Origin of the sequence: Bacillus sp. NMCC4 (assembly GCF_002998555.1) — a bacterium.
GTDB lineage: Bacteria > Bacillota > Bacilli > Bacillales > Bacillaceae > Bacillus.
Genome location: NZ_PVRA01000007.1, coordinates 115,344 through 165,257 on the forward strand (window position 1 = coordinate 115,344; position 49,914 = coordinate 165,257).

Annotated in this window: 38 protein-coding genes (1 of these 38 cut by a window edge); 22 read left to right on the forward strand and 16 right to left on the reverse strand. The window is 44.4% G+C overall.

What is annotated here, in order from left to right:
• The 3 genes in view from C6Y02_RS14590 to C6Y02_RS14600 are tightly spaced (at most 13 nt apart) and all read left to right on the forward strand, a layout consistent with a single transcriptional unit that may run on beyond the window.
• A protein-coding gene (locus tag C6Y02_RS14590; protein WP_106031582.1) for a non-ribosomal peptide synthetase crosses the window boundary here: on the forward strand, positions 1 to 1,732 show its 3' end. 8,399 nt of this gene lie to the left of the window's left edge; the window shows 1,732 of its 10,131 coding nt (coding positions 8,400-10,131); the start codon falls outside the window, past its left edge; its stop codon occupies positions 1,730 to 1,732.
• A gap of 13 nt (positions 1,733 to 1,745) precedes the next feature.
• A complete protein-coding gene (locus C6Y02_RS14595) occupies positions 1,746 to 9,941 on the forward strand; it encodes a non-ribosomal peptide synthetase (protein ID WP_106031583.1) in 8,196 nt (2,731 codons plus the stop codon).
• A gap of 6 nt (positions 9,942 to 9,947) precedes the next feature.
• Positions 9,948 to 10,688 (forward strand): thioesterase II family protein, encoded by a 741-nt coding sequence (locus C6Y02_RS14600; protein WP_106031584.1) that lies wholly within the window; start codon positions 9,948 to 9,950, stop codon positions 10,686 to 10,688.
• A gap of 35 nt (positions 10,689 to 10,723) precedes the next feature.
• Here C6Y02_RS14600 and C6Y02_RS14605 read toward each other — a convergent pair whose 3' ends face one another.
• Positions 10,724 to 11,638: a DMT family transporter gene (locus C6Y02_RS14605; RefSeq protein WP_060595524.1), complete on the reverse strand. Its 915-nt coding sequence runs from the start codon at positions 11,636 to 11,638 to the stop codon at positions 10,724 to 10,726.
• A 130-nt stretch (positions 11,639 to 11,768) separates the two neighbouring features.
• Between C6Y02_RS14605 and C6Y02_RS14610 the strand changes: the two genes are divergently transcribed.
• The gene (locus C6Y02_RS14610; protein ID WP_106031585.1) at positions 11,769 to 13,106 is read left to right on the forward strand and encodes an aminotransferase-like domain-containing protein; all 1,338 of its coding nucleotides are present in this window, start codon (positions 11,769 to 11,771) and stop codon (positions 13,104 to 13,106) included.
• Here the strand turns inward: C6Y02_RS14610 and C6Y02_RS14615 are convergent.
• The 5 genes from C6Y02_RS14615 to tcyA form a co-directional block, all read right to left on the reverse strand.
• Positions 13,103 to 13,795, reverse strand: a complete 693-nt coding sequence (locus C6Y02_RS14615; protein WP_060595526.1) for a 4'-phosphopantetheinyl transferase family protein — start codon at positions 13,793 to 13,795, stop codon at positions 13,103 to 13,105. The two genes, C6Y02_RS14610 and C6Y02_RS14615, sit on opposite strands and share 4 nt — an antisense overlap.
• A gap of 185 nt (positions 13,796 to 13,980) precedes the next feature.
• Complete coding sequence (locus C6Y02_RS14620; protein ID WP_034664112.1) at positions 13,981 to 14,625, reverse strand: YczE/YyaS/YitT family protein; 645 nt, start codon at positions 14,623 to 14,625, stop codon at positions 13,981 to 13,983.
• Between the two features lie 144 nt (positions 14,626 to 14,769).
• Positions 14,770 to 15,513 (reverse strand): amino acid ABC transporter ATP-binding protein, encoded by a 744-nt coding sequence (locus tag C6Y02_RS14625; RefSeq protein WP_003214030.1) that lies wholly within the window; start codon positions 15,511 to 15,513, stop codon positions 14,770 to 14,772.
• 12 nt (positions 15,514 to 15,525) lie between these two features.
• A complete protein-coding gene (locus C6Y02_RS14630; protein WP_034325166.1) occupies positions 15,526 to 16,218 on the reverse strand; it encodes an amino acid ABC transporter permease in 693 nt (230 codons plus the stop codon).
• Positions 16,205 to 17,020, reverse strand: coding sequence for a cystine ABC transporter substrate-binding lipoprotein TcyA (gene tcyA / locus C6Y02_RS14635; RefSeq protein WP_003213831.1), 816 nt, complete (start codon positions 17,018 to 17,020; stop codon positions 16,205 to 16,207). The genes C6Y02_RS14630 and tcyA overlap by 14 nt, the downstream gene beginning before the upstream one ends.
• Positions 17,021 to 17,345: 325 nt before the next feature.
• Here tcyA and C6Y02_RS14640 point away from each other — a divergent pair, with 325 nt between their 5' ends.
• Positions 17,346 to 18,779, forward strand: coding sequence for an amino acid permease (locus C6Y02_RS14640; RefSeq protein ID WP_081311447.1), 1,434 nt, complete (start codon positions 17,346 to 17,348; stop codon positions 18,777 to 18,779).
• Between the two features lie 44 nt (positions 18,780 to 18,823).
• Here C6Y02_RS14640 and C6Y02_RS14645 read toward each other — a convergent pair whose 3' ends face one another.
• Positions 18,824 to 20,317, reverse strand: coding sequence for a peptide MFS transporter (locus C6Y02_RS14645; protein WP_106031586.1), 1,494 nt, complete (start codon positions 20,315 to 20,317; stop codon positions 18,824 to 18,826).
• A 263-nt stretch (positions 20,318 to 20,580) separates the two neighbouring features.
• Between C6Y02_RS14645 and C6Y02_RS14650 the strand changes: the two genes are divergently transcribed.
• The 8 genes from C6Y02_RS14650 to C6Y02_RS14685 all read left to right on the forward strand — a co-directional run bounded on the left by C6Y02_RS14650 (position 20,581) and on the right by C6Y02_RS14685 (position 29,203).
• On the forward strand, positions 20,581 to 22,365 hold the full coding sequence (locus C6Y02_RS14650; RefSeq protein WP_066031332.1) for a right-handed parallel beta-helix repeat-containing protein: 1,785 nt from the start codon (positions 20,581 to 20,583) through the stop codon (positions 22,363 to 22,365).
• A 200-nt stretch (positions 22,366 to 22,565) separates the two neighbouring features.
• A complete protein-coding gene (locus C6Y02_RS14655; RefSeq protein WP_060595529.1) occupies positions 22,566 to 23,891 on the forward strand; it encodes an LLM class flavin-dependent oxidoreductase in 1,326 nt (441 codons plus the stop codon).
• Positions 23,892 to 23,908: 17 nt separating this feature from the next.
• Positions 23,909 to 24,412: a GNAT family N-acetyltransferase gene (locus C6Y02_RS14660; RefSeq protein WP_095285964.1), complete on the forward strand. Its 504-nt coding sequence runs from the start codon at positions 23,909 to 23,911 to the stop codon at positions 24,410 to 24,412.
• Between the two features lie 22 nt (positions 24,413 to 24,434).
• Entirely contained in the window at positions 24,435 to 25,229 is a 795-nt protein-coding gene (locus tag C6Y02_RS14665; RefSeq protein WP_060595531.1) for an amino acid ABC transporter substrate-binding protein, read from the forward strand.
• A 24-nt stretch (positions 25,230 to 25,253) separates the two neighbouring features.
• The gene (locus tag C6Y02_RS14670; RefSeq protein WP_060595532.1) at positions 25,254 to 25,928 is read left to right on the forward strand and encodes an amino acid ABC transporter permease; all 675 of its coding nucleotides are present in this window, start codon (positions 25,254 to 25,256) and stop codon (positions 25,926 to 25,928) included.
• Between the two features lie 12 nt (positions 25,929 to 25,940).
• The gene (locus C6Y02_RS14675; protein ID WP_060595533.1) at positions 25,941 to 26,687 is read left to right on the forward strand and encodes an amino acid ABC transporter ATP-binding protein; all 747 of its coding nucleotides are present in this window, start codon (positions 25,941 to 25,943) and stop codon (positions 26,685 to 26,687) included.
• Between the two features lie 42 nt (positions 26,688 to 26,729).
• A complete protein-coding gene (locus C6Y02_RS14680; RefSeq protein ID WP_189318270.1) occupies positions 26,730 to 27,878 on the forward strand; it encodes an amidohydrolase in 1,149 nt (382 codons plus the stop codon).
• Complete coding sequence (locus C6Y02_RS14685) at positions 27,869 to 29,203, forward strand: MmgE/PrpD family protein (RefSeq protein ID WP_106031588.1); 1,335 nt, start codon at positions 27,869 to 27,871, stop codon at positions 29,201 to 29,203. Before C6Y02_RS14680 ends, C6Y02_RS14685 begins: the two co-directional genes overlap by 10 nt.
• A gap of 54 nt (positions 29,204 to 29,257) precedes the next feature.
• Here the strand turns inward: C6Y02_RS14685 and C6Y02_RS14690 are convergent, their stop codons facing one another.
• From C6Y02_RS14690 to C6Y02_RS14710, 5 genes are all read right to left on the reverse strand, one after another.
• The gene (locus tag C6Y02_RS14690; protein WP_044140502.1) at positions 29,258 to 30,103 is read right to left on the reverse strand and encodes a GAF domain-containing protein; all 846 of its coding nucleotides are present in this window, start codon (positions 30,101 to 30,103) and stop codon (positions 29,258 to 29,260) included.
• Between the two features lie 164 nt (positions 30,104 to 30,267).
• A complete protein-coding gene (locus C6Y02_RS14695) occupies positions 30,268 to 31,644 on the reverse strand; it encodes an aspartate kinase (protein WP_106031589.1) in 1,377 nt (458 codons plus the stop codon).
• A gap of 174 nt (positions 31,645 to 31,818) precedes the next feature.
• On the reverse strand, positions 31,819 to 33,252 hold the full coding sequence (locus C6Y02_RS14700; RefSeq protein WP_060595544.1) for an MDR family MFS transporter: 1,434 nt from the start codon (positions 33,250 to 33,252) through the stop codon (positions 31,819 to 31,821).
• A 16-nt stretch (positions 33,253 to 33,268) separates the two neighbouring features.
• A complete protein-coding gene (locus C6Y02_RS14705; RefSeq protein WP_066031326.1) occupies positions 33,269 to 34,135 on the reverse strand; it encodes a TetR/AcrR family transcriptional regulator in 867 nt (288 codons plus the stop codon).
• 137 nt (positions 34,136 to 34,272) lie between these two features.
• Positions 34,273 to 34,470 (reverse strand): hypothetical protein, encoded by a 198-nt coding sequence (locus C6Y02_RS14710; RefSeq protein ID WP_223251112.1) that lies wholly within the window; start codon positions 34,468 to 34,470, stop codon positions 34,273 to 34,275.
• Between the two features lie 142 nt (positions 34,471 to 34,612).
• Here C6Y02_RS14710 and C6Y02_RS14715 point away from each other — a divergent pair, with 142 nt between their 5' ends.
• Entirely contained in the window at positions 34,613 to 34,924 is a 312-nt protein-coding gene (locus C6Y02_RS14715) for an ArsR/SmtB family transcription factor (protein WP_034664461.1), read from the forward strand.
• A 30-nt stretch (positions 34,925 to 34,954) separates the two neighbouring features.
• On the opposite strand, the gene gabR is transcribed toward C6Y02_RS14715, so the two are convergent.
• The gene (gene gabR, locus C6Y02_RS14720) at positions 34,955 to 36,379 is read right to left on the reverse strand and encodes a MocR-like transcriptional regulator GabR (protein ID WP_106031590.1); all 1,425 of its coding nucleotides are present in this window, start codon (positions 36,377 to 36,379) and stop codon (positions 34,955 to 34,957) included.
• 108 nt (positions 36,380 to 36,487) lie between these two features.
• Between gabR and gabT the strand changes: the two genes are divergently transcribed.
• From gabT to C6Y02_RS14735, 3 genes are read left to right on the forward strand one after another with little or no spacing between them, the layout of a single operon-like run.
• Positions 36,488 to 37,804 carry a 4-aminobutyrate--2-oxoglutarate transaminase gene (gabT, locus tag C6Y02_RS14725; RefSeq protein WP_106031591.1) on the forward strand — a complete coding sequence of 439 codons (1,317 nt, stop codon included), beginning with the start codon at positions 36,488 to 36,490 and terminating at the stop codon, positions 37,802 to 37,804.
• A 21-nt stretch (positions 37,805 to 37,825) separates the two neighbouring features.
• Positions 37,826 to 39,214, forward strand: coding sequence for an APC family permease (locus C6Y02_RS14730; RefSeq protein WP_106031592.1), 1,389 nt, complete (start codon positions 37,826 to 37,828; stop codon positions 39,212 to 39,214).
• The gene (locus C6Y02_RS14735; protein ID WP_106031593.1) at positions 39,189 to 40,583 is read left to right on the forward strand and encodes an NAD-dependent succinate-semialdehyde dehydrogenase; all 1,395 of its coding nucleotides are present in this window, start codon (positions 39,189 to 39,191) and stop codon (positions 40,581 to 40,583) included. Before C6Y02_RS14730 ends, C6Y02_RS14735 begins: the two co-directional genes overlap by 26 nt.
• 44 nt (positions 40,584 to 40,627) lie before the next feature.
• Here C6Y02_RS14735 and C6Y02_RS14740 read toward each other — a convergent pair whose 3' ends face one another.
• The 3 genes from C6Y02_RS14740 to C6Y02_RS14750 all read right to left on the reverse strand — a co-directional run bounded on the left by C6Y02_RS14740 (position 40,628) and on the right by C6Y02_RS14750 (position 43,688).
• Positions 40,628 to 41,224: an NAD(P)H-dependent oxidoreductase gene (locus tag C6Y02_RS14740; protein ID WP_106031594.1), complete on the reverse strand. Its 597-nt coding sequence runs from the start codon at positions 41,222 to 41,224 to the stop codon at positions 40,628 to 40,630.
• Between the two features lie 198 nt (positions 41,225 to 41,422).
• The gene (locus C6Y02_RS14745) at positions 41,423 to 42,037 is read right to left on the reverse strand and encodes a YcnI family copper-binding membrane protein (RefSeq protein WP_106031595.1); all 615 of its coding nucleotides are present in this window, start codon (positions 42,035 to 42,037) and stop codon (positions 41,423 to 41,425) included.
• A 16-nt stretch (positions 42,038 to 42,053) separates the two neighbouring features.
• Complete coding sequence (locus C6Y02_RS14750) at positions 42,054 to 43,688, reverse strand: copper resistance CopC/CopD family protein (RefSeq protein ID WP_106031596.1); 1,635 nt, start codon at positions 43,686 to 43,688, stop codon at positions 42,054 to 42,056.
• Between the two features lie 507 nt (positions 43,689 to 44,195).
• Here C6Y02_RS14750 and C6Y02_RS14755 point away from each other — a divergent pair.
• From C6Y02_RS14755 to C6Y02_RS14775, 5 genes are all read left to right on the forward strand, one after another.
• Positions 44,196 to 45,638, forward strand: coding sequence for a PTS mannitol transporter subunit IIBC (locus C6Y02_RS14755; protein WP_106031597.1), 1,443 nt, complete (start codon positions 44,196 to 44,198; stop codon positions 45,636 to 45,638).
• Between the two features lie 96 nt (positions 45,639 to 45,734).
• The gene (locus C6Y02_RS14760; RefSeq protein WP_034664060.1) at positions 45,735 to 46,169 is read left to right on the forward strand and encodes a PTS mannitol transporter subunit IIA; all 435 of its coding nucleotides are present in this window, start codon (positions 45,735 to 45,737) and stop codon (positions 46,167 to 46,169) included.
• Between the two features lies 1 nt (position 46,170).
• Complete coding sequence (locus C6Y02_RS14765) at positions 46,171 to 47,292, forward strand: mannitol-1-phosphate 5-dehydrogenase (RefSeq protein WP_060595553.1); 1,122 nt, start codon at positions 46,171 to 46,173, stop codon at positions 47,290 to 47,292.
• A 98-nt stretch (positions 47,293 to 47,390) separates the two neighbouring features.
• Positions 47,391 to 49,139: a methyl-accepting chemotaxis protein gene (locus tag C6Y02_RS14770; protein ID WP_106031598.1), complete on the forward strand. Its 1,749-nt coding sequence runs from the start codon at positions 47,391 to 47,393 to the stop codon at positions 49,137 to 49,139.
• A gap of 228 nt (positions 49,140 to 49,367) precedes the next feature.
• Positions 49,368 to 49,760 carry a RidA family protein gene (locus C6Y02_RS14775; RefSeq protein ID WP_060595555.1) on the forward strand — a complete coding sequence of 131 codons (393 nt, stop codon included), beginning with the start codon at positions 49,368 to 49,370 and terminating at the stop codon, positions 49,758 to 49,760.
• Positions 49,761 to 49,914 lie beyond the last annotated feature (154 nt).

A 49,914-nucleotide genomic window follows, 5' to 3' on the forward strand; every position in this document is an offset into this window, starting at 1 on the left:
GACAAAAGGCGGCTTTACGCCATCTGATTTTCCAATGGTTCAGCTGACGCAAAAGCAAATAGATGAGCTTCCAGATCATGTAGTGGATGTATATCCACTATCTCCGATGCAGCAAGGGATGCTGTTTCATGCACTGTTAGATCAAGCGTCACAGGCTTATTTTGGTCAGGTGCATATGACGCTCGAAGGCTTAACGGACGGCGAAGCCTATGAAAAAGCATGGAATCTGCTTGTAGAACGTCATTCGATTTTGCGGACAAGATTTGCTTGGGAGGGGCTAAAGGAGCCTGTCCAATTGATTCAATCAGAAGGAAGCATTCACCTCACTCAGCACGATGTGCGCCACCTGAGTGAAACGGATCAGAAGAAAACCATTGAGCGTTATTTACAATCCGATCGTTCAAAGGATTTCGAATTAGAGGATGCGGCTGAACCGCTCATTCGTATCGCTTTATTCCATCGTGACGAGAAAACATGCACGTTTGTTTTTAGCTTTCATCATATTTTAATCGATGGCTGGAGCCTGTTCGGCTTGATTGAGGAATCCTTTTCAATGTATCGCTCTCTTGTGGATGAACGAGAGATAAACCTTCCTGTTGTACGTCCGTATAAAGATTTTATCGAATGGCTGCAAAAGCAGGATCAAGAGAGGGCGCAAGAGTTCTGGAAACATTATATGTCAGGAGTGGAGGAAGCCACACCACTTCCTGGGGACGGAGAGCAGACTTCGAATGAAGGAGCAGGTATTGATCAATTTAGTATCAAACTGACGCCTGAAATGCAGCAGAAGCTGGAGAGGATGACAGGCACACAGAAGGTCACGATGAGCACACTGATTCAGGCGGCATGGGGGCTGCTCTTGCACCTTCATTCAGGCTCAGAGGATGTCGTGTTCGGTGTCACAGTATCTGGGCGGCCGGCGGACTTACCAGAGGTTGAAAGCATGACAGGGCTCTTTATTAACACCTTGCCGCTCCGTTTGCCGATCACACCAGACAGGACCATTGCCGAGCTGCTGGCACAGACGCAGGAAACGGTTTTTCACATGCGAGAATTTGAGTATACCGTACTGCCAGATATTCAGCAGATGACCCAAATCCCGAATGGAGAATCATTGTTTAACAGCATTGTCGTGTTTGAAAACTATCCGATTGAATCTGTAGAGCCGTATGGTGTACGGATATTAGACATTGCAAGTCATGAAGAAACAAACTATGACCTGACCCTTGTGGCTGTCCCAGGAGATACGCTGGAGCTTCGAGTCACATACCGCTTCAATCAATATACAGAAAAACAAATACAATCGCTGATGCAGCAGCTGATCCACACACTTGAAGCCATGACAGAACAAGTGGAGACACCACTCTCTGATTTCACGATGGTGACAAATGAAGAAAAAGAGCGGATGATCACCGATTGGTCGAAAAACGCACAAGTCAGCGTGCTGTACCCAGACCAAGAAGAGGTCTACTCAGGTGTGCACGATCCTTCCTGTGAGACGGAAATATTTGTGCTAAGCGAAGAGCATCAGCTCATGCCGGTAGGATTTTCTGGAGATATTTTTATCGGCGCGAAGAATATCAAAGCACTTTGCGGGGAGCTTGCCGATTGGATGGAGACGCATAAAATTCCGCATCCATTCAAACATCAAACAGGCGAATACCTCTATCCGACAGGGGATGTCGGCGTTTGGACTGAAAAAAACAAGATTCAGATTTTGGATTGGATGTAGGAGGAGAAGAACGATGTTAGTTAGTAGACGAAAAGGACATGCAGCAAATCATATCGTCAGAATCAACGGAAAACGAATCGATCTGAAAGCATTAGAGCAAGTCATGATGCTTCATTTTCCGCTAAAGGAATGTGTGTTAATCCCTAAGAAAAATCAAGAAGGCAGCCTCTCGCTTGTGCTATTTGCACAGGCGAAGGACCCTTCGCTGACAAGAGAGGACTTGATGAAAGGCCCGCTTCATCCTCATGAAGTACCAGCCGCTCTCGTCTTATTGCCTTCCTTGCCAAGGGCAGAAAGTGGAGCCATCGATACAGAAGCACTGCTTTCGATCGACATCATTGATGAAGAGGGTTTAAGAAAGATAGAAGAGCGTACGAAAGCCATAGATGGAGTGGAGGAAGCGGCCGCTCTCATTGAAAGTCAGACAGAAAAACAAATGCCTTATCACCTAGATGATCTGTTTCCTAATCGGCAGCGTGCGCAAGGGAACATATCGATCTCGAAGAATGAAGAGGGCGAAACAAAGCAAGCATCCGCTCATGAAAAGCCGCCAGCACTTGTGTATGGCGGGGATGTCATCAAAAAACCAGGCACACCTGTCACACTGACAGAGGTGCTGATTCGATCAGCCTTTATGTCACCTGACCGCGGGGTGATCTATATCAAAGAAGGCGGGCGCACGTTGACCCAAACCTATCCTGAGTTACTCACAAACGCAGAACGGGTTCTGTCTGGTTTAAGGAAAGCAGGCCTGACAAACGGCGATCAAGTGTTACTTCAATTAAAAGATCATCACGATTTCATCACTGTGTTTTGGGGCTGTATTCTCGGTGGCATCATTCCGACTCCAGTCTCTGTGCCGCCTGTTTATGATGAGATGAATCAAGGAGTGAACAAGCTCAAGGGCGTGTTTCAGCTGCAAAATGAACCGTTCATTATTACAAACGAAGCAAGTGCTGAGGACATTGCTGGGCTGCGTGAGGCATTTGAGGCAAAAGAAATACCTATTTTAACAGTAGAAACATTGCTTACGTGTGAACCGGATGAACAGCATTATGAGCCAGAGCCGGATGAGCCTGTGCTTCAGCTGCTCTCTTCAGGAAGTACGGGTGTGCCTAAGTGTATCCGTCACAACCATCAAAGTATTTTATCTCGGATCATCTCCTTTGAGCAGACAAATGGCTTTACGCATGAGGATGTGTCGCTTAACTGGATGCCGCTTGATCATGTAGGAGGCATTGTCATGTTTCATGTGCATGACGTCTACCTTGGCTGCCAGCAGATTAGTCCATCCATCGATCAATTTATCGAGCGGCCGATGGTGTGGCTGGATTGGGTAGAAACATACGGCGTCACAAGGACATGGGCACCGAATTTTGCTTTTGCCATGATGAATGAATATGAGGACGACATTCGCAAGGGGAGCTGGAATCTCTCCACACTGACTTATATTATGAATGCAGCCGAAGCGGTTGTTCCAAAAGTGACGCAGCGCTTCATGCATATCATGGGTCAGCACGGATTAAGCCGCCATGCGATGGTGCCGGCGTACGGCATGTCTGAAACATCCTCAGCCATTGTTCAATCAAAGAAATTCATGCGGCATGATGATCAGGATGGACAGCTTACGATTGATCAGACCTCGTTAACAGGTGAAATTCAATACGTGACGCAAGATCATCCGCACAAGATGACGTTTACAGAAGTCGGCGTACCTATTCCGTCTGTATGGATTCGGATTGTAGATGAACATCATCATGTGCTAGCAGAAGATCAGGTCGGACGCTTACAGGTGAAGAGTCCAACGATTATGATGGGCTATGATCAAAATGAGGAAGCCAATCAAGAGGTATTTGCGGAAAATGGCTGGTTTCACACAGGGGATTTAGGGTTTATTCATGAAGGGCGTCTTGTTCTGACAGGCCGGGAAAAGGACATCATCGTCATCAACGGAGCCAACTATTTGAATTACGAAATTGAAGCGGTTGTGGAAGAGGTGGACGGGGTTGAAGTCACCTTTGCCGCTGCGTACGGCATTTACAATCCCGAATCAAGCAACGACACGCTTGCCGTCTTTTTTGTCTCGCAAAAAGATTCGATAGAGGAACAAATCACGATGATTCAGCAGATTAGAGAGGCCATCATCCGAAAAATCGGGATAGAGCCTGATCACATCATTCCGGTGAAAAAAGACCAATTTCCGAAAACAGAGAGTGGGAAAATCCAACGTGCCCAGTTAGGTGCAGCGCTAAAAGAGGGAGTATTCCGTGACATTGAAAGGGCACTGGATCTTGCTTCTGAAAATAAACAAACACTCCCAGATTGGTTTTTCAAACGCACTTGGGCAAAGGAGCATATTGGTCCGTCTCAGCCTTCTGCTGATCATGTACTCGTTTTCGAGGATGAAAAAGGGCTGTACCAATCGCTTTACGCACAATTAGAACAAAGAAATCAGTCCTATGTTTCTGTGAAAAAAGGGCATGAATTTTTGCGTCTGTCCAAAGGAATGTATCAAATGAACCCGAGAATCAAGGGGGATTATGTCAGGCTCGCTGCAGCACTTGAAGCAGATGAATTAAAGACCGGGCAGGTGCTCCACCTGTGGAATGTGACAGACAAAGAAGCCATCGTTGAGCCTGCGCAGTTCAAAGAAATGCATGCGAGTTCCAATCAATCTATTTTGTACTTGTATCAAGCATGGAGACAAGAAAACAAAGAGCCGATCCGGCTTGTCGTAGTGACAAAGGGTGGTCAATTTGTAAGCCCTGAAGACGATCTTCATGTGGAGAAAACGTCGCTCGTTGGTTTATTAAAAACCATCCCGCAAGAATGGGAAGGAGCAGAGGTGTCCCATATTGATATTGAAGCGGAGCATGTGGAACAGGATGCAAAGCACATTGCTGAAGAGCTGTCAGCGATTCATATAAAAGCAGAGGTGTCATACCGAAACGGGCACAGGTTCGTACCAAAGCTGGAAAAAGTCAATATGATGAAAGCACCTCAAACAGAAGAGTTTTTAGAATATGAAGGTCTTTATTTGCTGACTGGAGGTCTTGGCGGTATTGGATTTGAGCTGTCTAAGCAGATGCTCCAATTTGGCCTAAAGCTCGTATTGATTGGAAGGACATCTCTGGAAGGCAGCTTGGAAAAGAAAGAGGCGCTCTCACAGCTAAAAGACTTCGGTGACGTCATCTATGTACAAGCGGATGTGACCGATTTAGCTGATGTCGAGCGGGCGATTTACAAAGCAGAAAAACACTTTGGTCAGTCGATCCGAGGCGTGCTGCATTTAGCTGGGGCTGGCAATGTGTCAGAGCATTTTCAGCATGCGGATAAGTATGCATTGGCTCATACGTCAGAAGAGGATTTCACAAAGGAGCTGTCAGGGAAAGCAGACGGAGCGTTTGTCCTGCAGGAAGCCTTCAAGCATGACCCGGCAGTACCACTCGTCTTTTTTGGATCGGTGAATGGCTTTTTTGGCGGCACAACATTCGGGGCATACTCTGCAGCCAACAGCTTTTTAGATGGACTTGCGCACGCTCTCACCTTTCAAGAAGGAAGACGGGCGATCTCTTTGAACTTCAGCATGTGGGATAATCTTGGTTTGTCTAAGGGACATACCGGCGCAGCGCTAACCGTCCGCAAAGGATTTCAATTGATTGGAAAGAAGCAAGGTCTCCATTCATTATGTCTAGGTGCCCGGCTGAATGAAGCGCATCTATTTATCGGCCTAGACGGAGCCAATCCAGAAATCGCTGAGTATCTTCAGCCAGCACCAATATCGACTTTTGAGAAAAAGCTTTTTTACACGGTTCAGTCTGGCAAAGAAGTGCATGTTGAAGATATCGCAGGCGTAACAAAAGGTGACTGGGATATTCAGCAAGTACAGGAAATACCGAAAAAACAAGATGGCTCTATTGATCATGAAGCCCTCAAGCTGAATCATCACAAAAATGGACAACCCCTTGAAAAACAATTGCCAGAAACGAAAACAGAGCAAATTCTTGCTGCCATATGGGAGGACATTTTAGACGTAGATCGTGTGTACAAAGAGGATCAATTCTTTGACCTTGGCGGGCATTCATTAAAGGCGACTCAAACTATTTCTCGGATCAATCATGAATGTTCAATCAAGGCGCCTTTAAAAATATTATTTGAAAGTAAGCATCTGGCCCATCTGGCGCAAATGGTTGATGACATCAAAGGGGCACCGGCTGTTCAGGAAGCCAAGATTCCAAAGCTTGAAAAGCGAACAAGCTATGAGCTGTCACATGCTCAGAAGCGCATTTGGTTCTTATCCACATTAGAAAAGAGCCATCATTACAATATATTAGGTGCTTGGAAGCTGACAGGACAACTGCACATTCAAGCGTTAACAAAAGCGATTGGTCTCTTAACGAAACGTCATGAAGCACTGCGTGCAACATTTAAATCGCTTGGCGGCAAGCCAGTTCAACTGATACGTGAAGACCTTCCGCCATCCGTCACAGTTGCGAATTTCTCATTATTTAATGAAAAAACGAGAACGAGAAGACTCAAGCAGCTTATTCAGCAAGAGGCAAACCGCGTCTATGATTTAGAAAGAGGACCTCTTGCACAGTGGACGATTGTGGATATGGGCAATGAGGAATTTTATCTTCTTTGCGCGCAGCACCACATCATTTCAGATGCATGGTCGCTCAGCCTGCTCATTCAGGAGTTAGAAGTGGCATATGACGGGCTTCTTTCAGATGAATCGCCGCAGCTCCCGGCGCTGGAAATCGAATGGACAGATTATGTTCATTGGGAAAATGAGCAACTAACGCATCATCAAGCAGACCAAACCTATTGGCTCGATACCTTACAAGGTGAACTTCCAGTGCTAGAGCTGCCGTTTGACCGCCCTCGTCCACCGGTTCAAACATTTAACGGCGCTACAGAGCAAATCGTCTTGGAAGAACCGCTTATCCGCCGTTTGCAGGCATTGTCCAAGCAGCAGGGCACAACGCTGTTCATGACGATGCTGTCAGCATACTACGTCCTGCTTCACAAGCTGTCCGGACAGACAGATATCATCATTGGCTCGCCGATCGCAGGGCGAGATGCCAAACAATCAGAGAAGCTCGTTGGGATGTTTGTGAATACACTTGCGCTGAGGCAGGATATCTCCACAGCAGATACGTTTGCTGATGTCATGGAAAACGTGAAAGAGCTGACGTTAAAAGCATTTGAGCATCAGCGTTATCCATTTGACAAGCTTGTCGATGATCTTTCGTTGGATAGAGATTTAAGTCGATCGCCTATTTTCCAAGTGGCCATGGGGTATGTAACAGATTCGCTCAATGTAAACCTCAAAGGGCTGACAAGTGAACATGTGATGGTCCATCATACAGTGTCTAAATTTGATCTCACCCTGCATGTATTTGAACAGGGAGATCAGCTGTCGATCCATGTGGAATACAATACAGATTTATTTGATCAAGAGACCATCCATCGTTATATGAATTATTATCTTCATCTGCTAGATGGTATGACGGCTCAGCCTGAACGTACATTTTCTGACTATTGCTTAATGGACAAAGCGGAACAGGCCGCCATGATCATAGGAAAAAACCAAACGGCTACATCATATCCAAAACGGACCCTTCAAGAGCTGTTTGAAGAACAGGTGCAGCGTGATCCGCACCGTATTGCCTTGTCCTATTTGGAAGAGCACATGACGTATCAAGAGTTGGATGAGAAGGCGACACAGCTTGCTGCTTACTTGCAGTCTAAAGGAGTTGGACCAGGTTCACTGGTACCGATGCTTTTTGATCGTTCCTTTGACATGATTGTCTCGGTGCTAGGTATCGTCAAGTCTGGTGCTGCGTATGTTCCGATGTCGCCTGAATATCCAGATGCACGCATCCGCCTCATCGTTCGCGATACGCAAAGTGATGTGATCATCACTCAGTCTCATTTTGCGAGTCGTCTAGTAGGCTTTACAGGTACAAAGATTAACATGGACAAGCCGTTATCAGAAACAGATGCAGTGTATCAAAGAGAACAATCGATCATAGGGGAAGCCCAGCTGGCCTATGTCAACTACACATCAGGCTCAACAGGTACACCAAAAGGCGTGATGCTCCCTCATGCAGGAGTTGTCCGCCTGGTTAGAGAAACAAACTATATTGAACTAGGTCCAGATGACAAGATGCTTCAGCTCTCAAACTATGCTTTTGATGCCTTTACATTTGAATTATGGGGAATGCTGCTGAATGGCGGTCAGCTGATTCTGATCCCAAAATATGCCGCACTGAATATGGATGAATTATCACGGTTGATCAAAACGCATCAAGTGACAGCCAACTGTCTGCCAACCGCATTATTCAATCGGCTGGTGGAGCACGATCCAAAAAGTGTAGCAGGCTACCGCACATTACTTGTTGGCGGAGAAGCGATGTCTAGTGAGCATGCACGAAAGGTACTCCCACATATGGAGGGTGTGCTCATCAATGCTTACGGTCCAACAGAAAACACGACCTTAGCAACAACACATCAAGTCACGCACATGCCAGAGGGTGCAAGATCAGTTCCAATTGGTGTCCCGGTATCGAACTCAACTGTCGTCATACTAGATGAAGCGCTCAACCCAGTGCCAGCAGGCGTCATAGGAGAAATCTATATCGGCGGCACAGGGCTGGCAAAAGGATACCTTCATGATCCAGAGCGGACGCAGGAGCGTTTTATTGACAATCCATTTCCTGAACTAGAGGGAGACAAGCTGTATCGTTCAGGTGATCTTGGTACATGGCGTTCAGATGGCACCATTGAATATCTCGGCCGAAAAGACAACCTCGTAAAAATTAGAGGCTACCGGATTGAATGTGGGGAAATTGAAACAGCTCTCCTCAAGCATCCGCAAGTAAAGGAATGTACAGTCATCGCCAAAACGTATGGCAGCTCTAAACGGCTGGCAGCCTACCTTGTCACAGACGGGGAGAATCCTGTTCCGGGCTGGAAAGCATTTTTGCAGGAAAGCCTGCCAGGCTACATGATTCCAAGTTACTTTATTGTAATGGACGAAATGCCAGTCACAACGAACGGAAAGGTTGATCAAAAAGCACTGCCAGAGCCGACAGAAACGATCTCTCTTTCCCAGGGTGATGACAAACCAATCACCGAAACGCAGCAGCGGATTGTCACAGCTTTCAAGGAAGTGCTTGGTGTCAAACAAGTAGGCATGCATGACTCCTTCTTTGATTTAGGCGGCGATTCGATTATGAGTATCCAGGCTGTTGCCAAATTAAAAGAAAAGGGGATTCGTGTTGATCCAAAATGGATTTTCATGCATCCAGCACCGGCTCAGCTAGCCGCACATGTAGACGCAATGCCAGAGGCCGGGGAGCATGTCGAAAGGTCTCCGAAGGACTATGTGATTGAGCTGAAAAAAGGCGATCCAGCTGAACCGAGAATATTCTTTGCACCGCCTGCCGGTGGAACGGTCATGGGCTATATCGATGTTGCTAAGCTGATGACACATCAAGGCGCTGTTTATGCCATGCAGTCTCCTGGCTTATATGAGGATGAAGAACCGCAATTCCTTCATTACACAGAGCTTGTCACCATTTTTATTGAAGCCATTGAGACCTTCTATCGACCAGGCATTGACTATCTAGCAGGGCATTCAATGGGCGGGCATCTTGCCTACGGAATGAATCAGCGGCTCTGCCATGCAGGAAAAGCGCCGAAAGGATTGATCATTTTAGATACGGTGCCCGTGCTAAGAGATGAGGCAGATCAGGCGCTCCATGCCGATATGAACGAAGAAGAAGTGAAAATGCTTGCGCTTGTCCTTGGAATGGGAAATCTCGTCGGCATCCAGCCAGAAGCATTACAAGGGCTGAGCTTCCAAGAAGTGAAACAGACAATACTCAAAGAGGCAGAAAAGGATGAAGTGGTTCATCAATTTATGAATGATCAATATTTAGATAAATATTTGCAAATGCAAACGCATAATACGATCATGTCACAAGCCATTGAATTAGAAAAAGAACCATTCCCTGTGCCGTTTTATATTGTACAAAGCAGTGATCACGCCATCGATTTCCAGAAGAAGTTCTCAGACTGGGAGGCTTATACGAAAGGAACGTGCTCGTATTATCACATCAAAGGAGACCATGTCACCATGATGAAAAGGCCGCAGGCAGATGAACTGGCACGGATTCTTCAAACGATTATAAAGGGGTAAGGACGTATGAATCAGTTATTTAAAACCTTTGAAAAAAAATCAGACCTTATTCAGCTTATTTGTTTTCCTTTTGCAGGCGGTTATTCCGCCTCGTACCGTCCACTTTTTGAACAGCTAAAAGGCTCTGCCGAAGTAACAGCAGCAGAGCCCCCAGGGCATGGAACCAATCTCATGCCGCTCGAAACGAGCATTGACCAATTGGCTGAGCTGTACAAAGAAGGGCTTACAGGCAACCTGAACCGCCCATTTATCCTGTTCGGACATTCCATGGGAGGACTTGTCGTGTATAGACTGACGCAGCTGCTAGAAAAGGAAGGGGTCTATCCTGCAGCAGTTGTGATCTCGGCCATTCAGCCGCCGCAAACAAAACGGCAGATCCTGACCCATTTATCCAATGAAGCATTTGTTCAGCATATTGCCGAAATGGGCGGGATTCCAAAGGAATTATTAGAGAACAAACCAATGATGGATTACTTTACGCCGTCCTTACGTGCAGACTATCAGGCGCTGGAAACCTTCCAGCACAAAGATCAATCCGTCATCGAAACACCCGTTTATTTATTCAATGGAACACAAGATGAAAAATGCATGCAAGATGCAAACGGCTGGCTGCCATGGGCAAAGACCATCAAACGCACCAACTTCGATGGAGGCCACATGTACATCAACACACACCTCGAGCACTTCGCAGAACAGATGAGACATGTGATTGACCTTGCAGCCAAACAACACTTCATCAGACATTAAAAGAAAGCGGTTCTCGTTTGAGAGACCGCTTTTTCTTATGAATTCCGCTTCTTCACTACATTCCCGCCAATCACTCCGCCAATAACCAGCACACCTCCGATGAGATGATACCAATCGATTGTTTCATGTAAAATGAGAACCCCAGCGGCGACCGTAATAAACGCAGATAAATTGTTAAAGATGCTGACCTTTGCCGCTTCAAGCTGAGAGAGGGCATAGTTTGATAAATATGCCGTGAGAAGTGAAGAAAGAATGCCTAAAAAGAGCATCGACCATACAAAGGATGCTTGTGTAAATGGGCTGAAAAATTGCGGCATTGTCCCGTTAACCGAATGCCGAATGAGCGCAGCGGCATTGAAGAAGACAAACCCAAAGAATGTCATCACGAAGGTGAGTTCAATCACATGGAAGCGCCGTGTAATCACCCGGGCAAATACACTATATGCACTGGAGGATAAGGCTGAAAGCAATATCAGCACATAGCCGATCATGTGTGAATGCTTTACATCAATTCCCTTCATGACAAAGAGAAGCATCACCCCGCACACAGAAAGAAGGGTAAACAGTACTTGTATCCATGTCGCGCGTTCCTTTAAAAACCACGCGGCCAGCACCATCGTCAGAATGGGAATCGTTGCCTGAATAATACCAGCCTCTGACGAAGAAGTATACATCAGCCCCCATACTTGAAAAGCAAAAAACAACACAGGGTAAAGCAAGGAAAACGGTACGATGTAGAGAAGGTCACGCCATTGAATGGAGAAGCGGTTCTTCTTTCGTAAAAATGGATACAGCAATAGTGCGGCTGCAAAAGAAATCGTAAAGCGGTGTGCCAATAAATCGATCGGGTTTGCTGATTCTAATGCAATTTTGACAAACAAAAATGAAAAACCAATAATCGTGGCGTAGCCTATCGCGGCAGCATACGCTTTCTGTTTTGAAATGTTCACAACTTGACTCCTTACACGAGCATGCATGCTTCAGTTGAATTGACCGGTTCTGTTCTTCTATCGTAATCGGATCATCTAAGGTGTACAATAAGAGAACATGATATCTGTACCGGTACAAGGAGGAAGCGGTGTGAGGAAATATGATCAGCTTATTCTCAGCTTAAAAGAGAAAATGGCGTCTGGTGAATACAGTGCTGGCATGAAGATCCCTTCCATTCGTCATTTAGTGGCTCAATATGGAGTGAGTAAAAGCACTGTCATCAAAGCACTGGACACATTAGAACGTGAACATCTGCTGTATTCTGTAGAAAGAAGCGGCTATTATGTCGTGAAAACGAAGCAGTCAGCGGGTAAACAGGATAGCACATGGATTGATTTTGCTTCATCTGCACCTGATCCCGTTGTGTTTCCATATGTCGATTTTCAGCACTGCATCAACCAAGCGATTGATTTGTATCAAAATGACTTGTTTATTTATGGCACAGCCAACGGCTTACCATCGCTGCTGCCAGTCATTTCTAAGCGATTAATGGATTATCAAGTATTTGCAAATCCAGAACAGATCGTCATGACCTCTGGTATTCAGCTGGCGTTATCCATTTTAAGCACCATCCCTTTTCCGAATGGAAAACAGACCATACTAGTCGAACAGCCTGGCTATCACCTATATCTCCAATATTTAGAGAAAAATCAACTGCCTGTGCGGGGGATTCAGCGGACGGAAAAGGGAATTGATCTTCAGGAATTGGAGCGTATCTTTCGAGAAGAGGAGATTCGTTTTTTCTATACGATGCCAAGGTTTCAAAACCCGCTTGGAACGAGCTTGTCAAAACAGGAGAAAAGAGCGATTGCAGCCCTTGCTGAGAAATATGATGTCTATATCGTTGAAGATGATTATATAGCCGATTTAGAATTCGACGCAAAAAGAGACCCGATCTATTCGTATGATCAGGCGGGTAAGGTCATTTATTTAAAAAGCTTCTCCAAAATCATCTTTCCAGGACTTCGAACAGGAGCAGTCGTTTTACCTGAGGAACTGATTGGACCTTTTAGTGAACACAAACGGCTCATTGACATCGACAGCTCCATGCTGTCACAGGCAGCCTTAGAAATATATTTAAAAAGCGGGATGTTTGAACGGCATCGAGACAGAATGCAGACAACCTATCGCAACCGATCCAAACAGCTGGTGACTTGTCTGAAAAATGATCAAATCGCTTATCAACTGGGAGAAGAGGAGCCAGCTACTCATACACATGTACGTGTCGATCGGTCGATTCCGATAAAGCAGCTCATTCAGCAGCTGAAAAAGGCATCTGTTTCCGTTCAGTCAATCGGCCGCCACTACCTGTCAACCCATCAAAAAGACCCCATTCTTCAGCTGAACATCTGGCATGTGAAAGAAGAGCAAATCACACGTGGAGTCGATTTGCTAAAGACAGCATTTCAGCAAATTGGGCGATATTAAAGACGGGACAGTACATCTTTGCAAGAGAGTATCTCAACACGTTCAGCCGCAGAAGGTTTTCGTGTGCACACCGCCATTTGGTAGGCAGGATCGAGTGAGTATGTTTGAACAAAGCAGGGCGCTTCATGATCAGGTAATGTCAACGTCGCCTGTCCATCCTCTGACAGACGGGCTGTAAAGGACGAAAGACCATAAGATAATCCCTTTCCAGTCAGCTTGATAAAGGCCTCCTTCATTGACCATAGATGAAAGAAGTAGGCTTCCTGCCGTTCTGCCGGTTGTGAAAGTAAATCCTCATACTCATCTGCTGAAAAAAATCGTTTAGCAATCGCTAGATCAATCGGTTTGATCTCCTCAATATCAATACCTACAGGTGCATCATCTATTGCGCATACGACCCAATCACCAGAGTGAGAAAGATTAAAGTGAAAAGAAGGAATGTGCCGGACGACAGGCTTGCCATTGCCCTCTGTTGCAAAAACGATTTGATCAATAGGCAGATCGTACATATCATGGATCATTTGACGAACCAGCACCTCACCTAACAGGGTCCTTCTTGCATCGACCAAAAAACGAAAGCGCTCAGCCGCAGCACGCTTTGCAGGTGATACAAAGGGTTTCAGGCAATCGATTTGTTGTCGTGCACCTATTTCATCTAAGTGTAGTAATTGGATAGCAAATATCTTCATAACGAACCTCAATTTTTTACATTGATTGTAACATTGGTGAGCGCCGTACAAAAGGGAAACAGCCTCCTTTTCACTGAAAGCCTAAAATGACAGATGTAGGCTTATTTCATCTTATGAATATAAGAAAAATCTGTTTATTTATTTCAGTACAAGAAAAGCCATTCTTTTTGTAGAATGGCTTGTTCTTATCTGATAAGCGTTTGAACAGGTTTCTCTGCTGTTTTAGTAATAAGCAGCTGCAGGAGCCGTGTAGACTGCGGCAAGGAGAAACGAAGGACGATACCTGTAAAAATAGCAGTCAGAATCGTGCCAATGCCAATCGGTCCGCCGAGCATCCATGCAAATAAAAGCACTGTTAACTCAATGCCATTTCGAACCCACTGCACGTTCAATCCTGTTTTCGCTGAGATGAGCAGCATTAATGAATCTCTTGGCCCGGCGCCAAGATTGGCTGAGACATAAATGCCAACACCATACCCTGATACCACAACGCCTGTAATAAACACATATAAAGCGGGTAAATACCCATGTGGTGCAGGCAATACCGCATTAAAGAAATCTATAAACACGCCAATCAGCACCATGTTCAATAATGCGCCGATCTTTGGAAATGATTTCGTAAAAACAGAAGTCAGTGTCACGATCAGTGCACCAATAATGATGGACCACTGTCCAATCGTGAGTCCAAAGTGCTGAAACAGTCCGTAGTGGAAAGCGTCCCAAGGACCAATCCCAAGAATCTTTCCTTTCACTGTCAGCGATAATCCAAAAGCTAGTACGATCAATCCAACAAAATAAAAAAACCAACGTAAAAGATGTTCCCGCTTCAAAAGCATTCCCTTCTTTCTTAAACACTCGAATTCAATCGTAACATACTCCCACGCCCCTTTAAATGGCTTTGCTCAATTGTAATCGCTTACTTTTAAAAATATGAAAAAAGGCTGCTCTCATCACGTGAGAACAGCCTTTTTTCATCATACTGGATTCAAAATCCGGTTTAAGAATTGTTTTGTTCGTTCTTCCTTCGGTCGTTTGAAGATTTCTTCCGGAGGGCCTTGTTCGACGATGACGCCGCCATCAATAAAAATCACTTCGTCTGCCACTTCTTGGGCAAACTTGATTTCATGTGTGACAACTGCCATGGTCCAGCCTTCTTTCGCTAGATCCTTCATGACCTTTAAGACTTCCCCGACAAGCTCAGGGTCAAGTGCAGAGGTTGGTTCATCAAAAAGCATGAGCTCTGGCTGAATGGCAAGTGCACGGGCGATCCCGACACGCTGCTTTTGACCGCCTGAGAGCTGGAATGGATACAGATCCTTTTTATCTTCAAGACCGACCTTTTGCAAGAGCTGGATGGCTTCTTTTCGAACCGTTTCCTTTGGACGGCGCTGTACTTGAACAGGACCTTCCATCACATTTTCAAGCACTGTGCGGTGTGGAAACAGGTGATAATCCTGAAACACCATTCCTGATTTTCGGCGAAGCTTCAGCAGGTCAGCTGATTTATTTTTTTTCGAAAAATCTATCGAGAAATCATCGAAGGTAAAGGAGCCGCCATTTGGTGTTTCAAGTGCATTTAAACAGCGAAGCATCGTTGTTTTTCCTGAACCTGATGGGCCAAGAATGGCTACAACCTGCCCTTTGTTGATCGTAAAATCTATTGACTTTAAAATCTCATTTTCACCAAAGGATTTCTTAAGACCTTTGACTGTTAGCATGTCGTTCCCTCCTTACCTTGCGACATATCGATCAAGTCGTTTTTCAATTTGATGCTGAACGAGAGATAGAATGAAGCAGAATACCCAATAGATCAGGGCTGCTTCCATATAAATGAACAATATCTGATCCAAGTTCGCTGCAGCAATTTCCTGAGACTTACGGAAAAGCTCTGCCACGAGGATTTGAGAGGCAAGAGATGTATCCTTCACCAAACTAATGAATGAATTAGATAGCGGCGGAATCGATACACGCACAGCCTGCGGTAAAATGACGCGGACGAGTGTTTTACGATGCGTCATCCCGATCGAATAACCAGCTTCCCATTGTCCTTTTGGAACAGACAGGACGGATGCACGAATAATTTCCGATGCATACGCACCTACGTTTAATGAAAAAGCAATAATGGCACTTGGATATGGATCCAGTGTGATATTAAATGTCGGAAAGAAATAGAAAATAATAAACAATTGCACAAAAAGCGGCGTTCCGCGAACGGCCGACACATAGATGGAGAAAATCCATCTGAGGGCTTTGATTTTAGACATTCTAGCAAGAGCTGTCACAAGCGCGATAAAAATACCAATGATAAAGGCAATGATGGCGAGGGGAATTGTATAATAAATCCCCTGCATCACCATTGGCCAAAAAGATTGCTGAAGAAGATCCCAAGGAATGACGACTCCCAGGGTATTACTTTGTAACATCTTCACCAAACCATTTCTTAGAAATCTTAGCAAGTGTACCGTCTTTTTTCATTTCTTTTAATGCGCCATTCACTTTGTCAACGACTTCGCCGCTGCCTTTTCTGAATGCAAAGTAAGTTTCTTGAGGATCTCCTGTTTCAAATGCAACTTTTAGGTTTTTGTTCCCGCTTGTTTTCAAGTAATTCAATACAGCCAGCTTGTCATTGAACGTCAGATCAGCACGTCCTTGCTGAATCAATTGAATCGATTGTGCAAGGCCTTCAACGCCTTCAATTTTAGCACCAGCATCTGTAGCTAGTTTATTGTAATTACTTGTTAAAGATTGTGCTGCTTTTTTGCCTTTTACATCAGATAGTTTCTTGATGTCGTTGTTATCTGATTTTGTCACAACAATGGCTTGAGACGTTGTGTATTTATCAGAGAACTCATATTGATTTTCACGTCCAGTTTTACCAACTTGGTTCGCTACCACGTCAAAACGTTTTGAATTCAGTCCAGCAAACATGCTGTCCCATTGTGTTTCTTTGAATTCAGGTTTTAAGTCAAGACGTTTTGCTACTTCTGTGATGACTTCTACATCGTAGCCAGTTAATTTATCTGTCTTTTTGTCATGGAATGTGAAAGGAGCATAAGTACCCTCTGTTCCGATCGTCAGAACACCTTTATCCTGAATGGATTTCCAAAGGTCACCTGATTCCTTAGACCCAGATTGTTTATTCGCGTTGTCGCTTGCACCAGATCCACATGCCGTGATCAATGCAACACAAGCGCCTAACATAATGGCAAAGAACATTTTTTTCATTTTATTCCCCACTTTTCTTGTTGGTATTTACAACATATGATCTTACAGAGAAGCAACCTAAAAGTAAAGCATTTGAAACTAGCTTGAGCGAATCTCACCAACTTTATGCCCGCAACCCATTTCTTTCAAACCTCTAACGTCTATAAAGCCTATCATCTTTTATTTGTGCGAACATTACTAAAATAAAGACTTTGAGACAGTGACCATAGAAGGAAGAATATTTATTATAAAAGATGTATAATTAGTAGGTTGTTTTGAAAATGGAATGAATCACATGGAGACATGTTTTGATAACTGAGCATCTTAGAAGAAGGAGGGCATCATTGTGGATGTTGGACAAAATCAGCCCGAACAACTGAAAAGGGCGATGACCTCCCGCCATTTATTTATGATTTCACTTGGCGGTGTCATTGGGACAGGCTTTTTCTTAGGAACGGGCTATACGATTGGACAAGCAGGGCCAGTTGGAGCCGTTCTTTCTTATATTGTGGGCGGATTGATTATGTATTTAACCATGCTGTGTCTTGGAGAGTTGTCGGTCGCACTTCCTGTGTCGGGGTCGTTTCATACGTATGCGACGAAATTTGTCAGCCCTGCAGCGGGTTTTGCTGTCGGCTGGATTTATTGGCTTGGCTGGGCGGCAACGGTCGCCCTAGAATTCTTATCAGCAGGACAGCTGATGAGGCGCTGGCTCCCGCAAGTGGATGTGTGGATTTGGTGTCTCATATTTGGAATGTGTCTTTTCTTATTAAATGCCCGGTCGGCGAAAGCGTTCGGGGAGTCGGAGTTTTTCTTTTCAACCATTAAGATTATTGCGATTTTACTCTTTATAGGTGTAGGCGGAGCGGCGATGTTTGGTTTTATTGAAACAACGAGCGGTGAACCTGCCCCTTACTTCAGTCATTTTGTGAGTGATGGTTTGTTTCCAAATGGATTGCTCGCCGTTGTGGTCACGATGATCACCGTGAACTTTTCATTCCAAGGAACAGAGCTGATCGGGATTGCGGCAGGGGAAAGTGAAAACCCTGAAAAAACCGTTCCTCGTTCGATTCATCAGACGGTTTGGCGTACACTCGTCTTTTTCGTCTTATCCATCTTTGTCTTAGCGGGTATGGTGCCTTGGAAGGAAGCGAGTGTGCTGCAAAGTCCATTTGTTACTGTATTTGAGAGAACGGGAATTCCTTTTGCGGCAGACATCATGAACTTTGTCATTATCATCGCTTTATTATCTGTTGCCAACTCTGGCTTGTATGCATCGACGAGAATGCTGTATTCCTTATCGAAGGAAGGAATGGCAGGAAAAGCATTTAGACGCGTGAATCAGCGCGGTATTCCGATGAATGCCTTACTGCTCACGTTCCTGTTTACAGGGATTTCGCTATTATCCGGGTTCTTTGCAGAGAAAACAGTATTTGCCTGGATCGTGTCCATTGCCGGCATGAGTGCCCAGACTGGCTGGATCACCATTACATTATCACAGATGCTTTTCCGCAGAAGATATCTTAAAGCAGGCGGAAAGCTGGAAAACTTAAAATTTAAAACCCCTCTCTATCCGGTTCTGCCAATTATTGCGATTACACTCAACACAATCGTTTTAATCAGCCTTGCCTTTGATAAGGAACAGCGCATTGGGTTATATGTCGGCGTCCCTCTCATGATCATTGGGTATGTCGTCTATCACCGCTATGTGAAAAAGCATCAGGCGAAAAGTGAACCGCTTAAGCTGCAAATCCATGGAGATGATGAGATCCGGTTTTAAACCAGAAAAAGAAGCCAACCCAATCGGGAGGCTTCTTTTTTCATTTAATGAATGCCTTTCATTGCTTTCTTGATCACTGGTGTTAAGAGCAGCATCACACCGCATAAAACGATGGAAAGCATTCCGATGATACCGAAATAGACGGTTTCTGGCACTTTATCAAACAGTTTGACCACTTGCGCATTGATCGCCTGTGCCATCGCATTTGAAAGGAACCAAAGGCTCATCGTTTGCGCTGAGAAGGCAGCAGGTGCAAGCTTTGTTGTTGCTGACAGCCCAACTGGTGATAAGCAGAGCTCTCCGATCACGACAAGGAAGAAGCTCAGAACGAGCCATAATGGGCTCACAAGTGTATTCGGACCAGACATGTAGGCAGGAATGATCATGATGATGAAGGATAATCCTGCAAATAGAAGGCCAAGTGAGAACTTAATCGGGGTAGACGGCTGTTTCTTTCCAAGTCTAATCCACAACCAAGCAAATACAGGAGACAGCAGCACAATAAAGATTGGGTTCAATGATTGGAACCACGAAGAGGCAAGTGTCATCCCTAGGAAATTCAAGTTTGTTCGTTGATCTGCATATGTGGCTAAAATGTTTGAGCCTTGTTCTTGAATTGCCCAGAACATCACCGCAGCAAGGAACAATGGAATATAAGCGAGAACCCTGGATTGCTCCACTGAGCTCGTCTTTTTACTGAAATACATGACGATGAAATACACAATCGGAATGAGCACACCAAGCACACTGACAAACCAAGTGAATAGATTAATCGTGAGTGCGCCTGTTTGAATGCCAATGACAACAAAAACAGCGAGCACAATGATGATCAATGTTCCGAAAATTTTGAAGTTCTTGCGTTCAGCAGCTGATAACGGATTTGTCACATAAGTGCCGGCAAGACCAAGGTTCGGTTTTTTCGTGATCACAAATGTAATAAGTCCAACAAGCATCCCAACGGCAGCAAGTGAGAATCCGAGGTGGAAGTTCACTTTTTGACCGAGTGTTCCGACAATTAATGGGGAAATAAATCCACCCATGTTGATGCCCATGTAGAAAATACTAAAGCCAGAATCCCTGCGAGGGTCCGTTTTGGTATACAGGTCGCCAACAATGTTTGAAACGTTCGGCTTCAAAAGGCCCGTCCCAATAATAATCAGTCCCATACTAATAAAGAGCGCTGTTGCTCCGCTTGGCAAAGCTAAAATGACATGTCCAAGCATAATGAAAACCCCGCCATAAAAGACCGTACTGGACGAACCGAATACTCGATCGGCGAGCCATCCTCCAATAATGCCTGACATATAGACAAGCGCACCGTAGACAGACATGATCGAATTGGCTGTCGTCTGATCAAAACCAAGACCGCCTTTTGTCACCTCTGTGTACATATAATAAATAAGCAGTGCACGCATGCCGTAATAAGAGAAACGCTCCCAAAATTCAGTGAAAAACAGTGTGTAAAGTCCTTTAGGATGTCCAAAAAACCCTTTTTGAGGAACACTTTTAACAATTTTATCGTGGTCAATTGTAGACATGGCATAGATCCTTTCTTAAAAAAAGAGATATGAGAAAAATGATATTCTTGTATAGTTCTTGTGTCAATATAAAACTATTCTAAAACAGGAAAATGTTAGTTCAATAGGCGTAAAGACTCAAAAAAATGAAACATTCTTTCAAGTGAGAATGGTCAGAAAGTTATATCGGAAGAATTTACTTAAAATTTGAAGAATTGTACAAGCAAACCTTTTACACATGCATAGGATGACAAGAGGACTTGTGTGAAAAGGAGGGATTTAGGTTGGGGGAATTGAATGAATCTGATCTAAAAAAACCTGTTGTCAATGTACAAGATTTTGGTGTGATTGCGGATGGGGAAACGGACTGTACAGCGAGGCTCAATGAATGCTTAGAATGGACGAAAGCACAGGGGTATTCCCACGTCTGGCTGCCGAGCGGCACGTATGTAATCGATGCAGTGTACAGAGGTGATCGATTTTTTCCTTTCCGAGGTGCAGGCATACGGGTGCCAAGTCATATGTACATTGAGATGGCGCCGGATGCCGTGATTAAGGTAAAACCAAATGATTCGTGGGGGTATGCGGCCTTTTATATAGGAAAGGTTCAGCATGTGACCATCAGGGGCGGGCGAATCGAAGGGGATCGTCATGAGCATGTGTACAAGTCGCTTCCCCCTGAACGAAAAACCCATGAGTGGGGCTTTGGGATATGTATTGAAGGGGCCTCCCATGTGGAAGTGAATCGTGTGCAAATCAAGAATTGTACGGGAGACGGCATCATTGTCAGTCCCCACGGTTTATTATCACAAGCTGAATCGTACTCGCCTGCTTCATCTATTCATATTTCTGGCTGCCACATCACAGATTCAAGACGAAACAATATCTCGATTACAGGCTGTGATGGGGTCATTGTGGAGGACTGTCTGCTGGAGAGAGCAGGAGTAAACGGAGTCGAGCCGAGAATGGGTATTGATATTGAAGGCTACGGAGAAAAAGCAGTTAATATGGAAGAACCGCTGAATATTCAAATTCGAAACAACATTGTAAGAGGTGGTGCTGCAAGTTCCATTTATAATTTCAACGGCTATGGTGTCATCATTGAAGGCAATCATACAGACAGCAGTATCTCCTATGGCTTTGCCACCGAAACAATCATTGCCAACAATTTGATCCGTGCAGTGGGAGGAGGCGTTACAAAAGCAGGAATTACGAGCTTAGGTGTCTCTCTTGGTCAAACGGAAAACAATGTGATCATTATTGGCAATATGATTGAGGGATTTGAAAAAGGGATTGATGTGAGGGGCGACAGCGTTCACATTACAGGAAATAAGATCAGTCTATTTGAAGATGCGGCTGTGTCCGTTTATATGGCGAATCGTATTCTAATAGAAGGAAATCATATTGAATCGGGGACGAATACAGGGCAAAGAAGCGCAGCGCTGCGTATCTATCAATCGGATAGCGTCGTCTTTTCAAACAATACAATCTACTCGGTGATCGATGGGGCGATGGTGAGAGGAACGAATATCCTGATCCAGCACAATCAATTCAAAGATTTCAGCAGAGGGATATGGGTGCAGGAAGGGGAAACTGGAATCAACGGCAACCACTTTATTCAAGAAGGACACCCAGAGCTTGCGTCTTCGTATACGATCAGTATCACTGGGAGTGCAAAGGCTTTCATCTGGCAGAATCGCTTTAAGCACTACCAAAATTACGCCTTATACAGCAGCACGACGGGTCCATTAGAAATTAAAGATAATTCCTTTGAAGAAACATCTTTATATGTGGTGATGTATATTAAAAATGGTTCACCGCAAATTGGAGATAACCGCTTTTATTTAAATCGTTCGTTCGGACAGCCGACGGCGATCTTTATCGATCAAGCCGCCTCAGCCCGTGTGCTGCGGAATAACATCATTAATTTATCTCCTCAAAAAGCGATTGCCGTCCGCACTATATCTTCCACTCATTCCGTGATCGCCCATAACATGCTGGAACGCAGCCAATTGGTGACACATACCACAGACCGGCTCATCGGAAATATTGAAATCGACACACCATGATGAACGGGTGAAATCCCTAATTTTGGAGGTTCAGAAGGCGGTTGACAATCCTGTAAAAAGGGCATATAGTAATAATTATTTTTCATTTTTCGCAACATTTGCCCTTTTTTTATTGATAAAACCGATTAATTCAATCAGAAAAATGTATCTTCTGAGGACTTCAGTTTGATACAGCAGGATATAGAAAGGATGAAGAACAAGTGTCACAGCCGAAAAGGAAGCTCAAGCTAGGCGTATTCATCGCAGGAACTGGACATCATGTTGCCTCTTGGAGACATCCGAACGCCGTATCAGATGCAGCCATGAACCTGGATTATTTTAAACAATTAGCGAAAAAAGCAGAGGAAGGAAAGTTGGATTTGCTCTTTTTAGCCGACAGCTTATCCATTAACCAAACCTCTCATCCGAATGTACTCACGAGATTTGAACCGCTCACCCTGCTTTCGTCCATTGCTGAGTCTACTTCATCAATTGGTTTAGCAGCAACAGCATCTACTACATACAGTGAGCCTTTCCATATTGCAAGACAGTTTGCCTCCCTTGACCATTTATCAGGCGGAAGAGCGGCATGGAATGTGGTCACATCTTCTATTGAAGAAACAGCGAAAAATTTTAGCGGAGAAGAGCATTTAGCACACCATAAACGGTATGAGCGAGCAGAAGAATTTGTCGAGGTCGTGAAAGGTCTTTGGGATTCTTGGGAGGAAGACGCCCTTGTCAGAAACAAGGCAACGGGAGAATTCTTTGAATCTAGTAAGCTTCATGAGCTCCAGCATAAAGGTGAGTTCTTCTCAGTACGGGGTCCTCTCAACGTATCACGCACGCCTCAAGGGCAGCCAGTGATCATTCAAGCAGGATCATCCGAAGATGGTCAAAAGCTTGCAGCGAAAACAGCTGAGCTCATTTTCACTGCACAAAACGATCTCGAAAAAGCGAAGGAATTTTATCAAAGCTTGAAGGAGAAAGTTGAGGCTGCTGGTCGTGCTAGAGAGGACGTCAGCATCATGCCGGGTATCTTCCCGATCATTGCTGATACAGAGGAAGAAGCCAAAGCAAAATATGAAGAATTACAGGAGCTGATTGTTCCTGAGATTGGGCTGAGCATTCTGCAAAACTACTTAGGTGGGATTGATCTGTCTCAGTATCCTTTAGACGGACCGCTTCCAGAGATTGATCCAAGCACGTCAAATGCGGTGAAAAGCCGCTTTGATCTTGTGATGAATATGGCGAGAAAGGATAACCTGACCATTCGCCAGCTCTATCAATCGGTTGCCGGCTCTCGTGGTCATAATATTTTCATTGGAACACCAGAGCAGCTAGCAGATGTGATGGAAACATGGATCAATGAAGAAGCAGCAGACGGCTTTAACGTCATGCCGCCGCTCTTGCCAGAAGGGCTGGATGTGTTCGTAGACCGCGTCGTCCCGATTCTTCAGGAACGTGGCTTATTCAAAACAGATTACACAGGACAAACCTTACGAGAAAATCTTGGGTTAAAGCAGCCAAAAAATCGCTACACGACATAAGGGTGAGGTGACTAACGTTGGGATACACGTTTCGTCTGGCAACAGAAGCAGATATAGAGGCGCTGCTTGAACTGACAACAAGAGCCTATGAGCCAATTCGTGAGCTCGGCATCCAGTTTCAAGCAGCACATGCTGATTTCGCTCTCGTTCAGAAAAATGTACAAAAGAATCTTTGCTATGTGATGGAAGAAAACGGAGAACTTCTATCTACCTTGTCGCTCCGTATGCCTTGGGGAGAGCAGCCAGGACCGTTCGGCGTCCCTCACATTTGGTGGTTTGCTTCAGAGCCTTCCGCCAAAAAAGGGACAGGCTCTGTCTTGCTGGAATGGGTGGAAACTGAAGTGCTAAGGGATACCCTGAAGGTGCCATACGTATCTCTTGGTACAGCTGATAAGCATCCGTGGCTCATGGACATGTATGAGCGCAAAGGCTACGTCAGAGCAGGAGAAAAGGATTTAGGCAAGGGTCACATCACGGTTTATTTTAAAAAACAACTAAGGTCAGATATGACACAATTATAAGAAGAAAGAAGGGTTTACGAACATGAAAAACAAAAAGTGGCTAGTCGTTCTATTTGCAGCAATGCTGGCAGTTTTAGCAGCTTGCGGCGGCAACAATCAGAGTGAAGGCAAAGACGAAAAAGTGTTAAAAGTAGGCGCCACAGGGCAAAGCTATCCGTTTGCTTATAAAGACAATGGCAAGCTTGTTGGCTTCGATGTCGAAGTAACTGAAGCCATCGCAAAAAAACTCGGCTACAAACTAGACTGGCAGCTGAGTGAATTCAGCGGACTGATGGGACAGCTGACATCTGGTAAGCTGGATACAGTGTCAAACCAAGTCGCAGTCACAAATGAGCGTAAACAAACGTTTAACTTTACAGATACGTACGCTTACGCAGGAACACAAATCATCGTGAAAAAGGACAACAACGACATCAAAGGTCTTGATGATTTAAAAGGAAAAACAGTGGCGGCGGTTCTTGGCTCTAACCACGCCAAAAACCTAGAGAGCAAAGACCCGGACAAAAAAATCAATATTAAAACATATGAAACGCAAGACGGTGTATTAAATGAAGTGGCAAATGGCCGAGTAGATGCTTATGTCAACGGACGCAGTGTATTACTTGCTCAAATTGAAAAAACAGGTCTGCCTCTCAAAATCGTTGGCAACCCAATTGTGTATGAAGAAGTAGGCTACCCATTTGCCAAAGATAAAAAGCATGACAAGCTAAGAGAAGAATTTAACAAAGCGATTAAAGAATTAAGAGAAGACGGGACACTGAAGAAATTGTCTGAGAAGTATTTCAAAGACGATGTCACGGTGCCAATTAAAAAATAACGACAGCGGCGGTGAAGAGCAGACATGAACAAAATTGATTGGCAGTATATGGTGACGGTTTTTCCGACATTGATTCAATACTTGCCGATAACGATCTTCATGGCGATTGTCTCCATGGTATTTGCCATTATCATTGGTGTGGTATTCGCTCTCATTACGAAAAACCGGATACCTGTTTTATACCAATTTGCCAAGCTGTATATTTCTTTTTTCAGAGCGGTTCCAACCTTGGTTCAGCTCTTTCTCATTTATTTTGGTCTTCCGCAGCTATTCCCTGCGATGACCTCAATGGATGCCCTAACAGCGGTCATTATCGGATTAAGTATTAAAAACTCAGCATACTTAGCAGAAATTTTCAGAGCGGCCCTCAATTCTGTAGATGAAGGGCAGCTAGAGGCATGTCTATCTGTCGGCATGACAAGATGGCAGTCTTACGTCAGAATTATTTTCCCGCAGGCAGTCAGAAATGCGATTCCAGCGACGGGGAATACCTTTATCGGTCTTTTAAAAGAAACATCTCTTGCCTTTACCATTGGGGTGGCAGAAATGTTTGCACAAGGGAAGATGATTGCGTCCGCGAACTATAAATACTTTGAAACCTATTTAGCCGTAGGGATTGTGTATTGGGTTATGACCATCATTTATAGCTTCCTTCAAGACCTATTTGAACGAAAAATCAGCAAACCTTACCGGAATTAAGGAGGTGTGGACATGATCAAGCTCACCAATTTGAAGAAATCATTCGGCGATCTTGTCGTCTTAGACGGAATCAATCTCGACGTGCAAAAAGGACAGGTTGTGGCCATTATCGGACCTTCTGGCTCCGGTAAATCCACCTTGCTGCGCTGCTTAAATTTATTAGAAATACCAGATGAAGGCATGATTGAAATTGGCGATGCGAAGCTCGATGCGTCCAAGTATACACGTAAAGAAGCCCATCATCTGCGTCAACAAACGGCCATGGTGTTTCAAAACTATAATCTATTTAAAAACAAGACAGCACTGCAAAACATCACAGAATCACTGCTTGTGACGAAAAAAATGACGAAGCAGCAGGCAAATGAGATTGGGATGAAGCTGCTGAAGCAGGTAGGATTAGAGCAAAAGGCTGACAGCTATCCAGTCACGTTATCTGGCGGACAGCAGCAGCGAATCGGGATTGCCCGCGCATTAGCGGTTGATCCACATGCGATTTTACTCGATGAACCAACGTCAGCTCTTGATCCAGAGCTTGTCTCAGGTGTGCTTCAAGTGATTAAATCCATTGCGATTCAAGAAACAACGATGATCATCGTCACACATGAAATGGCGTTTGCAAGAGAAGTGGCAGACCATGTGATTTTCATGGCGGATGGTCATATTATTGAACAGGGCACACCAACTGAGCTATTTGATGAAACGAAGAATGAACGGACAAAACGATTTATCCAAAAAGAAGCAGCGGCTGAAGAAGCATAAGCTGCTTTTTACTCTTTAGAGGGGTGAGTATCAGTGAAATCAATAGGAAATGTAGCTTTAAACAAACGTTTAATTAACATTCGCCGAGCGCTTCATGAACATCCAGAGCTGGCATTTGAAGAATATGAAACGACAAAAAAACTGCGCAGCTGGTTAGAAGAGGAAGGGATCACCGTACTCGATTTTCCAGCTCTTCAAACAGGAATCGTCTGTGAAATCAAAGGAGAACAAGAGGGACCAACGATTGCCCTGAGAGCTGATATTGATGCACTTCCGATTGAAGAAGCATCAGGCGAACCATTTTCCTCAAAGGTACCTGGGAAAATGCATGCATGCGGTCATGATTTCCATACAGCTTCTATCTTTGGAGCGGCTCTTTTATTGAAAGAGCGGAAACACGAGATCAAAGGAACGGTCCGCATTTTGTTCCAGCCGGCTGAGGAAGTCGCGCAAGGAGCGAAACACGTCATAGAGGCAGGCGTATTAGATGGAGTGGATGCGATTTTTGGTATGCACAACAAACCTGATCTGCCAGTAGGCACCATTGGTATTAGAGAAAAAGCATTAATGGCAAGTGTTGACCGGTTTGAAATCGATATTAAAGGGACGGGTGGCCATGCAGGTATTCCGAATCACACGGTGGACCCGATTGCCATCAGCGGGCAGATCACAAGTGCTCTTCAGCAAATCGTCAGCCGCCGCATCAGCTCCTTACATCATGCAGTAGTCAGTATCACACGCATTCAAGGCGGTACATCATGGAATGTGATTCCTGATCGTGTTGAGATGGAAGGAACCGTTCGGACGTTTGAGCCTGAAGTGAGAGCGATGATTCCAGAGCTTATGAAACAAATCGTGAGTGGGATTGCCGAAGGATTTGGGGCAAAAGGCGAAGTGAAATGGCATCCGTATTTGCCTTCTGTGTTGAATGACGAGCGTTTGACAAAGGTGGTCGAAGAAACGGCAGATGCGCTGGATCTCACAGTAGTTCAGGCAGAGCAGTCACCGGGCGGAGAAGATTTTGCCCTTTATCAAGAACGCATTCCAGGCTTTTTCGTATGGATGGGGACAAGCGGTACCGAGGAATGGCATCACCCTGCCTTTACATTAAATGAAGAAGCACTCCCTGTTGCCGCTGCCTTCTTTGCCGAGCTTGCCGTTCGGGCATTGGAGTCACGATCATGGAACTAACAAAACAATTGGCAGAGGCTGTACTGTCTGCTAATCCACTTCAAGATCAGCGGGCGGTAGAAATGGCTCGAAATGGTCTGTTAGATGCTGCGGCGGCGGCGCTTGCTGCGAAAGAGGATGAAGGAATTCAAAAGCTCATGGCGCTTGTGGAACAAGAAGGCGGAGCCGCTCAAATTCCTGTCATTGGACAAGGGAAGAAGGTCAGCCGTCAATCAGCAGCGATGCTGAACGGCTACCTGATCCATGCCCTTGATTATGATGATGTGCATTCAGACGTGAGAGGACACCCAAGTGCGGTTATCATTCCAGCATTGCTATCACAGCTATCAGACGGCAAAGGGTTTGGCGATCGATTTTTAGCTGCCTACATCACAGGTGTTGAAGTGATGGCAAGGCTTGGCGAATCCATCGGCAAGGCGCATTATGAGCGGGGCTGGCATAATACCGGAACCCTCGGAGCCATTGCAGCAGTATGTGCCATTGGGTATTTAAAACAAGTCTCGCAGGAAGAGCTGGCGAAGGCAATCGGCTTTGCCGGAGCGCAATCAGCCGGAATGAGAAAGCAGTTTGGCTCTGATATGAAACCATTACAAGCCGGCTTAGCGGCTAAAACAGCCGTCTGGTCTATGGACTTAGCTTGTTCAGGTTTTGGCGGGAATGAATCGGTTCTTGATGGTACGCTTGGTTTCTTTTCTCTCTATGGAGATCAGGAGCGCGCGGAAAGTCGTTTACTAGAGGGATATGGTACAACGTGGCGTATTGTCTCGCCGGGGCTGTGGTTCAAAGTATACCCGTTCTGCTCAGCAGCGCATCATGCAGCAGATGCGATTCTGTCCTTAATGGAAGAGCATACTTTCTTTTCGGATCAGGTGAAACAAGTAGAGGTCATATTCCCGCCTGGCGGAGATGCAGCGCTTATTGAGCGGACACCTTTGACGGGCGAAGAAGGACGATTCAGTGTCGAATACGTCATCGCACTTGCCGTATTTGGACAGACGCTTACGCTGGATGCCTTTACGAAAAAAACCATTCCATCAGACATGCGCACATGGATGAAGCGGATGAGCAGAGAATATGATCAAACGACAGAACCCCATCCAGACGCTGTCCCAAAAGGTCGCTTTACGATTGTGAAGCTTACCTTATCTGATGGCACCACCATTAGCAAACGAGTCGATCTTCCGCGGGGCGCACCAGGCCATGCACTATCGAAAGAAGACATCATGCAAAAATTAAACAGTATCACAGACACATCGCATGCACAGCAGATTTTACAAGTTATTGAAGACGGAAACGATTCTTCTTATTTGCAGCTGCTGGCATGATTTAAAAAGAAGAAAAGGGCTAAAATTTATTTAGCCCTTTTTGTGTCTCATTCCTTATTCCATTTTAGTAAACGTCAAGCCAATATGAGCAAGTGCCTGCGGCAAGTCTTTCCGGATGGTAATGTCTTTAAATGAAATATTCGATTGAATCGCACTTAGAGCAAGATCTTGTTTAATCCCTGTTAAAACAGCCGAAATCCCTAAAAGTCTCAGCGTTTGTGCATAGCTGACCAGATATTGAATGCTCTGTTCATTCAGGCGTTTTGTTCCCGATACATCAATGACCAAATGAGAGAGCGACAGTCTGTAACTTTCCTGTAAAATGGTTTCTAAAATATGCTGAGCACGTGTCTCTTCGATATCACCTAGGAGAGGAAGCACGGCGACACCGTCAACAACTGGGACGATCGGTACAGATAATTGCTGAATCTGCCGGTTGGCACGGTCTAGTTCCAGGACGTAGCTTAATAGAGAAGCCATCGTTTCAAACATATGCACATGCTCTTCTGTGAATTGCTGTGGTCTTAGATCAAGCCCGCAAATCGTTCCGTAGTTTGTGCCATCTGTAAAATTAATCGGCACTCCGATGAATGATCCGCCTTGAAGACGTTTCGTGACTTCTAAGTATTTAGAACGATCATCCAATGATATATCAGGAATCACAAGCGTATCCTGATGATCGACCGCCAGTTTGCAAAATGTCTTCTCGTAAGGAATTTCTTCTCCTTCTTCAAGAAGCTGCTCATCATGATTCAGCACCTTTACAATCTGATTGGTGGTTTGATCGTTTTTAGCAATAAACAGTGTATTTACATCAGTGAATTGACTCATCATATTTAAAATACTCGTAGAAGCATCATGAAAATTGCGAAACTGTTTTAATAGTTGTTGACGAGGCATTGTTTTAGGACTCCTTGTAGCTCCGATCATAGGCCGGAACAATAGTTGGTTTGTCTCTATCATACAAAATCAAACGAGAAATAGATATATTTTAATGCGCAAATCCATGTGAATCTGGCGAGAACAAAAAGGACTGCCGATCCTGAGATCTGGCAGTCTGCTGGTTAAAGGGAGACAGGGACGGTAGACATAGAGAAAAATTCTTCATACAACGCTTGAACGGCTTCTTTTTCTTGAGCCGCTTTGACGCCAAACATCATGCTGACCTCTGAAGAGCCTTGATTGATCATTTCAATATTGACCTTCGCTTTTGACAGCGCCTCTGCTGCTCTTGCTGTGGTGCCAACATTGTGACGCATCGCTTCTCCTACAACCATAATGAGTGAGAGATTCGGCTCTAAAACGACCTCATCTGCATCAAGCACAAGCTTCAAGCGGTCGAGCAGCTCTTGTTCAATATGCTGCTCCTTCAGCTGATCCTGTCTTAAAATAATGTTCATATCGTCAATGCCAGAAGGAACGTGCTCATACGTAAGCCCATATTCCTCTAACGTTTGCAGCACCTTACGTCCAAAACCGACTTCTCTGTTCATCAAATACTTGCTAATATAAATGCTGCAAAAACCGCTGTCTGAGGCGATTCCGACAACTGGTCCATTTGTATGATCTCGCTGGTTCACAATTTTTGTGCCTTTTGCTGAGGGATTATTGGTGTTTTTAATTTGCACAGGAATGCCTGCACGGAAGGCTGGAATGAGTGCTTCATCGTGGAACACAGAAAAACCAGCATAGGATAGCTCGCGCATTTCCCGGTACGTCAGCTCTGTAATTTCCTTCGGCTCATGAACGATCGTTGGATTAACAGCGTAGACAGCATCCACATCTGTAAAGTTTTCATACACATCTGCTTTCAAACCGTTTGCCAAAATGGAACCGGTAATATCGGAGCCGCTGCGAGAAAAGGTGACGATGTCCCCCGATAGACTAAAGCCAAAAAAGCCAGGGAAGATGATGATGCCAGAGCGCTCTCTTAATTTGTACAAATGATCATATGACTCTGGAAGGACTTGCGCTTGACCAGGCTCATCGCTCACAAATAAACCAGCTTCCTTTGGGTTCACATAGTGAGCTTCGACACCTTGATAGCGGAAATAGGCGGCAATGAGTTTTGCGTTATTGTCTTCACCGCTTGCTTTGATGGCATCAAGATATCGCTCAGGGTGAGACGTATCTGCCTGTAAGAGGGCATCTAGATCTTGCCGAATGGTGTCAATCACGTCATGACTTAACCCGAGTTCATCCGCAATCGAGGCATACCGTTCGATGACGGCTTTCTGTAAATCCTCTGCTTCCCCTAAACGTAAATATTGCTCACCACAGCTAATTAATAGATCGGTGACCTTCGTATCCGTTGAATGCCGTTTTCCTGGTGCGGAAACAACGACTGCTTTTCGAGCTGGATCTGCTGTTACAATGTCAAATACCTTTTGCAGCTGCTTGCCAGATGCAAGTGAACTGCCACCAAATTTAACGACCTTCAATGCATACATCTCCTATAGTAAAAATTTTCTCACAAATTGAATAGTTCCTATTATCAACTCTTTTCTTCAAATTATCAAGGTTTTTCTTCACTGTAAATACAAATGTCCTTTTGGAGAGGACGATATAATGTGAATATATGAAAAAAGAGCCGGCCATATGCCGAGCTCTTTTTCTTATGAAGAAGATGAGGAGGAAGATAGCTCCTGCTTCATCACTTTATTATCGCGTTTTTCCTTTAAGAAAAAGGAGAGGACGAGTCCAAGGACCGCAATCAAACCAGACACGATAAACGACGTGTTCATGCCGTGAACGGCTGATTTTAATGGGCTGGCTAATTCTGCATTTGCAGCAGAGCTGCTCATGATGGAGACAAGCACAGCCGTCCCAATGGAGCCGCCCATTTGTCTCATCGTGTTATTCATCGCTGTCCCATGCGGGATCAAATGAGGCGGTAAAGAGTTAATACCTGCGGTTGTCAGCGGCATCATGATCATCCCAACCCCGATTAAGCGAAGCGTGTAGGCGACCGTAATGAGGGCGATGGATGAATCAAGGGTGAGCAGCATAAATGGCAAGGTCGTAACGGTAAGTATCGTAAACCCGCCTAATGCCAGCCCTTTTCCACCGACTTTATCAAAAATTCGTCCAATAATTGGTGAGAGGAGCCCCATAAAGAGAGCACCAGGCAATAAGATCAGTCCTGTATCAAGAGCAGACAATCCTCTGACATTTTGCGTATAGAGTGGCAGAATCGTCTCTGTCCCAATCAATAAGGCAAAGACAAGCATCCCAAGGAAGGTCGTCAAGCTAAAGATCGCAAACTTAAAGACACCAAATTCAAGCATCGGTCTTGTCAAATTCGACTGGCGCAGAATAAAGAAGAACAAGCTCACGGCGCCGACAATGAGCGAAATGAGGACAGTCGCACTCGTCCAGCCATATGTGCCAACACTAGAAAATCCGTAAAGCAGTCCGCCGAAACCGAAGGACGACAAGATGACAGATAAAACATCAATTCGTGTCTCTCTTTGCTGCGTTACATTTTTCATTAAGAAGAAAGCAAGAATGAGATCAATGATACCGATTGGCAGTACAATATAGAACAAGAACTTCCAGCTGAAGGAATCGACAATCCAGCCGCCAAGTGTCGGTCCAAGAGCTGGTGCAAACGAAATGACAAGTCCGACCATACCCATTGCCTGCCCGCGTTTTTCTTTCGGGAAAATGGTTAAAAAGATCGTTTGCATCAGCGGCATTAAAATTCCTGCGCCGGCTGCCTGCACAATACGCGCTGCAAGTAATACAGGGAAATTCGTTGCAAACGCGGCAAGAATTGTACCGGCTGTAAAGATGCTAAGCGCCGTTAAAACTAAAGAACGGCTTGAAAATTTCTCGATTAAGAAAGCCGTGATCGGGATGAGAATCCCGTTTGTCAGCATAAAGGCTGTGGTGAGCCACTGTCCCTTGCTGACATCAATATTGAATTCCTCCATGATATGTGGGATCGCTGGAATGAGCAGTGTTTGGTTTAAAATTGCGACGAATGCCCCAACGAGGAAAATCCCCACAATCACAGATCGATTATACGATGTTGTTGATTGGTTCATGTTATCCCTTCTTTATCTATAGAATGATGCTTTTCAGCTGTGACACGTTTTGTGATAAAACGCTGTTTTTACCTAAATAATCGAGCAATGAGCTGATTAAAAAGGTTCTCGGTTGGTCCTTTGATAATTCTTGACTCAGCAGCTCAAACGCAGAGAGGAGATCGTCCTTTTCTTCTCCGTTTGGCAGTGCGTGAAGCTCTTGTTTGATCTTCGTTAAGGACGAGATGACAAGCTTTTCTTCATCATATTCGTCCTGTGAAGAAAGCAAATAAGAGTCCATCAGCTGATCTGTTAACACAGGCTCAATGGAACAAGGCTTTTTCGACACACGGTCCATCACGCCAATAATCATTTCGGCGGCATTTTCTAATTGGATGTTCTTATGCTCAATCGCCAGCATTAAGATGAATTCTCTCATTAATCCGTTGAGGACGATCACAAGATCCCAGACATAAGGAGCGACAGATTCACCATATGTGCTTAAAATAATGTCTCTGTGCCGCTGCATGATAATGGAGCGTGTCTCGCGTAAATGTTTAATGACAATGGGCGAATGCTGCGAAAAAGCTTCAAAGGACAGCATATTCAAAAATTTATGATTCTCTTTAAACTCTTCAAGCTCAAGTTTGATCTTCTTTGTGAATTTTTCCTTTTTGGACAGCGTCGTTTCTGAATGAATGATCTGAGAAATCTCTCTCATTTTGCACTGATTGTATTTAATCAGTTCTAATAGAAGAGCTTCCTTTGAATCAAACAGTTTATAAATAGACGCTTTTGATATTTTACAGGCATCGGCAATTGACTGCATGGAGACACTCATATAGCCTTTTTGAGAAAATAATTTCTTTGAAACCCGCAAAATCTCTTCTTGCTTTTCGTTCATCTACATAAGTCCTTTCCGAATCGGCAAAACCATATGGTCACAATGGAAACCGAGTGGTCACTTTTGCAATGATAACAAAACCAATGACCTATGACAAGAAAAGAAACTTAAAAAACACCTATCTTATGACAGGTATTTTATCCTTCCGCATGTGCGGCATATATGATGATCTGTCCGTTAAATTCGGCGATCAAAAGGTCTTTTCGCTCCTTTACAGAGTAAATCGCTGTCCCTTTTTTCAACTGGGAAGCTGTGCCGTGATCAAAATGTTCGGCAGCTGTTTTCTGAATGATACCTACTTGCTGATGTTTTGTGACGGTTAGTTGATGGGTCAAATCTACATTTGTTTGATAGACAGTTCCTTCCCTTCAAGACAGCTTTTATATAGTCATAGTCGTTTCCAAAGGATGTATCGTTACTTTGTATGAGGCGAGTCATGAGATTGTATGTTGGCACAAAATACGATACATTTATCGTATGAATAATCCAATCCATCCAACTCAAGAAGACATAAGACTGATTTCTGTGCTGCACGCATTGGCTGATCCAATCCGGTTAGAAATTGTCCGCTGCTTAGCAGAAGCGGGCGAGAGGACATGCGGTACGTATGAGATGAATATTGCCAAATCTACGCTTTCTCATCACTTCAAAGTGCTGAGGGAGGCAGGCGTCGTGAAAGTGAGAATTGACGGTAAACACCGCTACTATTCTTTAAGAAAAGAAGACATCGAGACCGCTTTTCCTGGACTCGTGTCATCCATTTTAGCCGTAGATAAAGAGCGGTGGTAAGCCAGCTGTCTAGTAAAGCAGCTGGCTGTTTTATTTCCCATAAATCGACTCATACAGTCTTTTCACCGCCGGCTCAATATCCTCTGGCCGCATATGAGAGAAGCCGAGGACGAGTGGAACAAAGCCTTCCTGATGCCCCGGCAATTGCTCATCAAGGGTAAAACGGTCCATCCCGTACATTTTAAGCTTTCTTTCTTTGGCTCGCTGTAAAATCTCATGCTGCGTGCGGTTTGAGCGGAACTCTGCGATAAAATGAAGTCCAGCATTTTCCCCAATAATCCGTACATTGTCAGTAAAAACCGTGTCGAGCTCTTCAATGAGCTGCTTCCGCTTTTCCTCATATAAACCATTCATTCTTTTAATATGCCGCTGATACGCCCCATCTTTTATAAAATGAAGAAGGGTGTATTGTGTAAAAAGGCTGGCTGTTTGAATGAAGAAGTGCTGTTCTTCCTTATAGCGTCTCAATAAATGCTGCGGGAGCACCATGTAGCTTAGTCTTAAGCCTGGCAGCAATGACTTTGAAAAGGTCCCCATATAAATGACTTTGTCATATCGATCCAAACTTTGCAGCGCTGGAATGCTGTCTGTACCATACTTGAATTCACTGTCATAATCATCCTCGATAATATAACGGCCGGGCTGATCGGCTGCCCAGTTTAAGAGTTGAATCCGCCGGGAAATCGGCATAATCACCCCTGTTGGGAATTGATGTGAAGGGGTAATGATTAAGACATTCGGCTGTTTTTTGTGAATGTCACTCATCCGCACCCCTTTTTGATCAATGCCAATCGTTTCAATTCGGTGATGATTGTTTTTCAGCATTTGATAGAGCCGGCGATAGCCAGGGTTTTCTAATCCGTATACTTGATCGGCTGGAAGAATGCTTGATAAAGAATGGATAAGTGATTGCGTGCCTGCGCTTAAAATGAGCTGTTCTGGGTAGCATTTGACCCCTCGCGCAAGCCCGGTCAACCGGGCAATCGTTTCCCGAAGCTCGTACACACCTTGTGGATGCGGAAGCTCACCAAACGCTTCTTGATGGAGGCTGATCGCCTTTTGTTCACTTTTCAGCCAGCTTTTAAATGGAAAATTGGCTGTATCAACAGAGATATGTGAAAAGGAATACCAGTCGTCCCGTGCAATCGACTCCTCTTTTAAATCGGCTGGAAGGGACGAGGGTTTCAGCTGACCTGACTCATGAAACGTTTCTAATGATTCCACAAAAAAACCTTTGCGTTCAACCGAATATAAATATCCCTCAGCAAGCAGCTGCTGATATGCGCCATTCACTGAATTGACGCTGACGTTTAATGTATCGGCTAACTCTCGTTTTGAGGGTAATTGATCGTGCGGCTGAAGGTTTCGGTTTAAAATTTCACCTTTAATTTTCGTATAAATTTGATGATAAATAAATCCGTTTGCCCCTGTTTGGTCTAGTTGAATTGTCAGCATCTCGTCATTCCTTCCTCTCTGGTACCATGAAAAAAATGATATTGGTACTTTCTATCATACCAAAAAATATTCAGAATAATAAAAAAGACATAAAGGGGATGGATGACAATGAGTCAAACGACAACAAACCGTTTTTCAACAGAAGAATGGCAGGGGAAAAGAGACCAATACGTCGCAAGAGGCGTGAGTAATGGCAACCGTCATCTTGCAGCGAAGGGGAAGGGAGCCGAGCTGTTCGATATCGATGGGAAACGTTTTATCGATTTTGCAGGCGCTATCGGTACATTAAATGTAGGCCATTCACATCCAAAGGTTGTGGAAGCCGTCAAAGCACAGGCAGACAGTCTGATTCACCCAGGATTCAACGTCATGATGTACGAATCGTATATTGAATTGGCAGAGAAGCTATGCCGCCTCACACCAGGCGATCATGACAAGAAAGCCATTTTTCTCAATTCAGGTGCAGAAGCTGTTGAAAATGCGGTGAAAATTGCACGTAAATATACGAAAAGACAGGCCGTTGTGTCGTTTACAAGAGGCTTTCACGGCAGAACGAATATGACGATGAGCATGACGAGCAAGGTCAAGCCATATAAATTTGGGTTCGGACCATTTGCGTCAGAGGTGTATCAAGCGCCGTACCCTTATTACTATCAAAAGCCAGAAGGATTAAGCGATGCAGCCTACGATGAGTACATCATTGATCAATTCAATCAATTCTTCGTCGCAGCCGTTGCACCAGAAACCGTTGCATGTGTGGTCATGGAACCAGTCCAAGGGGAGGGCGGATTCATTGTACCAACGAAGCGTTTTGTTCAGCATGTTGCTTCATTCTGTCAGCAGCACGGGATTGTCTTTGTTGCAGATGAGATCCAAACAGGCTTTGCGAGAACGGGGAAATACTTTGCGATTGAGCACTTTGATGTGGTGCCGGACTTAATCACGGTGTCAAAATCTCTTGCTGCTGGATTACCACTGAGCGGTGTTATTGGCAGAAAAGAACTGCTTGATGCGGCAGATCCAGGTGAGCTCGGGGGGACATATGCAGGAAGTCCATTAGGCTGTGTGGCAGCACTAGCAGTTCTTGATATTATTGAAACGGAACAATTGAATCAACGATCTGAACACATTGGACAAGTCATTGAGGACAAAGCAAATGATTGGAGAACAACGTATCCATTCATTGGGGAAGTCCGCCGATTAGGGGCAATGGCGGCGATTGAAATTGTGGAAGATCAAAAAACGCGTACACCAGATAAGAAAACAGCCGCAGCGATTGCAGCATATGCAAATGAGCACGGGCTGCTCTTATTAACGGCAGGGATTAATGGGAATATTATTCGCTTCTTAACACCACTTGTCATCACAGATGAGCTGCTGAATGAAGGACTGGGGATCATCGAGGACGCCTTCAAAGCACGCTAAACAACAAAGGGGGATGGTTGTATGCAAAAACAACAAATGGCAAAAACCATGTCGCAGTCTGACGTACTGTTTTTATCCATTGGTGCAATGCTTGGATGGGGCTGGGTTGTACTTTCGGGAGATTGGATTTTAACAGCAGGATTTTTAGGCAGTGTCATCGCCTTTGTCATCGGCGGTATTCTCGTCATCTTTATTGGACTCACGTATGCTGAGCTTTCGTCTGCAATTCCAGAGACGGGAGGAGGGCTCGTCTTTGTCCAGCGGGCATTTGGGATGAAATCAGCGTTCGTCTCAGCATGGGGCGTATTGTTTGGTTATGTGTCCGTCATTACGTTTGAAGCTGTTGCCTTGCCGACAGTTATTGATTATGTCATTCCAACACAGCATGTTGGCTTCCTATGGAATATAGGGGGATGGGACGTTTATTTCACATGGGTGTTGATTGGATCTGGTGGTGCATTGTTTTTAACAGCACTGAATTACATTGGGGCAAAGCCTGCGGCCATTTTTCAGTCTGTGTTCACTGTAGCGATTATTTTGACAGGCTTTCTCCTTTTAGGTGGCGCGACATTTAATGGAGATTTTGCAAACCTTGAGCCAATGTTTCAAGGCGGGGTTGGCGGTCTTATGGCCGTGTTAGTCATGATTCCTTTTTTATTCGTTGGATTTGATGTGATTCCGCAAGTAGCAGCAGAGATTAATGCGCCAAAGAAAATCATTGGGAGAATATTAATTATCTCCATCGTGAGTGCGGTCGTATTTTATCTGCTTATTGTCTTTGGGGTAGCTGCGGGGCTGTCAAAAGGACAGCTTGAAGCCTCTTCATTGGCGACAGCAGATGCGATGGTGCAGCTGCTCGGTCATCAGGCGTTTGGAACAGTGCTTGTCATTGGCGGTGTAGCAGGGATTGTGACGAGCTGGAATGCTTTTATCATCGGTGCAAGCCGTATTCTATATGCGATGGCGGAAAGAGGCATGATTTCCAAATGGTTTGCGTATATTCATCCAAAGTATAAAACGCCGACAAATGCCATTTTATTTCTTGGTGCTTTGGCTTTTTTTGCTCCATTACTAGGGCGTCCTGCCCTCGTGTGGATTGTCAATGCGGGCGGTGTCGGAATTATCGTTGGGTACTTAATAGTGTCCATTGCCTTTATGAGACTTCGAAAAGCAGAACCAGAGCTTGAGCGTCCATACCGCATTAAGTATTGGCGGACGACAGGCGTTTTAGCTATCGGGCTGAGTCTCCTTTTTCTTTCATTTTATTTTCCAGGAATGCCGGCCTCCTTATCATGGCCAGCTGAATGGATATTGCTTTTAGGTTGGGCACTCATTGGGTATATACTATATGTAATGAATCCAAGATCGAAGGAGACGGTAGAGCATGACAAACGAACTCAAAGTGTATAATCCTGCAACAGGAGAAGAAATTGCTTCAGTTGCTCAGCATACAAAAGAACAGATCGAAGACGCCATTACCCGCTCACACAAAGCATTCAAAGCATGGGCAAAAATGTCTGCGCATGAACGTGCCAATATCATTCGCAAGTGGTTTGACCTCATGATTGAACATAAAGAAAGGCTCGCGAAAATCATCACGGAAGAAAACGGGAAGCCGTATCAAGAAGCATTAGGCGAAATCGTCTATGCAGCTGGATACATTGAATGGTACGCAGAGGAAGCCAAACGGATATACGGCAGAACCATTCCGTCACATACGACGAACAAACGCCTTTTTGTCACAAAGCAGCCAGTTGGTCCTGTTGCGGCCATTACACCGTGGAATTTCCCAGCAGCCATGATCACGAGAAAGGCTGCACCAGCACTTGCAGCGGGCTGTACGTTTATTGTGAAACCTGCTGAAGACACGCCGCTGACGGCTATTGAACTTGTGAAATTAGGCCACGAAGCTGGAATTCCAGAGGATGCCCTGCAATGGGTGGTTGGAGATGGAAAAGAAGTCGGTGAAATATTCACAGATAGTCCATTGATTCGCAAAATCACGTTCACAGGCTCAACGCCAGTCGGAAAGCATCTGATCAAAAACAGTGCGAGTACAGTCAAGCACGTATCAATGGAGCTTGGCGGTCATGCTCCGCTCATCGTAGACAAAGATGCCAATCTTGAACTAGCTGTCAAACAAGCAGTGGCGTCTAAGTTCCGTAATGCAGGACAAACCTGTGTCTGTGCCAACCGCTTAATTGTGCATGAAGACATTCATGAAGCATTTGCTCAAGGCTTCAGCAAAGAAGTAGAAAAGCTAAAAGTGGGAAATGGCTTTGAAGAAGGCACATCCATCGGCCCAATTATCAACAAGCGCGGCTTTGATAAAATTGTCGGCCAAATTCAAGATGCAGTCGATAAAGGGGCGAAAATCCTTGTCGGCGGAGATACGCATTTCGATGATGAAAAGTCGTATTATTTTGTCCAGCCAACGGTTCTCACACATGTAGACCCTTCCATGAACATCATGCATGAAGAAACCTTTGGACCAGTGGCGCCGATTACGACGTTCAAAACGCTAGATGAAGCGATTGAATTAGCCAACGATACACCTTTTGGTCTTGCAGCTTATTTCTTTACAGAAAATTATCGAAACGGCCTCTACATCTCAGAGAATCTTGATTACGGGATCATTGGCTGGAATGATGGCGGCCCATCGGCTGTTCAAGCACCATTCGGAGGAATGAAAGAAAGCGGAATTGGCCGTGAAGGCGGCATCGAAGGGATCGAACCGTATTTAGAAACCAAATATGTATCCATTGGTTTAGACGAATAAACGTGAAAAAGACTGCCTGAGGAATCTTGGCAGTCTTTTTTATGTTAAACAGCCGGCGGAAAAAGCTGCTCCACCGTTTCTTTTGTTTCTTTCAGAATTTCGTGGATGTAATCTGCTGGTGCCTGCTCCATGCTGCTGAACAAAAGTCGTTCAACAGGCTCAACACCAATAAAATTGAAGACTTCTGTATCTGTTGTCATGCGATGGGAGGCGGAAATGATCCGCTTAGAGTCAAGAAAGGTCCTTGGAGCATCGTGCGTGTTGATAATGACACCTTTTTTGTGCCGAAGCAGGTTTTCAATAGCCCCCTGCTCATTGATTTGATAAGCGAAGCCCTCAGAAAAAACGCGTTCTACATAGCCCTTTAGCATAGCGGGTAAGCCTGTCCACCAAATGGGAAAAATAAACGTTAGGACATCTGCTTGCTGAATCAGCTTCTGCTCTGTTTGAATGGCAATTGGGACATCACCCCGTTTGATCGCAGCCTTTTCCAACATGCTTAGCTCTGGCGAAAAACCAAGAGCATAGACATCACGAACAGTCACTTCATGACCATTGTTCAAAAGAGTGCTGACAACAAGATCTAATAAGGTTTGATTTAAGCTTTGCTGGGGATGAGCAAATATAATTAGATGGTTCATCTCATAGCCTCCTAGGTGGTCATGTGTCTCATTATGGCATGCACCATTATCCTATTCAATCCTATGTTGGTAATAATAGGTTGGGAAAATGGAAGTTGATCGTCCTAGTTTGCAGGCAAAGCCTTGCATCTCGTGTTCAAATAAGGTGGATAGAAATGAAAGCGATCGTTTCCGTGAAAACGATCGCTTACGAATCAATTATTTCTTTCTAAAAGCAAGTCCCAGTGCAATCAGTGCTACGACTAGAGCAGCAATGGACAACCCTAGCACAAGTGGTGAGGAAGAGTTGGAGGCTGTTTCAGATGCCTTTTCTTCTTTTGGTTTTTCTTGTCCATGTGAATCCGTTACCGTATTAGATGCCACAATGTTTGTGATGGAATGCGGCTTATCAGCATCTTTATCGCCTGTCCATTCAACGACCGTTCCATCTTTATAATATTGATATGCATCCCATGCAGCTTCACCTGCTTTTTCAGGGTTTTTCGCTACAAAAACGAATTGCTGGAACTGTCCGGCAAGCACGCCTTTACCCGTTGCTTCCCAAGTCACTCTTGTCACCTTGCCATCTTTTTCTTCAGTTGACGTGTTCCATCCAGGGACTGGCTCATATTGCTGGAATTCTACACCTTTAGGTATTGTCACGACAACCTTAGTGGTTGGACTGTCACTCTCAGAAGGAACTTTTAACGTATAGGTTTCCCACGCATTTGTCGCAGACGTATCAGGCTTGACTGTGACATGAGCACTCACAGGAATCGCCAATAAAAATGAAGCGAGAAGCATTGGTAATAAAGCTTTAACGTATTTTTTCATATGGTATGAACTCCTTTTAGTTTCTTCTAATAAATGTGGTATCGATATTTTCAAAAGAACCAGTTAATGCATGGATTTCAATTTTCCAAGTACCTTTTTCATTTAACAAGAGGTTTTCAGCAGAGAAATGACCATTTTTTAATCGTTTCAGCTGAAATTCACTCGGTTTCTCTTCCCCGAATAAGGCGACTTTATGGATCTTGGCTGACACAGATTGAATATCTGTAATCGTTTGTCCATCCTTCTTCGTAAATGCGACCTCGAATGTGTTTTTCCCCGGAGCATTCGGGGTAATGCTCATGGACACAATGTCACGATGCTCCACTTGGTTTGCGCCGAAGAATGGCTCAGGTGCAGGCGGAGGAGGGCTCGGAATATTGGTAAACACAGCCGTTAATAACAAAATGGCGATTCCGATGATCCACTCAGCTCGTAACGAAACGTTTTGTTTCTGTTTCTTTTCCCATCTCAGCATCAAGTAATGGACAAGTCCTAGAAGGCCCATCATGATAAATAAACCAAGCTTGATTAAAAAGGTTCTTCCGTACGCTGATTGGAAAAGAGCATCAAACGATTGCAAAATGAAGATGGCATTCACAAATCCTGAAAACACAATGAGTCCAACAGAGAGCAGTGCCCAAGGGTGAAACGCATTTAATGTATTTCGGATGAGCGGCTGATCTTCATTTGGCAGCTTCTTCAACAATAAAAGCACAATGGCTGTTAAACCACCGACCCAGATCGATGCAGAAACGAGATGGATGAAATCAAGTGACGTTGTCAGTATTTTATTATCGGTTGCTGCTGGATGTCCGATTTGTGCCTTCAGCCAGAGAAGCACTGCGAATAAGAGCAGTGGAAACAACCAGACCCGAAAAGATGTGAAATCCCCTTTTTTCATCGCGACTATGCTCCAAATGGTCAGAAGAACAAATGACACCATGAGCATCATCCACAAACTACCGCCAGAAGTCGACGCAATGGTTTCTTGTAAGAGGGATGGTTGAAATGCCCCCAAAAAGGACACGTCTGCCGCTGATTTTGTTTGAATTGGCAGCTGGAACACGAGTGCTCCGCCCATCATGATCAGTGACAAAGTCAAAAGCCGTTTCATTCGTTTCACTAATACAGGAGAAATGGCTGTTTTAAACCAAAACAGTCCAAACAAAATGGTCCCGAGAAATAAGCTAAACGACGTATAAAGTAAGGCTTTATCAATGGTCGAGGCTACATCGATGGATTCATTCGTTTGACCTTGATCTAATTGGTCAAAACCGCCACCCGCTTTGCCAATACTAAACGGGATCATGCCAGAGACAGAGTGTCCGTCTGCTGATACCGCATTCCACTGAATGGTATAAATCCCCTTTGGTAAATCCTTTTTTAAAGCAGCTTCCATGATTTTTTGATCTTTAATGACCGTATCTCCTTTATCCACACGATCACCTTTTGCATTTAGCACCTTAATGGCATGAAATCCACTTTCGATTCCTTCACTAAATGTGATAGAGACTGAAGGAGGCTGCTTCTCCAGCTCTTCATTTGCCGCTGGATTTGAGCTGACGACGTATGCATGAGCAACTGCTTCCTTTGGAATGAAAAAAGCGAACGTGACGATAAGGAGCAGAATCCACTTACTATGTTTCAACAAGATAAATAACCGCCTTTCTACCTATGAAAATGTCTCATGTATCAGAAAGAAAGCGGCAGTAAACTGTGAGTCACAGAAAAAACCGCTCCTCCTATTGTGCCGCTCACTCTAAAAGGTAAACGAAACAAACAGCAAGATGGTTCACTTTTTCTGTGTCATGTCTGCGCAGACATTTCTTGATTGAATAGGTTTGATCATGTATAAGCCTAGTCGATTTAAGAAGAGGAAACAAGAAGTGACTATTTGAAAGTTGTGAAATTCCAATGAATTTTGCATCAAAACCACGGCACGTCAACCTTTTTACTCCATTTGTCCTATGCTCTGACAGAGAATTCACATCATATTTCAATTTTGTCACACACTAAGTGACAAAGTGACATTTAGTTTCAATTGAAGGGAAAGTGAAAGCGTTTTACGATAAGGTTAAGGGCTTCACTGACACTTGTTCTTATATCTTTTGACCTATAAAGCCCTGAATAAAGGGAGAGAAGAAAGGAGTTTTCATAGATGCAGGAAAAAAGCGGATTCCGCGTAAAAGTACAGCGCTTTGGAAGCTATTTAAGCGGCATGATTATGCCGAATATTGGAGCATTTATCGCTTGGGGACTCATTACGGCATTGTTCATTCCGAGTGGCTATTTGCCAAATGAACAATTAGCTTCACTTGTTGGTCCAATGATCAACTACTTACTGCCGCTCTTAATCGGTTACACAGGCGGTAAGCTCGTATACGACCATCGAGGCGGGGTACTCGGTGCAACCGCGACGATTGGGGTCATTGTCGGTTCGGACATTCCAATGTTTTTAGGTGCCATGATCATGGGACCACTTGGCGGTTACTTGATTAAGAAAATTGATCAGCTGTTCAAAGATCGAATCAAATCGGGCTTTGAGATGCTTGTGAATAACTTTACGGCAGGGATTCTAGGTGCCATTCTTGTCGCGATTGCCTTCTACGCCATCGGCCCAGTGGTACTTGGTCTAAATAAAGCCCTTGCAGCAGGTGTAGATATCATTGTGAATGCACATTTGCTTCCGCTGGCAAGTATTTTCATTGAACCAGCGAAAGTCTTGTTCTTAAACAATGCGATTAACCAAGGAATTTTAGGTCCTTTAGGGGTGGAGCAAGCGGCAAAGACAGGGCAGTCCGTTCTGTTCTTGCTTGAAACAAACCCAGGACCAGGGTTAGGTGTTCTACTTGCGTACATGTTCTTTGGTAGAGGAAATGCGAAACAGTCTGCACCGGGTGCGATTGTCATTCAATTCTTAGGAGGAATTCATGAGATTTACTTCCCGTACATCTTAATGAAACCAAAGCTCATTTTGGCGGTTATTGCAGGGGGAGCAAGCGGCGTTCTGACCTTTTCCCTGTTAAATGCAGGCTTAAAGGCTGTGCCGTCACCAGGAAGTATTATCGCCCTCATGCTGATGTCACCAAAAGGCGGACACCTTGCTGTTCTTGCAGGTGTTGTCGTGGCAGCCGTCGTATCATTCCTTGTCGCTTCTGTGATTTTGAAGGCTTCAAAAGCTGTTGATGAGGATCTAACAGCAGCAACAGAAAAGATGCAGGACATGAAAGGGAAGAAAAGCGCTGCAGCCGCCGCTCTTACAGCTCAAAAAGAAGATGCTGAAGCAAATGAGCAAGCAGCATCTCCAAGTGATGTCAATCCAGATGACGTGAACAAAATCATCTTTGCCTGCGATGCAGGAATGGGCTCAAGTGCGATGGGCGCATCCATCTTAAAGAATAAAGTCAAAAAGGCAGAGCTTGATATTGATGTGACAAACACATCCATCAGCAACATCCCAGATGACGCCGATGTGGTCTTTACTCATAAAGATTTAACAGACAGAGCCAAGGCGAAACTGCCGGGCGCTGTGCATATCTCAGTTGATAATTTCTTAAACAGCCCGAAATACGATGAGCTGATTGAGAAATTGAAAAAATAACATGACGAAACGGGTTGAGTTCAATTTTTCTTTATTGAACTCCCCGTTTTGGTTGTTTTTCTGATTTTCCATTCTAAAAAAGGTGTGTGATCATTCATGAAACAAGTACTTTCAAAAGACAATATTTTTCTAAACGAACAAGCAGGCTCAAAAGAAGAAGCCATTAAAAAAGCGGGCGAGGTCCTAGTGGCAAACGGCTATGTCACAAGTGATTATGTTGACAAAATGTTTGAAAGAGAAAATATCTCATCTACATTTATGGGCAACGGGATTGCGATTCCTCATGGAACAGAGGATGCGAAAGCGGCTGTCCTTCATTCTGGGATTTCCATCATTCAAATTCCAGAAGGTGTTGAATACGGAGAAGGAAATATCGCCAAAGTTGTCTTTGGCATCGCTGGTAAAAACAACGAACACCTCGATATTCTTTCTCAAATTGCGATTGTCTGTTCAGAAGAAGAAAATGTAGAACGCATCATCCATGCAAAGGATCAGGATGAACTGATCGCCATCTTTAACGAGGTGAACTAACATGAAGGCACTTCATTTTGGAGCAGGAAATATCGGCAGAGGGTTTATCGGATCTTTGTTAAAAACATCAGGCTTTGAGCTTGTCTTTACCGATGTAAATGAAGCGGTCATCAACGAGCTGAATGAAAGAGGAGAATACACGGTTGAACTCGCAGCGCCGGGTCAAAAACAAGAAGTGGTCGGCCCTGTGACAGCGATCAATTCTGCACAAGACACAGCGGCATTAACAGAGGCCGTCGCATCAGCCGATTTAATTACAACAGCTGTTGGACCAGCCGTTTTGAAGATCATAGCTTCATCGATTGCTGAAGGATTAAAAGAGAAAAAGCCTGACCATATCATCAACATCGTGGCATGTGAAAATATGATTGGAGGCAGCTCTCATTTAAAAGAAGCCGTTTTCTCTCATTTAACAGAAGAGGAACAAGAAGCGTTGTCACAAACAGTTGGTTTTCCAAACGCTGCTGTGGACCGCATTGTTCCGATTCAGCACCATGAGGACATTCTGAAAGTATCAGTCGAGCCTTTTTTCGAGTGGGTCATTGATGAGACTGGCTTTATTGGTGACGTTCCTCAGATTGAAGGAGCAACCTTTGTAAAAGATTTGACGCCGTATATTGAGCGCAAACTCTTTACTGTCAACACAGGGCATGCACTAGCTGCTTATGTCGGGTATCAGCAAGGCGTTCAAACGATTAAAGAAGCCGTCGATACACCAGAGATTCGCCGAGTTATTGAAGGAGCACTTCATGAAACAGGCAGTTATTTAATCGACACATATGGCTTTCAAAAAGAAGAACATGATGCGTATATTCAAAAAATCATCAAGCGATTCGAAAATGCTTTTATCTCCGACGAAGTCACTCGTGTCGCACGATCTCCTCTTAGAAAGCTGGGAGCAGACGACCGTTTAATCGGTCCAGCGAAAAAGATCAAACAGCCAGTGTACTTAATCAAAGGCATCGCTGCAGCTCTCGCTTATGACTTTGCCGAAGACGAAGAAGCGGTTCGTTTGCAGGCATTAAGAAAAGAAAAAGGCATTGAAGGTGTGCTGGAAGAAGTATGTGGCCTCACACCAACAGACGATCTCTATCAAGCCATTCTGAAAGAAACAGCTCGATAATCAGAAAATCCCTTTCCAACGAGTGAAAGGGATTTTTTTATGACTTTTTTAATAGTTTTCCCCGCTTGACGATATATGATGTAAGGGGGAATTTGTATATGAAAAAGAAAACGTTTGCGTCAAGAAGTGTCTTTTTTCAATTAATGTCTGCCATTATCGTGATCACGATCTTAACCGGCGGACTTGTAGGCACAACGGGGTATTTGTTAGCGAAACATGTCTTAATTGATGCCGGGAAAGCAGATTTAAAGCACATCGTCAGCGGAGCAATGGCTACACTTGCACAGTTGAATGATCGTGTAGAGAAAAAAGAACTGACGCTTGAACAGGCACAGGAACAAGCCCGTATTTACTTGAGCGGGCCTAAAAATGACAACAGGAAAGGGTACCAATTTCAAAAATCAGATTTTATTTATAAAAATAAAGGCTATCTCGTCGCATATGGAGCAGATTATTCCTCTCAAGTCCATCCTGTCAATGACATTGGCGTCATTCCAGATAATACGACCAATCGTGAAAAAATGGTCGCTGGAGCCAAATCAGAAGGCGAGGATGCACACTATGTGACCTATTTAGATAAGGACGATGCCACCGGGGAAGAAAAACAAAAGCTTGCCTATATGAGTCAGTTCACGCCCTGGAATTGGAGTATCGGTATCGCCGTCTTTCAGGATGAATTTTATAAAGAATTAGAGCAGATGAAGCTCTATATCATGCTCATTACAGCAGGTGTTGCTCTTCTCAGTCTTGGCGTCTTTTATTTAGCTGCTCGAGGAAAAGTCAGGCTGCTCAAGCAAGTCACTGCTGCTTCAAAAGAAATTGCGGCGGGGAATCTTGAACGCACGAGTTTAAAAGAAACAACAGATGAAATTGGACAGCTGGCAAAAGGCTTTAATCATATGTCAGGAGAACTCAGGACACTTGTGAGCGGTCTACAGGAAACGAGCAGCCAGCTTGTTGAATCAGCGACAGATTTATCGGCGATATCTGAAGAAACCTCAGCCAGCAGTGAAGAGATAGGCCGAGCGATTGGTGACATATCGACTGGAACGCTTCATCAGGCATCTGACCTTGATGCAGCCAATCAACAAATGACCCAGTTCAATCAATCCATTGAGAACGTCAAAGAACAAAGCGATCAAATTAAACGAATCTCTGACCAATCGAGTCAATCATCGCAGCAGGGCCAGAAAATTGTTCAGAAATTAAAACAATCAAATGAACAATCAATTCAGGCGTCTAAAGGTATTAGAACAGGAATCGACCAGTTAAGTATAAAAGTACAGGATATTTCTCAAATCACAGATACGATTGAAAGCATTTCAAATGAGACGAATTTACTTGCGCTGAATGCAAGCATTGAGGCTGCACGCGCAGGAGAGCACGGCAAAGGCTTCTCGGTTGTGGCGAGTGAAGTGCGGAATTTAGCTGAGCAGACAAAGCAATCAGCCGTTCAAATTCAGCAAATGGTACAAGGCATTAAAGAAGAAACGACGGTAACAGCCGGTATGATGTCGAGCACAATGGATCGTTTTGCTGAGTTAGATGAAGCGGTACATGCAACAGAACATGAATTCAATGCCATCTCTTCGTCAATTTCACAAACCATCGTTGAAACAGATGCAATGGCAAAAGAGCTGAATGCATTGCTGGAGCAAAACGATCTCATCACAAAAGCGATGCAAGGCGCCGCCCATATTTCTCAAGAAAATGCCGCTGCGATCGAAGAGATCACCGCATCCACAGATGAACAAGTGACAGCCATCTCCAATGTGGCAAAAGCAGCAGAAAGACTCAATGAACTAAGCATACGATTGAATCAGGACATTGCACGTTATCGTCTATAAATCATTTTGACTGTGTGTCACTTGTCAGGTACTATGTAGTTAATCTAAAAACCTTGCTCACGCAATCAAAAGGAGTGTACCGGTCATGAAAAAGAAAATATTGATGTTCTTACCTTGTGGCTATGGATACTCCACTGCTGTTTTCTTTTAGAATAGATAGAAATTGGTGAAGTCTGTCTACATGAGGAAGAATCTAGCAGAAAAATCAAAGTGAGTGAGGGATATAATATGGAAAAAATCACGAGAAAAAACCCAGAAAGTATGCCGAAGCCCGTTGGCAGCTATAGTCATATCACAAGAGTACCAAAGGGCGCGGGATTATTTGTTACATCGGGTCAAGTCGGAACAGATATGGATGGACAGGTACCATCAAGTTTAAACGACCAGGTAACCAATACGTTTGAAAATATCAAAAAAATCCTTGAATCAGAAGGATTGAACGAAGAGCATGTCATCAAGGTCAATATATGGGCAACGGAAGAAATCGACTGGGACCATCTATATCCTCAGTGGGATACGATCTTTAAAACAGCTTACCCATCAATGACGGTTGCTTATGTATCAGCTTTAGGATGGCCCGAGCTGAAAATTGAAATTGAGCTATGGTGCGCCGATATATGATCAAAAAAAAGAACAGTGCAAACTGTTCTCAGATTGTAGAGAAACTCATGTTTTTCTACAATCTTTTTTATTTTCATCGTAATTATGATGGATGGGATTTAATGAAAAAGGCCTCCCACACACCTAGCCTAGCTTCGCTAGGTGTGTGGCAATC

Bases quoted from the DNA above. Each gene is read 5' to 3' on its own strand.
- C6Y02_RS14595 (WP_106031583.1), top strand. From the start codon at position 1,746: ATGTTAGTTAGTAGACGAAAAGGACATGCAGCAAATCATATCGTCAGA.
- C6Y02_RS14600 (WP_106031584.1), top strand. From the start codon at position 9,948: ATGAATCAGTTATTTAAAACCTTTGAAAAAAAATCAGACCTTATTCAG.
- C6Y02_RS14615 (WP_060595526.1), bottom strand. From the start codon at position 13,795: ATGAAGATATTTGCTATCCAATTACTACACTTAGATGAAATAGGTGCA.
- C6Y02_RS14625 (WP_003214030.1), bottom strand. From the start codon at position 15,513: ATGCTAACAGTCAAAGGTCTTAAGAAATCCTTTGGTGAAAATGAGATT.
- C6Y02_RS14630 (WP_034325166.1), bottom strand. From the start codon at position 16,218: ATGTTACAAAGTAATACCCTGGGAGTCGTCATTCCTTGGGATCTTCTT.
- tcyA (WP_003213831.1), bottom strand. From the start codon at position 17,020: ATGAAAAAAATGTTCTTTGCCATTATGTTAGGCGCTTGTGTTGCATTG.
- C6Y02_RS14645 (WP_106031586.1), bottom strand. From the start codon at position 20,317: ATGTCTACAATTGACCACGATAAAATTGTTAAAAGTGTTCCTCAAAAA.
- C6Y02_RS14665 (WP_060595531.1), top strand. From the start codon at position 24,435: ATGAAAAACAAAAAGTGGCTAGTCGTTCTATTTGCAGCAATGCTGGCA.
- C6Y02_RS14670 (WP_060595532.1), top strand. From the start codon at position 25,254: ATGAACAAAATTGATTGGCAGTATATGGTGACGGTTTTTCCGACATTG.
- C6Y02_RS14675 (WP_060595533.1), top strand. From the start codon at position 25,941: ATGATCAAGCTCACCAATTTGAAGAAATCATTCGGCGATCTTGTCGTC.
- C6Y02_RS14685 (WP_106031588.1), top strand. From the start codon at position 27,869: ATGGAACTAACAAAACAATTGGCAGAGGCTGTACTGTCTGCTAATCCA.
- C6Y02_RS14690 (WP_044140502.1), bottom strand. From the start codon at position 30,103: ATGCCTCGTCAACAACTATTAAAACAGTTTCGCAATTTTCATGATGCT.
- C6Y02_RS14700 (WP_060595544.1), bottom strand. From the start codon at position 33,252: ATGAACCAATCAACAACATCGTATAATCGATCTGTGATTGTGGGGATT.
- C6Y02_RS14705 (WP_066031326.1), bottom strand. From the start codon at position 34,135: ATGAACGAAAAGCAAGAAGAGATTTTGCGGGTTTCAAAGAAATTATTT.
- C6Y02_RS14715 (WP_034664461.1), top strand. From the start codon at position 34,613: ATGAATAATCCAATCCATCCAACTCAAGAAGACATAAGACTGATTTCT.
- gabR (WP_106031590.1), bottom strand. From the start codon at position 36,379: ATGCTGACAATTCAACTAGACCAAACAGGGGCAAACGGATTTATTTAT.
- gabT (WP_106031591.1), top strand. From the start codon at position 36,488: ATGAGTCAAACGACAACAAACCGTTTTTCAACAGAAGAATGGCAGGGG.
- C6Y02_RS14730 (WP_106031592.1), top strand. From the start codon at position 37,826: ATGCAAAAACAACAAATGGCAAAAACCATGTCGCAGTCTGACGTACTG.
- C6Y02_RS14735 (WP_106031593.1), top strand. From the start codon at position 39,189: ATGACAAACGAACTCAAAGTGTATAATCCTGCAACAGGAGAAGAAATT.
- C6Y02_RS14740 (WP_106031594.1), bottom strand. From the start codon at position 41,224: ATGAACCATCTAATTATATTTGCTCATCCCCAGCAAAGCTTAAATCAA.
- C6Y02_RS14745 (WP_106031595.1), bottom strand. From the start codon at position 42,037: ATGAAAAAATACGTTAAAGCTTTATTACCAATGCTTCTCGCTTCATTT.
- C6Y02_RS14755 (WP_106031597.1), top strand. From the start codon at position 44,196: ATGCAGGAAAAAAGCGGATTCCGCGTAAAAGTACAGCGCTTTGGAAGC.
- C6Y02_RS14760 (WP_034664060.1), top strand. From the start codon at position 45,735: ATGAAACAAGTACTTTCAAAAGACAATATTTTTCTAAACGAACAAGCA.
- C6Y02_RS14765 (WP_060595553.1), top strand. From the start codon at position 46,171: ATGAAGGCACTTCATTTTGGAGCAGGAAATATCGGCAGAGGGTTTATC.
- C6Y02_RS14770 (WP_106031598.1), top strand. From the start codon at position 47,391: ATGAAAAAGAAAACGTTTGCGTCAAGAAGTGTCTTTTTTCAATTAATG.
- C6Y02_RS14775 (WP_060595555.1), top strand. From the start codon at position 49,368: ATGGAAAAAATCACGAGAAAAAACCCAGAAAGTATGCCGAAGCCCGTT.